This is a genomic window from Pseudomonas frederiksbergensis (assembly GCF_900105495.1).
Taxonomy (GTDB): Bacteria; Pseudomonadota; Gammaproteobacteria; order Pseudomonadales; family Pseudomonadaceae; genus Aquipseudomonas; species Aquipseudomonas frederiksbergensis.
This window is the reverse complement of sequence record NZ_FNTF01000002.1, coordinates 2358335-2416005: the sequence shown is the minus strand read 5'-3', so window position 1 is coordinate 2416005 and position 57671 is coordinate 2358335. Positions and strand designations below refer to the sequence as shown.

Genomic DNA, 57671 nt, shown 5'->3' with positions numbered 1-57671 from the left:
CCTGGCCGCAGGTCGAGCCATTGGCGCGTTATATCGGTGCCGAAGCCAGCCTGCTGGCCACCGACTCCGGCGGTCAGTCGTTCGATGAATGTTTCACCCTGCTCTGGTGGCAGTTGAAGGAACGCTTCGGCGAACACTTCGATATTCCGCTGGGCAGTTTTTCGGTCACCGTCGAATTGCGTGGCCAGGGTGACGTCAATCACCCGCTGGCCAGCCTCGATTGCCAGGCGCTGATCAATTACCTGACTCACTTCGGCGCCATTGCCGGCGAACCTGCTTCGCTGCCTGAACTGCCCTACCCGGCTACGCCGCTAGCCGGCGTTGAACCGGTAGCGACACCGGTCGGCGGGCTGCTGGTGTTCACCGCGCTACCCGGGGAATACCTCGAAGCCGGGCAACTGATCGCTGAAATCATCGACCCGATCCTTGACCGCGTCACCCCCGTTCATTGCACCGTCGCCGGGTTGATGTACGCCCGCTCGCTACGGCGCATGGCCACTGCCGGCATGGTGATCGCCCACATTGCGGGCACCGAAGCCTATCGCAGTGGCTACCTACTTTCGCCTTGAGGATGCATGCCCCATGTACAAACTGACCATTGAAGGCCTGCATAAAAGCTATGGCGAACATCAAGTACTCAAAGGCGTTTCGCTCAAGGCCAACACCGGCGACGTCATCAGCCTGATCGGCGCCAGCGGCTCGGGCAAAAGTACCTTCCTGCGCTGCATCAACTTTCTCGAACAGCCCAATGACGGCGCCATGAGCCTGGACGGCCAGAACATCCGCATGATCAAGGATCGCCACGGTATGCACGTGGCCGATGCCAATGAACTGCAACGGATCCGCACCCGCCTGGCCATGGTGTTCCAGCACTTCAATCTGTGGAGCCACATGACGGTACTGGAAAACATCACCATGGCCCCGCGCCGGGTGCTGGGGTGCAGCAAGCAGGAAGCCGAAGACCGTGCCCGACGCTATCTCGACAAAGTGGGCCTGGCCTCGCGCGTGGCGGATCAATACCCGGCGTTTCTTTCCGGCGGTCAGCAGCAACGCGTGGCAATTGCCCGGGCACTCGCCATGGAGCCGGAAGTGATGCTGTTCGACGAACCCACCTCGGCCCTCGACCCCGAACTGGTGGGTGAGGTGCTCAGGGTGATCCAGGGCCTGGCCGAGGAAGGCCGAACCATGATCATGGTGACCCACGAAATGAGCTTCGCCCGCAAGGTCTCGAATCAGGTGCTGTTCCTGCACCAGGGATTGGTGGAGGAGGAAGGTACACCGGAAGACGTGCTGGGCAATCCGAAGAGCGAGCGGTTGAAGCAATTCCTGAGCGGCAACCTCAAGTAACCCCCACCACCCGTAGGAGCAAAGCTTGCTCGCGATGAACGATAACTCGGTCGTTAATAGACCGCGTCGCGTTCATCGCGAGCAAGCTTTGCTCCTACACGCGTTTCGGTATCAGGCAACGGGCGCAGGAGGCGGCTCATCCGGCAAGGTAGGCTCACCGGGCTCGGTGGGTTGTTCGTTGGGGGTATCGGGATCAGGCTGACCGGGGATACCCCCTGCCATGTCGATAGGTGGATGTGCCAACAAGGACCAGGCCAAAACGCCAACCTGATTGGGCTCAAGCCTTGCCAGTTCGGCACTTATTCGCGGATCGATCTTCATAAAGCACTCCTGAGCGATGGCCCCGTCCGCGTTGCGCGAACCGGGCAGTACACCCCATAGAGTGTCTACCCGCTCAAGAATTCCCACGATTTGCCAGACGAACGGATCAGGTGCGCGGCAGGGTGACGCCGCGCTGGCCCTGATACTTGCCGCCACGGTCCTTGTAGGACACTTCGCACTCTTCGTCGGATTCGAAGAACAGCATCTGAGCCACACCTTCGTTGGCGTAGATTTTTGCCGGCAGCGTGGTGGTGTTGGAGAATTCCAGGGTCACGTGGCCTTCCCACTCAGGCTCAAGCGGCGTCACGTTGACGATAATGCCGCAACGCGCGTAGGTGCTTTTACCCAGACAGATCGTCAGCACATTGCGCGGAATACGGAAGAATTCCACGGTGCGTGCCAAGGCAAAGGAGTTCGGCGGAATGATGCAGACATCGCTCTTGACGTCGACGAAGCTCTTCTCGTCGAAGTTCTTCGGATCAACGGTCGCCGAATTGATGTTGGTGAACACTTTGAATTCATCGGCGCAGCGTACGTCGTAGCCATAGCTCGACACGCCGTAGGAAATCACTCGGTCGGCGCCTTCGCCGCGCATCTGGCGCTCTACGAAGGGCTCGATCATGCCGTGCTCTTGCGCCATGCGGCGAATCCACTTGTCCGATTTGATGCTCATGGCGGGTGTCCTGAATAGCGAGGTGGAAAAAATCTGTCCGGCATCTTACCGGGCGCACGCTTCGGGTTCAAAGTCCGAGGCACAAACTTTGCCGATACCCCCGTAATTTCCGGCCCTTGCGGGTAAACCGGCGGACCGTCAGTCACGAAAACAGAGAAACCTTTGCAGGAAGCATTGGCACGTTCCGGAAAAAGGGTTAAGGTGGCGCCACTGTGCTGCTTGTGTCACTGAGAATCTCTACACGATATGTTGAATTTCGATCCAACCATCTACAAGAATTTTTCCTGCTCTTTGCACTCAGTCTCGGCCAGGGTTCTTCCTGCGTCGCAGTTATCTTTGTTCAAGGAGTTACACCATGTCTAATCGCCAAACTGGTACCGTTAAGTGGTTCAACGATGAAAAAGGCTTCGGCTTCATCACTCCACAATCCGGTGACGACCTGTTCGTTCACTTCAAAGCTATCCAATCCGACGGCTTCAAAAGCCTGAAAGAAGGCCAACAGGTTTCTTTCATCGCTACCCGCGGTCAGAAAGGCATGCAAGCTGAAGAAGTTCAAGTTATCTAACTTGTACTTGCTTTAGTAAAAAGCCCCGCCCTCAAAGCGGGGCTTTTTTGTGCCTGTCTGTTTTGCAGGCAAAAAAAATCGCAGCCCATGGCTGCGATTTTTTGCGTCTTACCAAGTCACGCCAAACCCGGCGGTGTAGCGGGTCTTGTTCAAATCCGCATCGTCGGTGCCGCTGATGATATCTCGCTCGGCCTTCAGGTTAAGCGAAGCCCAATCGGTCACCTTGTAGCGCAAGCCCAGTTCGGCATCGAGCGCGTAATCCGCCACGTCCGACAACGGCTTGCCCACTTCGCCATTGGTGAAGAATTCCACCTTCTTGCCGATCAGGTAGCGGTTGTAATCCCACTTCATCGCCAGGGAGTAGAAGTTTTCCTTGTTGCCATTACTGAACTCATAGTCCGTGCGGTTGAGCAGCGAGCCTAGCGAGAATGCGCCCAGTTCGTTATCCCAGAACTGGTAACCCGGACCGGTACCGACGGTGCGCTGACGAGAGAGCTCTTCGACCTTGTCACGCTTATAGACTGCGCGCCCCTGCCAGAACCACTTTTCGGTCAGGAAGCGGTCGAGCGAGTATTCGCCGCGCCAGTTGTCGGTAGTGACCACGTCATCCTGAAATTCGCGGTTGTACTCGCCTTCAGCGGTATGTCGCCACCTGCCATGACGCGCACTGGTCTTGAAGTCGATATCGTAATCGTCGGTGTCTTTTTCGGCTCGCTGATAATCCAGCGCGGCATCGACATTGCCCTTCCACACCAAATCCTCAACGACAGGCTTGGGCTTGAGAATCTGCTGAATGCTTGCCAGCTCCACCGTCTTGGGAGTGTCACCATTGGCCAGGGTGACCTTGCCGTCTTCTGCCGCATGCAGTGCCTTGGCTTTTTCACCGTTGTAGGCATCCTGCTTGACCAGCAACTGTTGATCGCTTTCCAGGGTTTTGACCTGCTTCCAGTCGATCGGGACGGCACCGGCGTATTCGGTCTGGATCAACAGCTTGCCGCCATCGAAAACGACGATCTTGCCGCTCAGCTTGTCACCGTTCTTCAACCAGACAGTATCGGCGAGCAAGGGTGTGGAGGCACTGACGACAGCGAGGCACAGCAGGGTTCTGGACAACATAAGCAAATACAGGCTCAAGTTTGCGAAAAAAAGTCGGCATTATCCATACGAATAAGACCCTAGCAAGGACTGACCCAACTATTTCTAATGAGTTCATTTCTCAATAGGTGATCCAGGATTTACTCTACAGACGGTAAAGCGAACTTTTTTCAGGAACTGCCGATGTGACCGACTCACTCACTGCTACCGATAGTCCGGCGCAAATCCGACGCACGGCGTTGTACCTGACTCTGGCGCAAGTCCCCGAGGGCAAAGTTGTCAGTTATGGTCAGCTCGCCGAGTTGGCGGGACTGGGTCGCGCCGCCCGCTTCGTCGGGCGAACGCTGAGCCAACTGCCGGGCGACAGCAAATTACCCTGGCACCGCGTGCTCGGCGCCGGCGGACGTATCAGCTTGCCTGCCGGCAGCCCTTCGGGGGATGAACAACGCGCGCGTTTGCGCATGGAGGGCATCAGTATCCTGAACAATCGTGTTGATATTCAGCGCCATGGCTGGCGCCCGGTAGAGCACAGCGGTTAGAGTGCGCGCTTTGTTTCCGTATTTCTTGAGGCAGACTCCAGCCCATGCCCCGTAAAACCTGGCGCGCCGCGCTCGCCGCCTATGCCAGCCCTTCGACGCTTGTACTGTTGCTGCTTGGTTTCGCCGCCGGCCTGCCCTACATGCTGGTGTTTTCGACACTTTCAGTCTGGCTGCGTGAAGCCGGTGTGGCTCGCGAAACCATTGGCTATGCAAGCCTCATCGGCCTGGCCTACGCCTTTAAATGGGTCTGGTCACCGCTGCTCGACCAATGGCGCCTGCCATTGCTCGGCAAGCTCGGTCGCCGACGTTCCTGGCTGGTACTTTCACAGGCACTGGTCATTCTCGGCCTGATCGGGATGGGTTTCTGCGACCCGCAAAAGCATTTGTCGTGGCTGATCGCTATTGCTGTAGTTGTCGCCTTCGCTTCGGCGACGCAAGACATCGCGGTCGACGCCTATCGCCTGGAAATCGCCGACGACACTCGTCAGGCCGCCCTCGCCGCCAGTTACATGTCCGGTTATCGGATCGCCGCGCTGCTGGCCACCGCTGGCGCCCTGTTCTTCGCTGAAGGCTTCGGCTCTACCGGTTTCAACTATAAGCATTCGGCATGGGCCGGCACCTACATCCTGTTCGGTGCCTTGATGGTTCCGGCACTGCTCACGTCCTTTTTCATGCGCGAACCGCCGGTGCCGCTGCGCACCCAGCTTCAGGCCGGGCGCTACAGCTTTGTGCATCAACTGGCATCGGTGTTTGTGCTGATCGTGCTGTTGGTTTCCGTGCCGGCCATGTTCACTCAGTTGTACAACACCGATTTCGCCAGCGTCCTGTTCGACGGTGTGAGCGTGCTCGACCTGCTGCTCGAAGACCGCGCATTCCTGCGGGCGATCCTCTACACCACGCTCACCGCCATGTGCCTGTCGGCCATTGGCCGCCGTGGCCTGGCGCCGGTGCTGACGCCGATCAACGACTTCATTCTGCGCTACCGCTGGCAAGCGTTCCTGTTGCTTGGACTAATCGCCACCTATCGGATGTCCGATACGGTCATGGGCGTGATGGCGAATGTGTTCTACATCGACCAGGGCTTCACCAAGGACCAGATTGCCAGCGTCAGCAAGATCTTTGGCCTGATCATGACGCTGGTCGGTGCCGGCATGGGCGGCCTGCTGATTGTGCGCTTCGGTATCTTGCCGATTCTGCTCATCGGCGGCATTGCATCAGCCGGCACCAACCTGCTGTTCCTGATGCTCGCCGACATGGGCGCCAACCTGAACATGCTGATCGCCACCATTTCCCTGGATAACTTCAGCTCGGGCCTGGCGACCTCAGCGTTTGTCGCCTACCTGTCGAGCCTGACCAACCTGAAGTTCTCCGCGACCCAGTACGCCCTGCTCAGCTCGATCATGCTCTTGCTGCCACGCCTGATCGGCGGCTACTCGGGGGTCATGGTGGAGAAATTCGGTTATCACGATTTTTTCCTGATCACCGCCCTGCTCGGCGTTCCGACACTATTGCTGATTGCCCTGCACTGGTTCCAGGAGAGCCGCCGTGAAGGCCCGACCCCCACGCCGGAACCGATTCCGACTCAGGTGGCGGAAGAGTCGTAGGCTCTATACGTAGGAAGCATCACCGAGGGCTGAGTGATTCTCGCCCTCCTGCCACACAGCCGACCGCACGCCTGTACGCCAGCGGATCTCGCCCGTACAATGCCCGTCATTTCTCGTCATCAGCAACCGACAACGGCCAACCATGCGCACCAGTCAATTTTTGCTCGCCACACAGAAAGAAACGCCTTCCGATGCGGTCGTGATCAGCCATCAGCTGATGCTGCGCGCCGGCATGATCCGCAAACTCGCCTCGGGCCTGTACACCTGGCTGCCGATGGGCTTGCGAGTAATGCGCAAGGTCGAAGCCATCGTTCGTGAAGAAATGAACGCCGCGGGCTCTCTCGAAGTGTTGATGCCGAGCACCCAACCGGCTGAGCTGTGGCAAGAATCCGGTCGCTGGGAAGAGTACGGCCCTGAATTGTTGCGCTTCAAGGATCGCCATGGTCGCGATTTCTGCGCCGGCCCGACTCACGAAGAAGTCATCACTGACCTGATGCGCAACGAGTTGAGCAGCTACAAACAGCTGCCGATCAACCTGTACCAGATCCAGACCAAATTCCGTGACGAAATCCGCCCACGCTTCGGTTTGATGCGCGGCCGCGAATTCATCATGAAGGACGCCTACTCCTTCCACGCTGACCAGCCATCGCTGCAGATCACCTACGACCGCATGCACCAGGCGTATTGCAACGTGTTCACCCGCCTGGGCCTGAAATTCCGCCCGGTTGAAGCTGACAACGGCTCGATCGGCGGCGCCGGCTCCCACGAATTCCACGTGCTGGCCGAATCCGGCGAAGACGATATCGTCTTCAGCAACGGTTCCGACTACGCGGCGAACATCGAGAAAGCCGAAGCCGTGCCACGCGAGACTTCCCGCGCCGCGCCTGCCGAAGAGCTGCGCCTGGTCGACACGCCGAACTGCAAGACCATCGCGCAACTGGTCGAAGGCTTCAACCTGCCGATTGAAAAGACCATCAAGACCCTGGTGGTTCACGCTGAAGAGAAAGGCAAGCTGATTGCCCTGATCATCCGTGGCGACCACGAACTGAACGAAATCAAGGCCGGCAACCAGCCTGGCGTTGCCAGCCCACTGGTCATGGCCTCCGAAGCCGAACTGCGTGACGCCATTGGCGCCGGCGCCGGTTCCCTCGGTCCGTTGAACCTGCCGCTGCCAATCATCATCGACCGCTCCGTCGAGCTGATGAGCGACTTCGGCATCGGTGCCAACATTGATGACAAGCACTACTTCGGCGTGAACTGGGAGCGTGATCTGCCAGTTCCGACCGTTGCCGACCTGCGCAACGTGGTCGCTGGCGACCCAAGCCCGGATGGCAAGGGCACCCTGGAAATCAAACGCGGCATCGAAGTCGGGCACATCTTCCAGCTGGGCAACAAGTACAGCAAAGCGATGAAGTGCGAAGTGCTGGGCGAAAATGGCAAGCCGGTCACCCTGGAAATGGGTTGCTACGGCATCGGCGTTTCCCGCGTGGTGGCTGCGGCCATCGAGCAGAACAACGACGCCAACGGGATCATCTGGAGTGACACGCTGGCCCCGTTCCAGGTCGCGCTGGTACCGCTGCGCTATGAAACCGAACAGGTTCGCGAAGCCACCGACAAGCTGTATGCACAATTGACTGCCGCCGGCTTCGAAGTACTGCTGGACGATCGCGACAAGAAAACCAGCCCGGGCATCAAGTTCGCGGACATGGAGCTGATCGGCATTCCTCACCGGATCGTGGTCAGTGACCGCGGCCTCGCCGAAGGCAATCTTGAATACAAGAGCCGCACCGAGCCCGAAGCGCAAGCGCTGCCGGTGGCAGACGTGCTGTCCTTCCTTCAGTCCCGCATCCGCCGCTGACACCAGATAGAGAAGTCATGTTCAAGCGAAACACCTTAGGCCTCGGTGGTGCCGCCCTGTGCGGCGCCCTGCTGGTCAGCGGCTGTGCCAATCAAATGTCACAACGCAGCGAGCACGAGGAACGTGTCGAGCGTAAATTGCTCGATCACAGCCTGCAGATTGATGTCGGCGAGCCAAAGGTGCTTGAGTTGCCGCAACGTCGGGTGAAGATCCACGAGCAGAAGACTTTCGAAGTCACCGAATTCGAAGTCACACGCCACTACGACCGCTACACGCCGTACCAACCCTGGCGGGAGGCTTACGAGATCCCGCTGGGTGCGGTGGCCGTGGTGGCCGGTGTCGGCGCGAACGTGGTCAACGTGTTCGCCCTCGGCAGCCTGCCGGACAGCGTGACGAAAGACTGGTTGAGCTACGGTTTCGCCGGGCTCAACCCGTTCATGAACGTACAGTCTCATGGTCGCGCGCAACAGAACCTGGCGGGAATCGACGAGGTCCAGCTCGACAAGCGCACCGAATACTCGAGCCTGCCATGGAGCGAGCGTCCGGTGGAGGTCAAGGCGGGCAAGGAAACGTTCGAGATGAGCACCGACAAAAACGGTGTATTGCGCGTGAACCTGCTGGACAGCCCGTTCGCCGAACACGACATCAATCATCTGAGCCGGTTGCTGATCAGTGTCCAGGATGCACAGGACGACGTGCACACCAATTCGGCCCTGGCGGTCAGTAGCTCCTTGCGCGGCAAGTTGCTCGAAGCTCACGGGCTGATTTACGACGACCTCGAAGATGACGAAGTGAGCCAGTGGGTACACAGGGTCAAACGTTTGTCGGAACTGGGGCTGGAAGAAGAAGCCACCGAACTGGAACAAAGCCTGATCGAACTGACGCGCAACGATCCTGAATTGCAGACCGAATTCCTCAAGTCGTTGACCAAGGATGCCGGGCGACTGGTAGCGGATCCGGGACCGAATTAAGATCTAAAAGCATCGCGAGCAGGCTCGCTCCCACAGGTACTGCATCGTCCCTGTGGGAGCGAACCTGCTCGCGATGAGGCCCTCATATTCATTGCAAAACCTACCGTTCAAACAACTCCATCTGCTCAAAACCGCCCCGCAAATCCTCCAGCCGCACCCCAATCCCCAGCAACCGCACCGGTTTCCCGCCGCGATTGAACGCCTGGGTCAGCAACAACTGATAGCTGCCCAAATCCCGCCCTGCCCCGGCCTGCTCCAGAGTGGTCTGGGTGAAGTCATGGAATTTCACTTTGACGAACGGCTTGCCCGGCCGATAGCTGCTGTCGATTCGCGCCATGCGGCCGGCCAGGGTTTCCAGTAACTCGGGTAATTTATCGAGGCAGCTCACCAGATCCGGCAAATCCACGTCGTAGGTGTTTTCGACACTGATTGACTGCCGACGACTGTCGTTGTGCACCAACCGGTCATCGATCCCACGGGCCAGGCTCCAGAGTCGCTCACCGAAGCTGCCGAATTCGCGCACTAGCGCCAACTTGTCCCATTCACGCAGATGGGAGCAGTCGACGATACCAAGCCGGCCTAATTTGTCTGCGGTCACTTTGCCAACGCCGTGCAGCTTGCTCACCGGCAAACCACTGACAAAATCCTCGACCTGATCCGGCGTAATGACGAACAAGCCGTTGGGCTTCTTCCAGTCGCTGGCGATCTTGGCCAGAAACTTGTTCGGCGCAACACCCGCCGAAACGGTGATGTGCAATTGATTAGAGACGCGACGACGAATGTCCTGGGCGATCCGTGTGGCGCTACCACCGAAATGCGCACTGTCAGACACGTCGAGGTAAGCCTCATCCAGGGAAAGCGGCTCGATCAAGTCGGTGTAATCGCGAAAGATCGTGTGAATTTCCTTAGAGGCTTCTCTATAGGCGTCCATGCGTGGCTTGACGATGGTCAGGTCCGGGCACAGCTTCAAGGCATGCCCGGACGACATGGCCGAGCGCACCCCATAAGCCCGCGCCTCATAATTGCAAGTGGCGATCACGCCACGTCGATCCGCAGAACCGCCCACCGCCAGAGGCTTTCCGGCCAGGCGCGGGTCGTCCCGCATCTCGATGGCGGCGTAGAAGCAGTCACAATCGACGTGGATGATTTTTCGCTGCGTCATATAAAAGCAGTGTTCATGGTGAAGAAACAGAGTATTGGCGAGTCAGATCGGCAGTATCTCACCGGTACCTGTATATAGCACCAGTAGTCTGAATGTTCTTTTCCAGCTGTAGGAAAAGCGTCGATGAATTTATTTTCTCAATCGCCAAGCTTCAACCGATAGAGCTGAAAGCCTTGCCATACCGACCTTACAGCCAATTACCCCGTCCTGTTTTCAAGCTAAGCGATTGAACAGGAAGAGGTTTTCTCTAGACTGAAGGTTGACAGCCTGCCGATCCTCTGTAGAATGCCGCCACACAGACGCGGGATGGAGCAGTCTGGTAGCTCGTCGGGCTCATAACCCGAAGGTCGTCGGTTCAAATCCGGCTCCCGCAACCAAACATCAGAAAAGGCTACTCGAAAGAGTGGCCTTTTTTGTGCGCGTCTCTTTTGAAACCAAGATAGAAAGAGCATAACGGCTGACGCTGCAGGTTTGAGAAATCGTTCTGATTCCGCAACTTAACGCTCCCCCACGACCGTTCGCCGCTCATTTACGCTTATTTGAGCCGATTCAGGATTAAAGATAGACACGCCGGCATTCGCCTGTAGAATGCCGCCACACAGACGCGGGATGGAGCAGTCTGGTAGCTCGTCGGGCTCATAACCCGAAGGTCGTCGGTTCAAATCCGGCTCCCGCAACCAAACATCAAAAAAGGCTACTCGAAAGAGTGGCCTTTTTTGTGCGCGCCTCTTTTGTAAACAAGAATTGAGAAATCGTTCTGATTCCGAAACTTAACTCTCCATCACCACCGTTCGCCGCTCAGTTACGCTTATTTGACCCGATTCAGGATTAACGGTTGACACTCAGGCGTTCGCCTGTAGAATGCCGCCACACAGACGCGGGATGGAGCAGTCTGGTAGCTCGTCGGGCTCATAACCCGAAGGTCGTCGGTTCAAATCCGGCTCCCGCAACCAAACATCAAAAAAGGCTACTCGAAAGAGTGGCCTTTTTTGTATCTGTTGAAAAAGTCCTTTCGCAACAATGATCTGCCACTGTGAAGCGAGCCGTTCGGGATCCCCCAGCGCGGCAGACAGAACCCTCTACGACTGATGACGCACCCTCGTCGATGGTCGGTGAGAGGCGTTAATATTTGTGATTATTTTTTTCTACAGGGATTGGTAACTTGGCTGGATACCCCCATCCTGTCGCGCACAATCCAAGAGGTGATTGATGCGCGCCAACTCGTCTGATTCACAAGACACCGTCACAGCGACACAACCGATCAAGGCCGAGCGTCTGCGCTTGCTTGATCGAATCAGCAAATACCGCCAGCCCATCGGCCTGGCAGTCACTTTGCTGTTGTTCGCTATCGCGCTGATTGCCTGTCGCCACCTGCTGAGCGAACTCGATCTGTACGCTCTGCACGATTCGATTCTCGATGTTCCGAAACCGGCATTATTGGGCGCGCTGGGCGCGACGGTGGTCGGTTTCATCATTCTGCTGGGCTATGAATGGTCGGCCAGCCGCTATGCAGGCGTGACACTGGCGCCGCGAATCCTGGCCCTGGGCGGGTTCACCGCTTTTGCCATCGGCAATGCCATCGGCCTTTCGATGCTCTCCGGGGGTTCGGTTCGCTATCGTTTATATGCACGTCACGGCCTCGGCGCTTCTGAAGTCGCTCGCATGACGCTGTTCGCCAGCCTTTCGCTCGGCTGCGCCCTGCCCCCACTGGCCGCCCTCGCCACCCTCAGCAATCTGCCTGGCGCTTCTGCCGCCCTGGGTCTGTCCGAGACGTTGCTGGGTGCCATCGCCGTAGCCGTTTTGCTGCTCTTCAGCGTACTGGCCATCGGCATCTACCGTCGCCGCCTGCCAGAACAGCCTTACCCGGACAATTTGCTGGTCAAGGTAGGACGCCGCACTGTGCGCCTGCCGGGCCGACGCCTGACATTCCTGCAACTGATCATCACGGCGCTGGACGTGGCCGCTGCGGCCACCGTGCTCTATCTGTTGCTGCCAGAAGCGCCGCCCTTCGGCGCATTCGTGCTGGTGTACCTGCTGGCCTTGGCTGCGGGCGTGCTAAGCCACGTTCCCGGCGGGGTCGGGGTGTTCGAAGCAATCCTGCTGGCCGCCTTCTCCAACACACTCGGCGCCGCGCCACTCGCTGCCGCGCTTCTGCTCTATCGCCTGATCTACGTGGTGCTGCCGTTATTGGTGGCCTGCGTATTGCTGCTGATCAACGAAGGGCAGCGTCTGTTTCAATCGCGTCAATCCTTAAGGGTGGCGTCCGGCCTGGCCGCGCCGATTCTGGCGGTGCTGGTCTTTCTGTCCGGCGTGGTGCTGCTGTTCTCCGGCGTTACCCCGGAAATCGATACACGCCTGGAACACATCGGTTTTCTGATCCCGCATCGACTGGTCGACGCCTCGCACTTCGGTGCCAGCCTGATCGGCGTGCTTTGCTTGCTGCTGGCTCAAGGGCTGCGCCGCCGACTGTCGGCCGCCTGGATGCTGACCACCATCTTGTTGCTGGTCGGCGCCCTGCTCTCGTTGCTCAAAGGCTTCGATTGGGAAGAAGCCTGCTTGCTGACGCTGACGGCGAGTTTGCTAGGCGTTTTCCGCAGCTCGTTCTATCGCCCCAGCCGTCTGACCGAGGTGCCGTTTTCGCCGCTGTACCTGGTGGCGAGCCTATGCGTACTCGGTGCATCGATCTGGCTGTTGCTGTTCGCCTATCAGGACGTCCCGTACAGCCATCAGCTCTGGTGGCAGTTCACCCTCGACGCCGATGCCCCGCGTGGCTTGCGTTCGCTGCTTGGCGCCGCGGTGTTGCTGGTGGTGGTGTCCCTGACCTGGCTGCTGCGCACCGCGCGCCCGGTGATCCATCTGCCAACAGCCGATGAGCTGGACCGCGCGGTAAAGATCCTGATGGCTTCCGCACAACCGGATGGCGGCCTCGCCCTGACCGGTGACAAGGCGCTGCTGTTTCACCCCAACGATGAAGCGTTCCTGATGTACGCCCGCCGTGGTCGCAGCCTGGTGGCCTTGTATGACCCGATCGGCCCGACCCAGCAACGGGCGGAAATGATCTGGCAGTTCCGCGACCTTTGCGACCTCCACCACGCCCGCCCTGTGTTCTATCAAGTGCGCGCCGAGAACCTGCCGTATTACATGGACATCGGCCTGACCGCGATCAAGCTCGGCGAAGAAGCCCGGGTCGATCTGCATCGCTTTGATCTCGAGGCCAAAGGCAAAGAGATGAAAGACCTGCGCTACACCTGGAACCGCGGCACTCGCGATGGCCTGTCGCTGGAGATCTTTGAACCGGGGCAAGCGCCGATGGAAGAACTCAAGGTGATTTCCGATGCCTGGCTGACCGGCAAGAACGTGCGCGAGAAAGGCTTTTCCCTCGGCCGTTTCAGCGATGACTACCTCAAGCATTTCCGCATCGCGGTGATTCGTTTCGAAGGACGTCCGGTGGCATTCGCCAACCTGCTCGAGACTTATGGTCATGACCTGGCCAGCCTTGACCTGATGCGCGCGCATCCGGACGCGCCCAAGCTGACCATGGAGTTCATGATGGTCGGCCTGATTCAACATTATAAAAATCATGGATACGCGCGCTTCAGCCTGGGCATGGTGCCGTTGTCGGGGTTGCAACCCCGTCGTGGTGCCCCACTGACCCAGCGTCTGGGCTCGATGGTTTTCCGCCGTGGTGAGCAGCTCTACAACTTCCAAGGCTTGCGCCGTTTCAAAGACAAATTCCAGCCTGACTGGGAACCCCGTTATATGGCCGTGCCCGCCGGACTCGATCCGCTGGTTGCCTTGGCCGACACTGCCGCCCTGATTGCAGGCGGCTTGACTGGATTGGTGAAACGCTGATGATTCAACGCTCCTTGCGGTACGTCCTGGCCACACTGGTAGTGCTGGCCCTGATTGTCGGTGGCGGTTACTGGTACCTGAAACGCCCGGCACCAGAACCGACCCTCGAACTGCTTACGCCGGCCGATGGCGCCGCGATGACCCGCGTCATCCCCGGCAACACGCCGCGCGCCCAGGTGCTGGTGGCGGTCAATGAAGACCAGAAGCTCAGCGACAAACAGTTGATGACCCTGAGCCGCACCGGCTCGGCGCAGATTGTCCAGGTGATCCTGCCCCAAGACTGCCTGCTGCAAAGTCGCGCCCTGCAATCGGCCCTCAGAGAACTCAAGGGCCCGGCGACCCTGGTCAGCGGCATCGGCCCTGGCGCCGTGCTGGCGTGGCGCTGGTTGTCCGAGCAGAAGGACGACAAGGCTCAAGCCGTCTCGGTGGACCTGGCCCTGGAAAAACCGGGCTGCACCCACCTGCTACCGAAAAGCGCCCCTCACGGGCATTGGCTGGTGGCCTGGAACGACAACCCGGACGACACCAGCGCCGGCTTCGTGCGCGACCAAGCCAACGCCGAAACCAGCATCAGCGACTACGACATCAACCTGCCGCAAGTGCTGAACAACGAACTGCGCAAGATCCTCGTTGGCGGCGATAAAGCCGCTGGCGGCCTGCAGATCCCGGTCGTCGAAGTGCCCGCCGGCCAAGCCAAGGACACTGTGACCCTGTTCCTGTCCGGTGACGGCGGCTGGCGCGACCTTGACCGTGACGTAGCGGGCGAGATGGCGAAGATCGGCTACCCGGTCGTCGGCATCGACACCCTGCGTTACTACTGGCAACACAAGAGTCCGGAGCAAAGCGCCCTGGACCTCACCGAGCTGATGCAGCACTACCGGCAGAAATGGGGCACCAAGCGCTTCATCCTGACCGGTTACTCGTTCGGCGCCGACGTCCTGCCGGCGATCTACAACCGCCTGGAGCCATCGGAGCAGCAACGGGTCGACGCAATTATCCTGCTGGCTTTCGCCCGCACCGGCAGCTTCGAAATCGAAGTCGAAGGCTGGCTCGGCAACGCCGGCAAAGAAGCCGCCACCGGCCCGGAAATGGCCAAGCTGCCGCCGGAAAAAGTGGTGTGCATCTACGGTGAAGAGGAAGTCGACGAGAGCGGCTGTACCGACAAGACTGCCGTTGGCGAGGCGATGAAATTGCCGGGCGGCCATCACTTCGACGAGAACTACCCGGCGCTGGCGAAGCGGTTGGTGGATGTGATCGAGAAGCGTCAAGCGAAGGAGACGGCGGCTCAGGAGTGACTTGAGTCCCGCCTACGAAAAAGCCCCCGCAGCCTTGAGGTTGCGGGGGCTTTTTTACATGTACAAACATGAAGCGCTACCAGCGAGCCTGACTTCATGTCGATGCTCTGTATTCCAAGGCTAAAGCTGAACATCTATCCACGTTACGTCGTCTTCAACCGCGATAAAGTCGCTATCTGGAGCAGCCAGCAAGCTGCTTTGCTGAGACTCCGTTAACTCCGCCCAAAAGCCATCGGTTACGAACACCAGTCGCTCACCGGCGGCCAATTGGTGAAAGACAAAGTCAGGGTCCGGGGCACGATTAACCTTCAGGCACCGGGTTACCCTGTTTCGAGCTGGATCTTGCGCCAGCTCACAGTGCGAACGGTCGCGCCTCCAATTGGCCTTGCAGTGAGGCGGCGTAATCCACTCGATCGTGCCTGCCGGTGTCACTACACCGCACGAACAGTCCCCCTCATACGCAAGCGTGAGCTTCCCATGAGCAGCAAAACCGATCAGGTAACAGGTAGTCCCTGTCTGCTGCGCATACAAAGTGGGGTGAAGCTCGGCCAGCACTGAACCAAGTACTTGCTCAACTGCTTCATGCTCAGTGATACCACCCTCCCGATCCATGTGTTTCGGGTAGGCCGCTAAAACACCTTTTACGAAACATTCAGCCAGTCGGCCACTGCCGGGCTTCGACGTCCCGTCCGTGATGACGAACAGCCCTGTGTCGCCGTCGCACAAAGCTCCAGCACAGTCATGATTGGCATTCCTGGTCCGTCCGATGACTGACCTGGTCGTGTATCTCATGCGTTGCCCAGATCCTTCATGCGCATGTGGATGATTCGCCCTCTACCTGGATTAGCCTGCACCGAGCCCGAGCTTTCAATCACGTAGTCGATACCACTGAGCGCCGTGAGTTTTCGAATTCCAGTCGTAATGAAGTCCTTGAGCCCAGGCTCAGCCTGGCGAACTTCTTCCAAAAGCTCTGTACGACCATCAATCAAGATGATGATATCTTCGACGTCTTTGTGGTACGGGTCGCCCTCACCGCGACCGCTAAAGGCCTCCAGCTTCGTCGCAAGAAAGTAGGTCGGTTTGAATATCTGGATGACCGTACCGCTGGGCAATGTAAATTTATCAGCCCTCGCCAGCCCCTCCACGAACCAACGGTTGGCATATCCGAGAACTTCGGGGTCAGAAGGCATCACGTCAACGACGACGTCGTTGAAGCGGAAGCGACAGTTAACTTCATCCTCACCGGTGATCTTGAAGTTCTTGGCCGCCAGCCGTTCTGTGAGGCGTTGCCAGGCGCTAATACCTGCCAGTTCGATCACCAAGTCAACATCATCGGTGAAGCGAATGTCATCCAGCACAGACGTGTCAGTTACCAACATGGCCGTGGTGCAACCACCGACGAAGGCAACCTCAGCGAGAAACGCCTCCCCCAAGCCGTCTGCCACAAACTCTATGAGCTCATAGTTGTGATCAGCATTTGATGACATGTTATTTCAGTCCCATCCCTGCTTTTAGAATGCCTACCGCCACACCACACTCTCGCGGACCACCAAGACGGATCGCATCAACAAGCGCTAGATAGTGGTAAAGGATTCTGTCCTTCTTCACCGCTTCCGGCACAGTTTTGTAGAGCGGCTCTATCGCCTGACCACGCTCAGTTCCGAGTGCATCAGGCCAAACCGGAATCAGCCCGCCAGCGCTCTTGATGCTTTTGGACAGCGCGGGTGCGGCGAAGCCGGTTGGAATACCGCGAACCATTGCGCCCGGCCTCACGGGGAAAAAGTATTTCAGAGCGTGCTCGGTGATTTTCAGCAGCTCTCGCCGATTAACTTTCGCAAGCCCGGTGTCGTAGTCATTGGTCAGCAATCCAGACTCGCGACATCTTGCCATGGCGTTGGAAATCTCACTTTTGCTTAGCCCAAGAGACGCTGACAACGCACGCAACGAGTAAGCTTCAGCCCAGCTCGTCAGCGGCGCAGAAGGTACGGATTCCGACCATCCCTCCCATCCATCCTCCTCGCCCAAGGGTGAGTCGAACTCCCGGTGGTGGAATACCACGTCTTCACCACCAGTAAGGTAGGTGGCTAGCGACTCCCCCACTCGCCCCCCTGCCGGCATTCGATTTATCTGCTGGGGTTTCAACAATTCCTCAACCCTGTTCGAATTCGACTCAGATTCCATCGCCCCAAAGAGGTTTTCTTCCTGGGCGTGCAGGCTGGCCATCTTGAACAAAAGCAAAACATCTTGACTCTTCATGAAGACAGAAACTCCAAGTGTCCACATTCCATAAAACGTGGACACTTTTCTCATTGAAAATGTCGGACCGTCAAGCCCTTCCGACATTTATCAGGTTTCACTGGGAAACCTGCCCCCCCCCCCGCGTTTAGTTTTGTTTACTTCAAGGTGTCGCAATATCGGATGACACCCGCAGACCTTGTAGGCAAACTCCGAAACTCGCGTTTGGGCACTTTGATGCCTTGTTGCGCTTTTCTTCGACGGGATACTCTCCGGCCGTCGCTGACCATTCAGCGATCGGGTGTGGTAACCCGGCGAAACCAGCGCAACAGCGCCTTCATCCCGAACCCAGGCATTTTTATGTCTGCGATCTCGAGTTATGGCGGCTGTGCGTGGGACGCCCTCGGGCGTGCCGGTTTCCTTGGTTCCCGGTTTACCACCCTGCGTACAGCTGCCTCCCTTTCGTGTGGTAACGAAAATGGCAGCTCCTCGAACCCAGGAGAAAAACCATGACCAAAACAAATCCGTCAGAACCTGACGAACTGAAAACCATCGGCTTCACGCCCCTCATCTACTGCTCCAACAAAGCGCTGTTCCATGTCAGTCACGGCGTTCCCCTCGGTGATGCGCTAGCCATGGCTTCTGATTTTCTGTTCCTTGCCAAGGAGCTGACTAAAGATGCTGCCTACACCCGAGACACCGACCGACATGCCTGGGCCGCGCATTACCTGACGGCAATGAGCAAGGCAGTGATTGATGATGCGGTGAAGGTACTGACGCCACCACCTGCCCGGACAAAAGCCGAATCTAAAAAATAGCGGCCTGAACGCCGCCCGGACCAAGCCCGCTCCCACAAGGGGTCTTCATTGCCTTCAGATGAGACACAAAAAAGCCCCCGCAACCACAATGGCAACGGGGGCTTTTTGTTGTGGGTTACATCTCTACCTGCGTCCCCAGCTCGATCACCCGGTTCAGTGGCAGATTGAAGAAGCGCAAATTGCCGTTGGCGTTCTGCAACATGAAGGCGAACAACGCCTCACGCCAGCGGGCCATGCCTTCGAGTTTGGAGGCGATGACCGTCTCGCGGCTGAGGAAGTAAGTAGTACGCATCGGGCTGAAATCCAGGTCATCGAGATGGCACAGCTTCAACGCTTGCGGCACGTCCGGCTCGTCGACGAAGCCAAAGTGCAGGATTACACGGAAGAAGCCTTCGCCGTGGGATTCAACCTCGAAACGCCGGGATGCCGGCACCCGCGGGATGTCTTCGTAGACCACCGTCAGCAGCACCACTTGCTCGTGCAGCACCTGGTTATGCAGCAGGTTGTGCAACAGCGCATGGGGCACGGCGTCCGGGCGCGCGGTCAGGAACACCGCAGTGCCCTGGACGCGATGCGGCGGTTGCACGGCGATGCTGCTGATGAAGATCGGCAGCGGCAAGCCACCCTCATCGAGACGATCGACCAGCAATTGCTTGCCACGTTTCCAGGTGGTCATCAGCACAAACAATGCGATACCGGCGATCACCGGGAATGCCCCGCCCTGAATGATTTTCGGCACGTTGGCAGCGAAGTACAGACCGTCTACCAGGAGGAAGCCGAGCAACAGCGGAACCGCGAGCACCGGAGGCCATTTCCACAGCAGCAATATCACCGCCGACACCAGGATGGTGGTCATCAGCATGGTGCCCGTTACGGCCACGCCGTAAGCCGAAGCCAACGCGCCAGAGGACTCGAAGCCCAGCACCAACAGGATGACGCCGACCATCAGCGCCCAGTTCACCGCGCCAATGTAGATCTGGCCTTGCTCGGCACTGGAGGTGTGCCGGATGTGCATGCGTGGAATGTAGCCGAGCTGAATCGCCTGGCGCGTCAGGGAGAACGCGCCGGAAATCACCGCCTGAGAAGCAATCACTGTCGCCAGGGTCGACAACCCCACCAACGGAATCAGCGCCCAGCTCGGGGCCAACAGGTAGAACGGGTTGCGCGCGGCTTCCGGGTCACCGAGCAGCAACGCGCCTTGGCCGAAGTAGTTCAGCACCAGTGCTGGCAGCACCAGGATGAACCATGCGCGAGCGATCGGCTTGCGGCCGAAGTGGCCCATGTCGGCGTACAGTGCTTCAGCACCGGTCAACGCCAGCACCACCGCGCCGAGGATCGCTACGCCCATGCCCGGGTGAACGATGAAGAAGCGCACGGCCCATACCGGGTTCATCGCTTGCAACACTTCCGGGTGCTGCAGAATGCCGTAGACACCCAGCGCCCCAAGCACCACAAACCAGGTGACCATGATCGGCCCGAACAAAATGCCAATCCGCGCGGTACCGTGGCTCTGAATCAGGAACAGCGCCACCAGCACGATCAGCGACAATGGCACCACCCAATGGTCGATGCCCTCGAAAGCCAGTCCCAGGCCTTCAATCGCCGAGAGCACGGAAATCGCCGGGGTGATCATGCTGTCGCCGTAGAACAGCGCCGCGCCGATCAGCCCGCAGACCACCAGCAAACTGCGCAACTTCGGATGCCCCGCTGCGGCCCGTCGCGCCAAAGCGGTCAAGGCCATGATCCCGCCTTCGCCCTGGTTGTCGGCGCGCAGCACGAACATCATGTACTTGATCGACACGACCCAGATCAGCGACCAGAAGATCAGCGCCAGGATACCCAACACGCCATCATGGTTGACCGGCACGCCGTAGCCACCGGAAAACACTTCTTTAAGGGTGTACAGCGGGCTCGTGCCGATATCGCCATAAACCACACCGACCGCCGCGACCAGCATGCCGATCGGTTTTGCCGCCGAATGCTCAGCGCCCGCCGCCTGACTACTTGCCTGCCCCATCCAACACTCCTACTACTCAGACCCGGACTTCTTATAAGAAGCACTATGCTTTGCCGTGCAGCATGCGCTGTTTTACATCGCGTTACAGACGTTTCATTGACTGTAAAAAATCGGTAAAGCTTAAAGGCGCGAAGCATAGCGCAGCACTCGTCGTATTTCCCTGCATAAAGCTGGTCAAGTGCGTCTCTCATCGCTAGAATTGCGCACTTTTTGACCAGAGACGCCACTAGCGCCCGTCAGTCGCCTTGCCGTCCTCGGCTGGAGGCGTCACAAATACCGAGGTTAGACATGTCCACCACTCCTGCGCCGGCCAATCCAAAGGTTGGCTTCGTATCCCTGGGTTGCCCGAAAGCACTGGTCGACTCCGAGCGCATCCTTACCCAGCTGCGCATGGAAGGCTATGACGTTGTGTCCACTTACGAGGACGCCGATGTCGTGGTGGTCAACACTTGCGGCTTCATCGATTCGGCCAAGGCTGAATCCCTGGAAGTGATCGGCGAAGCCATCAAGGAAAACGGCAAGGTCATCGTGACCGGCTGCATGGGCGTCGAAGAAGGCAACATTCGCAAGGTGCACCCAAGCGTATTGGCCGTGACCGGTCCGCAGCAGTACGAGCAGGTGGTCAACGCCGTGCACGACGCCGTGCCGCCGCGCCAGGATCACAACCCGCTGATCGACCTGGTGCCGCCGCAAGGCATCAAGCTGACCCCGCGCCACTACGCCTACCTGAAGATTTCCGAAGGCTGCAACCACAGCTGCAGCTTCTGCATCATCCCCTCGATGCGCGGCAAACTGGTCAGCCGCCCGGTCGGTGATGTGCTGGACGAGGCTCAGCGCCTGGTCAAGGCCGGCGTCAAAGAGTTGTTGGTGATTTCGCAAGACACCAGCGCCTACGGCGTCGACGTGAAATACCGCACCGGTTTCTGGAACGGCGCGCCGGTGAAAACCCGCATGACCGAACTCTGCGAAGCCTTGAGCACCCTCGGCGTCTGGGTTCGTCTGCACTACGTTTATCCGTACCCGCACGTCGACGAGCTGATTCCGCTGATGGCCGCTGGGAAAATCCTGCCGTACCTGGACATCCCGTTCCAGCACGCCAGCCCGAAAGTCCTGAAAGCCATGAAACGCCCGGCGTTCGAAGACAAGACCCTGGCGCGCATCAAGAACTGGCGCGAAATCTGCCCGGACCTGATCATCCGTTCGACCTTCATCGTCGGCTTCCCCGGCGAAACCGAAGAAGACTTCCAGTACCTGCTGAACTGGCTGACCGAAGCGCAACTCGACCGCGTCGGCTGCTTCCAGTACTCGCCGGTCGAAGGCGCACCGGCCAACCTGCTGGACGCGGCCATCGTGCCGGACGACGTCAAGCAAGACCGCTGGGACCGCTTCATGGCGCACCAACAAGCGATCAGCTCGGCACGCCTGCAAATGCGCGTCGGCCGTGAAATCGAAGTGCTGGTCGATGAAGTCGACGAGCAAGGCGCGGTCGGCCGCTGCTTCTTCGATGCTCCGGAAATCGACGGCAACGTATTCATCGACAACGGCAGCAACCTGAAACCAGGCGATAAAGTCTGGTGCAAAGTGACCGACGCCGACGAATACGACCTGTGGGCTGAACAGATCTAAACGCAAAAAATACAAAAAGCCCCGCTCTCTTGACGAGATGCGGGGCTTTTTTACGTCTATCGTTTTGTGAGAGAAGAACTCGCGTCATCCACGCAACAGAGGCCAGCGGGCATGCGCCAACACTCGGTCATTCACACACCGAAACAGAGCGACTACGAAGAACTCACCCAAGTGTGGGAAGCCTCGGTGCGCGCCACCCATGACTTTCTGCCCGACAGCTACATCGACCTGCTGAAGAATCTGGTGCTGACCCGCTACCTCGACGCGGTGATGCTGATCTGTACCAAAGACTCACGCCAGCGCATCACCGGGTTCGCCGGCGTGGCGGCGGGCAAGATCGAAATGCTCTTCATCGACCCGGCGCATCGCGGCAAAGGCCTGGGCAAGCAATTGCTGCGCTATGCCCTGGAACACCTGAACGCCGATGAGCTGGACGTCAATGAGCAGAATCCGCAGGCCTTGGGATTCTACTTCAAGCAGGGTTTTGAGGTGATCGGTCGCTCCGAGCACGACGGTATGGGTCAGCCGTATCCGTTGCTGCACATGCGTTTGCGTCAGTCTCAACAACTGACGCGTAATGGTTAATGGCTGACCCAACACAGAACAATGTGGGAGCTGGCTTGCCTGCGATGCAGACGACGCGGTCTGTCTGTCAGGCCGCAGCGATGCTATCGCAGGCAAGCCAGCTCCCACAAAAAGCCGTACAGCGCAAATGGAGCCGGGATTAACCGGCGTCCAGCAGGTACAATGCCCACCCCTTTTTTGTTACGGCCCTGTCATGACTGACCCGATTCGTCTCTCCAAACGCCTCATCGAACTCGTCGGCTGTTCCCGTCGGGAGGCTGAGCTGTTCATCGAGGGCGGCTGGGTCACCGTGGACGGCAAGGTCATCGACGAGCCGCAGTTCAAGGTCGACACCCAAAAAGTCGAGCTCGATCCCGAAGCCAAGGCAACCGCGCCGGAGCCGGTGACCATCCTGTTCAACGTCCCTGCGGGCATGGACGCGGAAACGGCCATGGCGACCATCAGCGCCGAGACCCTGAGCGAAGAACACCGCTACGGCAAACGCCCGCTCAAGGGCCACTTCCTGCGCCTGACCGCCAGTACCGATCTGCAGGCCAACGCCAGCGGTCTGTTGGTGTTCACCCAGGACTGGAAGATCCTGCGCAAACTCACTGCCGATTCCGCCAAGATCGAGCAAGAGTATGTGGTCGAAGTTGAAGGCGACATGGTGGCTCACGGCCTCAACCGCCTGAACCACGGCCTGACCTACAAGGGCAAGGAACTGCCGCCGGTCAAAGCCAGCTGGCAGAACGAAAACCGCCTGCGTTTTGCGATGAAGAACCCACAACCGGGCGTCATCGCCCTGTTCTGCCAGGCCGTAGGCCTGAAGGTTGTCGCCATCCGCCGCATCCGCATTGGCGGCGTGTCCATCGGCAAAGTGCCGTTGGGGCAATGGCGTTACCTGTCCGGCAAAGAGAAGTTCTAAGACTTTTCACGCCGCCACACATTTTGGCGCCGCTGTTTATGCGGCGCCCACTGCTGAATATCAGGATTGCACACCATGATTCATAACGACGTACTGCGCAGCGTGCGCTACATGCTCGACATCAGCGACAAGAAAGTCATCGAAATCATCAAGCTCGGCGGCATGGACGTGGCCCTGGAAGACCTGGTGACGTACCTCGACAAGAAAGAGGAAGACGAGGAAGGCTTCGTACGCTGCCCGGATGAAGTCATGGCGCATTTCCTCGACGGCCTGGTGACCTTCAAGCGCGGCAAGGACGAAAGCCGTCCGCCGCAGCCGATCGAAGTGCCGGTGACCAACAACATCATCCTGAAGAAACTGCGTGTGGCTTTCGAACTGAAAGAAGACGACATGCACGCCATCCTCAAGGCCTCCGAGTTCCCGGTGTCCAAGCCTGAGCTGAGCGCGCTGTTCCGCAAGTTCGGCCACACCAACTACCGCCCGTGCGGCGACCAGTTGCTGCGCAATTTCCTCAAGGGCCTGACCCTGCGCGTGCGTCCGCAGTAACGCGTGAAGCAGATCTGACCTGTAGGAGCTGTCGAGTGCAACGAGGCTGCGATCTTTTGATCTTCGCTTTTAAAAGCAACATCAAAAGATCGCAGCCTCGTTGCACTCGACAGCTCCTACAGGGCTATATGGCCGCTCATTCCTCGCAATAATAGTGGCTCCGCTTCCGGCGGCTGACGACTAGGGTGTAATGACCCTCAGCTCTCAGGATTCGCCATGCACCCGTACTTTTCCCTGCAAGGCCGCACCGCCCTGGTGACCGGCGGCACCCGTGGTATCGGCAAAATGATCGCCAAGGCCTATGTCGAGGCCGGTGCCACCGTGTACGTCTGCGCCCGGGATGCCGAAGCCTGTCAGCAAACGGCTGATGAGCTGAGCGCATTCGGTCGTTGCCACGGCATGGCGGCCAACCTGGCCACCGAAGAAGGCGTACTTCAACTGGCTACGCGACTGGGCGAGCAGATCGGTCAGCTGGATATTCTGGTGAACAACGCCGGCACCACGTGGGGCGCGCCGCTGGAGAGCTACCCGGTCAAGGGCTGGGAAAAGGTCATGCAGCTGAACGTGACCTCGGTGTTCAACTGCATCCAGCAGTTTTTGCCACTGCTGCGCAAGGCCGGTTCGGCAGCGAATCCGGCGCGAATTATCAATATCGGTTCAGTGGCGGGCATTTCGTCCTTCGGCGAGCAGGCTTATGCCTACGGGCCGAGTAAAGCGGCCCTGCATCAACTGTCGCGGATTCTGGCGCGTGAGTTGGTGAGCCAGCACATCAACGTCAACGTCATCGCGCCGGGGCGTTTTCCGAGCAAGATGACTCAGCACATCGGCAATGATGAGCAGGCGCTGGCCGACGACACGGCGTTGATTCCGATGAAACGCTGGGGCCGGGAAGAAGAGATGGCGGCGCTGGCAATCAGTCTGGCGAGTACGGCCGGTGCTTACATGACCGGGAATATCATCCCGTTGGATGGTGGGTTCAGTCTCTGACCTTCTCCTGATGATCGTTCCCACGCTCCGCGTTCCTTCCAAAGCCGAACGCAGAGCGTCCGTTGAGGCATTCCCACGCAGAGCGTGGGAACGATCAATGAGTGTGAGTGAATCGGGTTACCACTTCATCTCGCCCTTGGCGACTTTCGCGCTCAGTTCAAGAGAGCTTTCTTCACCCAGCGTCGGGTAGCGTTTTTTCATCGCGGCGATCAGCGCAGCAGCGTGTTTGGCCTTGGCGGTTTCTTCGTCGAAGGCCTTGATGTAATCGGCGGTGAACTGCACGGCGGCCAGCGAACGGGCGCTCTCACCGAGGTAATGACCCGGCACGATAGTTTTCGGTTTCAGGGTTTCAATGGCGTGCAGCGTGGTCAGCCAATCGGCGTGGGACTGCGGCGTCTGGGTGTCGGCCATCCACACGTGAATGTTTTCTGCGACGACGACACCACCGACCACAGCCTTGATCGACGGAATCCACACGAAGCTGCGATCCGGCTGCTTGCCGTCCAGCCCCACCACCTGCAACTTCTGCCCTTCGAGCATCAGGCTGTCGCCCTTGAGCACCTCCGGCACGATGGTTTTGGCCGGTACATCGGCGCCCATTTTCGGCCCCCAGAACGCCAGTTTGCCGTCGACGGTGTTCTGGATGTGGTCCACGGTCGGCTGCGAGGCGAGCACTTTGGCGTTGGGGAATGCGGCAGTCAGGGTATCGAGGCCGAAGTAGTAATCCGGGTCACCGTGGCTGATGTAGATGGTGGTCAATTGCTTGCCGCTGGCGCGGATCTTTTCGACCACTTGCTCGGCCTGGGATTTGCCAAATTGCGCATCCACCAAAATCGCGTCTTTCTCGCCACTGACCAACACCGAGGTCACCGGGAAGATCGCCTTGTCGCCCGGGTTGTAGACGTCCAGGGTCAGGGTTGAGGCTGCCGCTGCGTGGACGGCGAAACCGAAGGTGGCGGTGGCCAGCAAAATACGTTTAAGCGAGGTGAAGCCGATCATCTGTTGCTCCGTTGTCCGAATGCCGTGTTTGGCGATGGGACAGAGCTTAGTTGCATGACTCAGTACAAAAAATGCGATGCTGGAACATAGTTTGTTTCTGAAAGCGGGCAAATCATGGATCGTCTACAAGCAATGCGGGTGTTCATCACGGTGGTTGACCTGGGCAGCCAGTCGGCCGCCGCCGATCACCTGGACCTGTCTAGGCCGGTGGTTTCGCGCTATCTGGCGGAGCTGGAAGATTGGGTCGGCGCACGCCTGATGCACCGCACCACGCGCAAATTGAGCCTGACCGCCGCTGGCAGTGAAATCCTGCCTCGATGTCGGCAGATGCTCGATTTGTCCACGGACATGCAGGCCGCCGTCAGCGAACCGGACGAGGCACCGCGCGGGATGTTGCGGATCAGTGTCAGCACTTCGTTCGGCCAGGCACAACTGGCGGATGCCATGGCCGCTTACGTCAAACGTTATCCCGGCGTCAGCATCGACCTGCAGATGCTCGACCGCACGGTAAACCTGGTGGATGAGCGTATCGATCTGGCCATCCGTACCAGCAATGACCTGGACCCGAACCTGATCGCGCGACGGCTGACGGTCTGCCGTTCGGTGATCTGCGCCTCCCCTGCCTATTTGCTCGAACACCCGACACCGCTGCGGGTCGAGGATCTGAGCCAGCACAACTGCCTGACCCATTCCTACTTCGGCAAAAGCCTCTGGCACTTCGAGGAGGACGGTGAGCAAGTCTCAGTGCCGGTACAGGGCAACATCAGCGCCAACGAAGCCAGTACGTTGTTGCGCGCCGCGATGGCCGGTGCTGGCGTGGCGATGCTCCCCAGTTATCAGGCCGGCGTGCATATCCACAGCGGCGAACTGATCCGCCTGCTGCCCCATGCCGAACCCCGGCAAATGAACGTTTACGCGGTGTATGCCTCACGCAAGCACATGCCGGCGGCGTTGCGCAGCATGCTGGACTTTCTGGTGCTCAGATTCCCCGAAGAGCCGGAGTGGGATATCGGCCTGTAACCGGATCGAAAAATGTGGGAGCGAGCAGGCTCGCTCCCACAGAGGGTTGATCGTTCCCACGCTCCGCGTGGGAATGCCTCAAGGGACGCTCCGCGTTCCAGCTCTCGAAAGGGACGCGGAGCGTCCCGGGCTGCATTCCCACGCGGAGCGTGGGAACGATCAGGGAGACCGCGTTGCTGGCAACTCACTGGCGCTGACCTATGCTCAAAGTAGTACCGAAGGGTATTCGTTCAGAGGTCAACGCCATGAACATCAAAACAAGAAGATACCTCGCGATTTTCATCACCTGCGCGGCCACGCTCGCGCTGTATGGCACCGCGGCTTGGCGCGTCGAGCAGTTGCGACAACAGCCCCGTGAATACGCAAGCTGCAACTTCGAACGCTGCATTCCCCACAACGCGACCCTCAACGCCCTCCGGTAACGAACACGCTGTGGCGAGGGGATCAGGCCCCGTTGTCCTGATCGGCCTTCAAGCGGTCGCGAAATGCCTTGGGCGAGATCCCCACTCGACGCCGGAACAGGCGCGTGAAGTTGGTCGGATCAGAGAACCCCAATACGTCGGACATTTCATAAATGGTCATGCTGGTGTAGGTCAGCAAACGCTTGGCCTCCAGCAACTGACGTTCGTGCATGATCTGCAACGCCGGTTGTCCCGCCAGCTCACGGCAGGTGCCGTTGAGGTGAGACACGGAAATCCCCAGCCGATGCGCCAGGTCCTCGACCTTGACGTGCTGGCGATAGGTCTCTTCCACCAGTTGGATAAAACCGTTGAGGTATTCCCGGGCACGCTGCGGACGCTGGCTGGCGTTGCGGCGGGAAATCACTTGGCGGCTGACCCACACCATGATCACGCTGACCAGCGAATGCATGAGCATTTCGCGAGCCGGCTGGTGGCCGGTGTATTCGTCTTGCAGCGCTGAAAACAGGCTGTTGAGGTATTCGCCTTGCTCGCCCGCCGGATAGCTTTCGGCCTGGGCCAGTGCGTTCACCGAGTTACCCAATTGCGCCTGAAGATGAGCAACCAGCGGCGCGGCAAGGGTCACGACAAACCCTTCGACGTCCTCGGAAAACCGATAGCCATGCACCGATAACGGCGGCAAGACCAGGATCGCCGGCTCGGTCAGTTGCGTACGTTTGCCTTCGATTTCAAGCTCTGCCTGACCTTTGAATACGAAGAGCAACTGGCACAAGTCGGCGTGGCGATGGGGTTTGATTTCCCATTGGTGTTCGCGGCTGCGTTTGGAAATGGTTTCACAGTGCAGCAAGTCCGGGGTCGGCCAATCCAGGCTTTCACCGTAGAGCTTGAACACTGGAATCGAAGGTAGGTCAGGCTTGTTCATCACTTCAATCCAGGCCTCAGGGTAGACGGGCGATAATCGCACCGATTGGCAGAATGTACAGGTATCGGCTCAGTTTTCCCCTTCAATTGACAGACCCGCGAGAGAAAAATGCAAGCACTCGATCCATAAAAATAATTCACCGGCCTTGGTCGCGTGAAGCTTGCGAGTCATAAAAACAATGAAAATGCTGAAAACCCAAATCGCCATCATCGGCGCCGGTCCGTCCGGTTTATTGCTCGGCCAATTGCTGCACAACGCCGGCATCGACACCCTGATTCTCGAACGCCAGAGCCCGGACTATGTGCTCGGACGAATCCGTGCCGGCGTCCTCGAACAAGGCATGGCAGAGCTGTTGCGCCAAGCCGGCGTGGGTCAGCGCATGGACGCCGAAGGGCTGGTCCATGGAGGCTTCGAACTGGCCCTCGACGGGCGCCAGGTACACATCGATCTGCAAGCCCTGACCGGTGGCAAAACGGTGATGATCTACGGTCAGACCGAGGTTACCCGCGACCTGATGGCCGCTCGTCGGGAGGCCGGTGCGCAGACGATTTACAAGGCAAGCAACGTCGTTCCTCACGGGATGAAAACCGCAGAGCCGTTCGTGACTTTTGAGAAGGACGGCGAGCTGTATCGACTCGATTGTGACTACATCGCCGGCTGCGACGGTTTCCATGGCGTGGCCCGGCAGTCGATTCCTGCCGAGTGCCTGAACGTGTTCGAGCGGGTCTATCCGTTTGGCTGGCTCGGCATCCTCGCTGATACCCCACCCGTGCATGAAGAGCTGGTTTACGCCCGGCATGAGCGCGGTTTTGCCCTGTGCAGCATGCGTTCGGCCACCCGCACGCGCTATTACCTCCAGGTGCCGGCCGACGAGCAGGTCGAGAACTGGTCTGATCAGCGCTTCTGGGATGAACTCAAATCCCGCTTGCCTGAAGCATTGGCTGACAACCTGGTTACGGGGCCTTCCATCGAAAAAAGCATCGCGCCGTTACGCAGTTTTGTCGTCGAACCGATGCAGTACGGGCGGATGTTTCTGGTCGGCGACGCCGCGCACATCGTCCCGCCCACCGGCGCCAAGGGCCTGAACCTGGCGGCCAGCGACGTCAGTACGCTGTTCAATATTCTGCTGAAGGTTTACCGGGAAGGCCGTGTGGATTTGCTGGAGAAATACTCCGAGGTTTGCCTGCGCCGGGTGTGGAAAGCCGAACGGTTTTCCTGGTGGATGACCTCGATGCTGCACCGCTTTGACGATAACGACGCCTTCAGCCAGCGGATTGCCGAGTCGGAACTGGGGTACTTCGTCGACTCCGAGGCCGGTCGAAAAACCATTGCAGAAAATTACGTCGGCCTTCCATACGAGGCTATCGAATAGCCTGCTACCGATTTACACTGGCGAGCATCCCCGCTCGCCTTGCTCCTTGCGGGTCAATCACCGTCCGCAGGTTCCAACCCGTGACCAATCTCAACCAGCCTGAAACGCCCAAACCGGCCATTCGCAGCGTGTTGATCGCCCTGATGCTGGCAATCTTTCTGGGCGCGCTGGACCAGACCATCGTCGCCGTGTCGATGCCGGCCATTTCCGCACAATTCAAGGACGTCAGCCTGCTGGCCTGGGTGATTTCCGGCTACATGGTGGCGATGACGGTGGCCGTGCCGATCTACGGCAAACTGGGCGATCTGTACGGTCGCCGCACGTTGATGCTGTTTGGCATGGGGTTGTTCACGGTCGCTTCGTTTTTCTGCGGCATGGCCCAGAGCATGGAGCAGCTGGTGCTGGCGCGGATCGTTCAAGGCATCGGTGCTGGCGGGATGATTTCGGTCAGCCAGGCGATCATTGGCGACATCGTGCCGCCCCGGGAGCGCGGCCGCTATCAAGGCTATTTCAGCAGCATGTACGCCGTGGCCAGCGTGGCCGGCCCGGTACTCGGCGGTTACATGACCGAGTACCTGTCATGGCGCTGGGTGTTCTTGATCAACCTGCCGCTGGGCCTCGGTGCCTGGCTGGTGGCCAATCGCACGTTGGTGGGTTTGCCAATACCGCAGCGCAAACCGATCATCGACTACTTCGGCACGGTGCTGATGATCATCGGCTTGACCGCCTTGCTGCTGGGCATCACCCAGGTCGGCCAGGGCCATTCGTGGCGCAGCGCCGAAGTGCTGGGCCTGCTCGGTTGTGCAGTGTTGGTATTGGCGCTGTTCGTCTGGCATGAACGCCGGGCGCGGGAGCCGCTGTTGCCCATGCATTTGTTCGCCAACCGCAATGCGATCCTGTGCTGGTGCACGATCTTCTTCACCAGTTTCCAGGCGATCTCGCTGATTGTGTTGATGCCGCTGCGCTTCCAGAGCGTGACCGGCGCCGGGGCCGACAGCGCCGCACTGCACCTGTTGCCGCTGGCGATGGGTTTGCCGATTGGCGCGTATTTCGCCGGCCGCCGAACTTCGGTGACCGGGCGCTACAAGCCCATGATCCTGACCGGCGCCCTGCTCATGCCGATCTCGATTCTCGGTATGGCGTTCAGCCCTCCCCAGGCCTTTGTGCTCAGTAGTCTGTTCATGTTGCTCAGCGGAATCGCTAGCGGCATGCAGTTTCCGACATCCCTGGTCGGTACGCAGAACGCGGTGCAACAGCGGGATATCGGTGTCGCTACCAGCACCACCAACCTGTTCCGCTCACTGGGCGGCGCGGTGGGTGTGGCGTTGATGTCGGCACTGCTGCTGGCGTTGTTGCAGGACTCAAGTTTCGCCCACCTGGCCGGTTCTTCGATGATTGCCGAGGGCAGTTCGGGGAACGTCTTGCTCGATGGCTTGAACGCCGCGCCGGGGGATGCGCAGAACGCCTTGCGTGCTGAGCTGTTGCTGACGTTCCGGCATTTGCTGATGGTCAGTGCGGCAGTGTCGCTGCTGGGGCTGGCGGCGGCGGTTGCCATGCCGAACATGCTATTGCGGGGGCGCGAAGATAAAGTCCGATAACCCCGCCGACTGATCGTTCCCACGCTCTGCGTGGGAATGCAGCCAGGGACGCTCTGCGTCCCAAGAGCGGACGCAGAGCGTCCATTGAGGCATTCCCACGCAGAGCGTGGGAACGATCATGTTCAAGGGCTGTAATACCCGACAGCCACCAGAAAATGCCCGACCTTTTTCAGGTAGGCATGCTTGTCCTCGACCTTGCCAGTCACCGGGTTTTTCCAGCGGTATTCGTATTCGCCGTTGTCCTGCCTGGCCATCAGCGCCAGGATCGGTTCCCCAACCGGTTTGCCTTCCGGGTCCTTGATCTTGCTGAAATCGGTATTGATCAACCGCAGGTTGGTGCCATGGGCGACATAACGCTGGTTATCCAGGTCGACGACGAAGACGTACAGGTCATCCTGCAAGTAACCGCCCTTTAGGGAATTGATGGCCGTGAGCGTGCCCTTCTCGTCCTTGGCCAGATCGGCCGCCGCTTTGTTCAGCAACGCCATTGCCTGTTCCGCTGAGGCCCGTGGCAAGTAGTAACCGACCGCCAGGATCCGCTGACCGACGCGCTGGTAGAACACATGCTTGCGTTCGACCTTGCCGTCGGACCAGTTCTGCCAGCGGTATTCGGCCTGCTGGATGCCATTGCCTTCCGGCACTTTCAAGGCGTCTTTGAAGGCCTTCTCCAATTCCGGCCCGAGCACTTCGGACACATCACGGCCAATCAACGCCGAAGAAGGTCCGCCGCTGGCAAGCATCACGCCTTTGGTGTCGACCACGAACACGTAACGATCCTTGTCGACAAACTCGCCCTGACGGCTGAACGCAGCGAAGGCTTTGTCGCCATTGTCGTGGTAGTACGCCAAGGCTTTTTCCAGCAAGGCTTTGGCAGCCTGGCTGTCGTCCTTTTCCGTGCCGGCGGCTTGAACCTGGCCCAGGCACAGCAAAAGCATCACGCCCAGCAAGGCCAACCTATGCAAGAAACCCATTGCGCATCCCTCGTTCTTGTTGGTGTTTCAAGAGCGTAGACGGCTTGGGGATATGTACGAATATTCAGGAAACAGTGGCGAAGGGCTTTTGTGGCGAGGGAGCTTGCTCCCGCTCGGCTGCGAAGCAGTCGCAAATCGGGCACCGCGGATTATCTGAAGGACCGCAGCGAAGGGATTTGGGGCGGCTTCGCCACCCAGCGGGAGCAAGCTCCCTCGCCACAAAGAGCACACCTCGCCACGGGTGTTCAGCATCCGGACTATTGCCCCCGGGCGCGCAGCTGTTGCTGCAGATTCTGGATCTGCGCCTGAAGGGAGTTGATGGTGCGGGTGACCTGGCTACGGAAAGCGTCGAATTCGGCAGTATTGCTTCCGCCGGCCGGGCGATTGTCCTGTTGGCTTTTGAGGATAATGACTTCCTGCTCCAGGCGCTCGATGGCGGCGCTCGGGTTGCCTTGTTTCTTCAGGGCAACGATGTCCGAGCCAAGGCTTTTAAGTTGCGCGTCGAATTTGTCGGTGTCCGCCGGGTTGGCTTTCAGCACGGCGACATCGCTATTCAAGACTTTGACCTGCGCCTGCAATTGAATAGTGGCGGTCTGTTGTTCAGTGCCTTGCTCGGTTATCTGCGCCAGGCGCTTATCCAGTTCGGTGGTCTGTGCACTCATCTGCGCCAGACGCTTGTCCAGCTCCGAAGCCTGGCCGACAACGCCCTGCTGCTGTTTGCCTTGATCCTGGAGCTTGCTTTCCAGCTGCTTGATTTGCAGCTTCAAGGCTTCGCTGTCGCTGGTGACGTTGGTCTGACTGGCGACAACCTTGCCGGAAATGTCCTGCAAGCGCCCCGCCGCGTCCTCGCTGATACGCGCGAAACTTTCCTGGGTCGCCACCAATTGCTGTTCCATCAGCGAGAGCTGCTGAAAGCTCCACCAGGCCAGGCCTGCAAACGCAAAGAACAAGGCGCCGACCAGCGCCCACAGCGGGCCAGTGCTCGGGCTTTTGACTTTGACCACGGGCGTGGTACGCGAATGCACGGAGGTGCGAGCGGTGGTCGGAAAATCATCGTCGTCGAGGCTGTCGGCACGCAGGCTCGGTATATCGAAGTCGTCGTTGGCATCGTTACGCATGGACATTGAGTCAACCTTTGTGGAACGCGGTGATGGCTTGATGCGGCGCAGTATAACCCCCACGGCCGCATCGATTGACCTTCAACCCGGAACTCGGTTCAGTGTTGCCGCGCCAACCCGGGCGTCAGCGGATGTCCTGGGCCTTCCACCAGCCGCAGAATTCATCGAGGGCGGTCCAGAGACTGACTTTGGGATCGTAGTCCAGATAATGCCGGGCGCGGCTGATGTCCAGGGTGAAATTCTTGTTCATCACCTGCATGCCCAGGCGCGACAGGGTCGGTTCGGGGCGGCCTGGCCACAATTTGCACACGCCCTCGTTGAGCGCTGCAACGGTGTAGGCCAAACCGTAGGAACGGTAGCGCGTGACCTGTGGGACATCCATCTTGCGCATCACGTAATTGACCACGTCCCACAACGGCACCGGCGTGCCGTTGCTGATGTTGTAGGCCTTGCCCAACGCCGAACCGCTGGCCAGCAAACTGCTGAGCAACGCTTCATTGAGGTTTTGCACGCTGGTGAAATCAACCTTGTTCAGGCCGTTGCCGATGATCGCGAGCCGTCCTTTGCGCTGCATTTTCAGCAACCGCGGAAAGATGCTCATATCGCCGGCCCCGGTCACGAATCGCGGGCGCAAGGCCAGGGTTTCGAGGCCGAACTCCTGAGCGCCGAAAACCTTTTGCTCGGCCAGGTATTTGGTTGCGGCATAGGGATGCTTGAAACGCTTGGGCACCTGTTCTTCAGTTAGCCCCAAGTGATCACGGCCATCGAAGTAGATCGACGGCGAGGACAAGTGCACCAATCGCCGAACCCGCTGCTTCAGACAGGCCTCGACCACGTTTTCGGTAACCTGCACGTTGCCTTGATGAAAGTCCTGATAACGCCCCCACAAACCGACCGCACCGGCGCAATGCACCACGGCTTCGACGTCTGAGCACAGATCGCGTGCCAGTTCCGGGTCGCCCAAGTCGCCCTGGATGAACTCGGCGCCACGGCGCACCAGATGCTCCACACTTTCGGCCCGGCGACCGTTGACCCGCACGTCCAGGCCCTGCTCCAGGGCAAAACGCGCAAAGCGCCCGCCGATGAAGCCGCTTGCGCCGGTAACCAGAATCTTCATGAATTGCTCCGAATATTTCGTTTTGCGTTTTGCATATGCGTAAGACGTGAGGTCTTGACGCTGGCCGTCAGTCCAACGGCACCAGCCATTGCTTCGACGAATGCACCAATTGATCGGTGAGCAACCCCAGCAACTGACCGCCATTGCGCCAATGATGCCAGTACAACGGCACATCGATCGGCTTATCAGGCAACAGCTCTACCAATACGCCGCGTTCCAGTTGCTCGCGCACCTGCAGTTCAGGCACCAGGCCCCAACCGAGTCCCGCTTCCGTGAGACGGATGAAGCCTTCGGACGAGGGGCATAGATGGTGTTCGAATCCGCCATCGACGCCGAGGGACGCGAGGTAGCGATGCTGTAGGAAATCGTCCGGGCCAAACACCAACGCGGGGGTTTTCGACAACAGATCGGCGCGCACGCCTTCAGGAAAATGCCGGGCGATAAATGCCGGGCTGGCCAACGCTCGATAACGCATGGCGCCCAATAACACGCTACGCGCACCCGCCACCGGACGCTCGCTGGCGCAGATGCACGCGGCCACTTCACCAGCGCGCATGCGTTTGAGGCCCACCGTCTGGTCTTCGACGACCAGATCCAGCAGCAGGTGTTGCTCGGCGCAGAAATCACTGACGGCTGCGGCCCACCACGTGGCGAGGCTGTCGGCATTCAAGGCGATGCGCAGACGTTCCGGCAGACCTTCTTCATCGAGTGCCGGCACCAGTGTCTGCAAGTCCCGTTCAAGTAAACGCACCTGCTGCACATGGTTGAGCAGCCGTCGGCCGATTTCGGTCGGGGCCGGCGGAGTCACCCGCACCAGCACCGGTTGGCCGACCCGCGCCTCCAAGAGTTTGATGCGCTGGGAGATCGCCGATTGCGACAAGCCGAGCACCTGAGCCGCACGTTCGAACCCGGCCTGCTCGACCACCGCGGCCAAGGCAGAAAGCAATTTATAGTCGAACATCAGTTTTCCTAATGAGCGATCAGCATGATTGGTTTTTCTTATACAGCCTGACACCCGAGAATGGCCAGCAACAACTCTTCAACAAGGATCATCAACATGGCTGGCGAAACTTCATTGGCAACTTTGCTGCGCAGCATGAGCCCGCAACTCAACGCCGGCGAATACGTGTTCTGCACCCTGCGCGACGGCAAGCTGCCGGCAGGCCTGGAGATCGTCGGCAGCTTCCGCGAGCAGGAAGGTCTGACGGTGATTCTCGAACGTTCCCACGCCGAGAAGGCCGGTTTCAGTTTCGATTACGTCGCGGCCTGGATCACCTTGAACGTGCATTCGGCCCTCGAAGCCGTCGGCCTGACCGCCGCATTCGCCACAGCATTAGGCCAGGCCGGCATCAGTTGCAACGTGATCGCCGGCTATTACCACGATCACCTGTTCGTCGGTCAGGCCGATGCCGAACGCGCCATGCAAGTGCTGCGAGACCTGGCAGCCAACGCGGAGTAAAAAATATGTGGCAAAGCTATGTGAACGGCCTGTTAGTGGCCGCGGGGCTGATCATGGCGATCGGTACTCAAAATGCGTTTGTGTTGGCCCAGAGCCTTCGGCGTGAACATCACCTGCCCGTGGCGGCGCTCTGCGTGACCTGCGATGCATTATTGGTCGCTGCCGGCGTATTCGGCCTGGCGACGGTGCTGGCGCAGAACCCGACGTTGCTGGCAGTCGCCCGCTGGGGTGGCGCGGTGTTTCTGATTTGGTATGGCAGCCTGGCGTTGCGTCGCGCCTGCTCGAAACAGAGCCTGCAACAAGGTGAAAACCAGACCGTGCGCTCGCTGCGCGCGGTGATGCTCAGTGCGTTGGCCGTAACGCTGCTCAACCCGCACGTTTATCTGGATACCGTGCTGTTGATTGGCTCTCTCGGCGCCCAACAAACCGAGCCCGGCGCTTATGTCGTCGGCGCGGCCAGTGCGTCGTTGCTGTGGTTTTTCACCTTGGCGCTCGGCGCGGCGTGGCTGGCGCCGTGGCTAGCGCGGCCAAGTACCTGGCGTATCCTTGATCTGTTGGTGGCGGTGATGATGTTCACAGTGGCCTTTCAATTAATCGTCGCCTCCTGATTATTCCAAAAGGCTAAGGGGATGCCCTCACTAAATGACGGTCGCGCCGCCGCCCCGCAAAGCGCAAGACTAGGCGTGAGGAGCGAGGTTTGGTGGTCCAAATGAGCGACGAACAACGACGGATTGCGCTTTGCGGGGCGACGGCCCTTCGGGTTGGAGCTGTGATCGTGCCATGCGGCGTTGCGGGACTTGAAGAGGCAAAAAGCATCCTCTTCGTCCCGCGCCTTGCCTGGCACGATCACAGTTCCAACGCGATCCGTCATTTAGTGAGGGCATCCCTTTGAACCTCTATCCCACACAGTTGTTGCGTGGTTATGCCGCCCCCCCGGTGCTATGATCCGGTCCGATGCGCCGCAAAGAGTACAAACTCCCCGGCGCTTGTCTGGCCGCCCGTGATCGGCCTTGCGCTCACCGCAACTGACCTGATTAGGAGAATCATCATGGCTTTCGAATTGCCGCCGCTGCCTTACGCACACGATGCCCTGCAGCCGCACATTTCCAAGGAAACTCTGGAATACCACCACGACAAGCACCACAACACCTATGTCGTGAACCTGAACAACCTGGTGCCAGGCACCGAGTTCGAAGGCAAGACTCTGGAAGAAATCGTCAAATCTTCCTCGGGTGGCATCTTCAACAACGCCGCTCAAGTCTGGAACCACACTTTCTACTGGAACTGCCTGGCACCAAACGCCGGCGGTCAACCAACCGGCGCACTGGGCGACGCGATCAACGCAGCCTTCGGTTCGTTCGACAAGTTCAAGGAAGAATTCAGCAAGACTTCCATCGGCACCTTCGGTTCCGGCTGGGGCTGGCTGGTGAAAAAGGCTGACGGTTCCCTGGCCCTGGCCAGCACCATCGGCGCCGGCAACCCGCTGACCAACGGCGATACCCCGCTGCTGACCTGCGACGTCTGGGAACACGCTTACTACATCGACTACCGCAACCTTCGTCCAAAATACGTCGAAGCGTTCTGGAACCTGGTCAACTGGAAATTCGTGGCTGAGCAGTTCGAAGGCAAAACCTTCACCGCTTAAGATCGATGCCCAAGAAAAAACCCGGCTTAGGTCGGGTTTTTTTATGGGCGGTGGAAATGTGGTGCCTGGGCGGCCGCCTTCGCGAGCAAGCCCGCTCCCACAAGGACACCGCTGTACCTGTGGGAGCGGGCTTGCTCGCGAAGAACGATGACGCGGTAGAACTGACTGAACGCCTAGTCCTGTGGGTCGACGATATCCAAAGCCCTATTCACGGCAAGGTCCGCCAACATGACGATCTGCGCAATGGCCAACGCCGTACTGCGCTGGGAGCCGCTCAGGTTGGTGGCGAAATCGCTGGCCAGAACACTTGCCGAGGCCAATGACTCACAGGCGTGGGCCAGGAGGGTTTCGGTGTCCATGTCGGGGGCGATCATGAACATGGTTCTGGGATTATTGGATTGGGTGGTGTTGAAGGGGGGATCGGGGATTAATTTATCCACTTACATTTCCTTTTGAGTTTAGAGCCATCGATTCCCGATCTCACTCGAAAAAGAGGTGGCAGCTATGTGCAGGGTGAGATCACCGGCAAAAGGAACCCGGCCGGACCGAAGTCCGCCCGCACACAGCCGCCATAAAGCAATTGCTGACAGCCTGGAGCTGGCGGCAATTATGGAGGGCCTAGCGCTGGTTTCCAATTGCTTAGACGGGGATCTCACACCCGATCGCTGATTTTCAGCGACAGCCAAAAGGTTATTGAACCCGCTTCCTACGGGCAACCTGAAAACCTCGTGGGAAAGGTCTGGTTTTTTTACCGCTGTTTCAACGAACGCATCCGTTGCCTTTGCGGCCGCCATCGCGGGCAAGCCATGCTCCTACAAAAGCAAAAAAGCAAACCTGCATGCACTCGCCGTAAGGGGGAAACCCTAAGTGGCCGTTACCGTAGAAATGAATATGTACACCAGCAGAAACCAGGCCGATTTCCCACAATGAAACCAGACTTCAGCCCCTTGCCCCAACGCCACAGCCGTCTAACATCAACCAAACGGAAAATATGTCCCGAGCCCCCTCAAGTTGAAGACCCCGACAACCGACACAGTACGAATAGCCAAACACTCCTAACCACAGCATTTCAGCCAAGCTACAAACAAAACCCCATGGGATTGATTGTCCCTTTGACTGCCATCACCGGATTGCCAATACTCATGGCAACTTGACGCTACCCGCACGGAACAAGGAATGACTCTTTGAAGCTGGAACTCAAGAACAGCTTGTCGGTGAAGTTGCTCCGGGTCGTGCTCCTTTCGGCATTGATCGTAGGCGTGGTCTTGAGCTGCGCGCAGATCGTTTTCGATGCCTACAAAACGCGCCAGGCCGTGGCCAGCGATGCCCAGCGCATCCTCGACATGTTCCGCGACCCCTCGACACAGGCCGTCTACAGCCTGGACCGGGAAATGGGTATGCAAGTGATCGAAGGCCTGTTTCAGGACGACGCTGTGCGCAAGGCCTCCATCGGCCATCCCAACGAAGCCATGCTCGCGCAAAAGTCTCGCGAGCTGCAGCACTCCGACAGTCGCTGGCTGACCGACCTGATCCTCGGCAAGGAACGCACCTTCACCACCCAACTGGTGGGTCGCGGTCCTTACAGCGAGTATTACGGCGACTTGAACATCACCCTCGACACCGCCACCTATGGCCAGGGCTTCATCGTCAATTCGGTGATCATCTTCATCTCCGGCGTGTTGCGTGCGATGGCCATGGGGCTGGTGCTGTACCTGGTCTATCACTGGCTGCTGACCAAGCCGCTGTCGCGGATCATCGAACACCTCACGGAAATCAATCCGGATCGCCCCAGCGAACACAAGATCCCGCTGCTCAAGGGGCATGAAAAGAACGAATTGGGGATCTGGATCAACACCGCCAACCAGTTGCTCGAGTCCATCGAGCGCAACACCCATTTGCGTCACGAAGCGGAAAACAGCCTGCTTCGCATGGCCCAGTACGACTTCCTCACTGGTCTGCCGAACCGCCAGCAACTACAGCAGCAACTGGACAAAATCCTGGTAGACGCCGGCAAGTTGCAGCGTCGCGTCGCGGTATTGGTGGTTGGCCTGGACGACTTCAAGGGCATCAACGAACAATTCAGCTACCAGACCGGCGACCAACTGCTGCTGGCCCTGGCCGATCGGCTGCGAGCGCACAGCGGACGCCTTGGCGCCCTCGCCCGCCTCGGCGGCGACCAGTTCGCCCTGGTTCAGGCCGACATCGAACAACCCTACGAAGCGGCCGAACTGGCCCAAAGCATTCTCGATGACCTGGAAGCGGCATTTGCCCTCGATCATCAGGAGATTCGCCTGCGCGCCACCATCGGCATCACCCTGTTCCCCGAGGACGGTGACAGCACCGAGAAACTGCTGCAAAAAGCCGAGCAGACCATGACCCTGGCCAAGACTCGCTCGCGCAACCGTTATCAGTTCTATATCGCCAGCGTCGACACCGAGATGCGCCGCCGTCGCGAGTTGGAAAAAGACCTGCGCGACGCCTTGGTCCGTGGCCAGTTCTACCTCGTCTACCAGCCGCAGATCAGCTATCGCGATCACCGGGTGGTGGGTGTCGAGGCGCTGATTCGCTGGCAGCATCCCGAGCACGGGCTGGTTCCGCCGGACTTGTTCATCCCTTTGGCCGAGCAAAACGGCACCATCATCGCCATCGGCGAATGGGTGCTGGATCAGGCGTGCAAGCAACTGCGCGACTGGCATGACCAGGGTTTCGTCGACCTGCGCATGGCGGTGAATCTGTCCACGGTGCAGCTGCACCACGCCGAGTTGCCACGGGTGGTCAACAACCTGCTGCAGATGTATCGCCTGCCACCGCGCAGCCTGGAGCTGGAAGTCACCGAAACCGGCCTGATGGAAGACATCAGCACGGCCGCCCAGCATCTGCTGAGCCTGCGCCGCTCCGGTGCGCTGATCGCGATCGACGATTTCGGCACCGGTTATTCGTCATTGAGCTATCTGAAAAGCCTGCCGCTGGACAAGATCAAGATCGACAAGAGCTTCGTTCAGGACCTGCTCGATGACGACGACGACGCGACCATCGTTCGGGCCATCATCCAGTTGGGCAAGAGCCTGGGCATGCAGGTGATTGCCGAGGGCGTGGAAACCCCCGAGCAAGAGGCCTACATCATTTCCGAGGGCTGTCACGAAGGTCAGGGCTATCTCTACAGCAAGCCGCTGCCGGCGCGGGAATTGAGTGCGTATCTGAAACAGGCCCAGCGCAGTAACGCGGCTATTTTGTAGAAGATCAAAAGAACGCAGCCTCGTTTCACTCTGTAGCAGCTGTCGAGTGAAACAAGGCTGCGTGCTCTTGATCCACGACACAACTCCCCCCTGAATAAGAAATATTTCCAGGTACAACCCTTTACAGATAATGCGAAAGATTTGCATTATGTCGCAGTTTTGCGCGCTTGCTGCGCCTTCAACCCCCTCTCGAAGCAGGATGTTCGCCATGATTCGTATGCCTCTGGCTACCGCCAGTCTGTTGGCCATCGCTATTTCCCTCGCCGGTTGTGGCGAAGGCAAAGACAAAGCTGTCGCTGCGCCGGCCGCCAGCACCACGGCCCCGGCTGTTGCACCCGCCGCTGTCAGCAAAGTCGACGAAGCCGCCGCCAAAGCCGTTGTCGCGCATTACGCCGACATCGTCTTCGCCGTCTACAGCGATGCCGAATCTACCGCGAAGACCCTGCAATCCGCCGTCGACGCCTTCCTCGCCAAGCCGAACGCCGACACCCTGAAAGCGGCCAAGGCTGCCTGGATCGCTGCCCGCGTTCCTTACCTGCAGAGCGAAGTGTTCCGCTTCGGCAACACCATCATCGACGACTGGGAAGGTCAGGTGAACGCCTGGCCACTGGACGAAGGCCTGATCGACTACGTCGACAAATCCTACGAGCACGCACTGGGTAACCCGGGCGCCACGGCCAACATCATCGCCAACACCCAGGTTCAGGTCGGCGAAGACAAGATCGACGTGAAAGACATTACCCCGGCAAAACTCGCGAGCCTGAACGAGCTCGGAGGTTCCGAAGCTAACGTTGCCACCGGCTACCACGCCATCGAATTCCTGCTCTGGGGCCAGGACCTGAACGGCACCGGCCCTGGCGCCGGCAACCGTCCAGCTTCCGACTACCTGGAAGGCAAAGGCGCAACCGGCGGGCATAACGATCGTCGCCGCGCTTACCTGAAGTCCGTGACCCAACTGCTGGTCAGCGACCTGGAAGAAATGGTCGGTAACTGGAAGCCTAAAGTGGCCGACAACTACCGCGCCACCCTGGAAGCCGAGCCAGCTGAATCCGGCCTGCGCAAAATGCTGTTCGGCATGGGCAGCCTGTCCCTGGGCGAACTGGCGGGCGAGCGCATGAAGGTTTCCCTGGAAGCCAACTCGCCGGAAGACGAACACGACTGCTTCAGCGACAACACCCACAATTCGCAGTTCTACGATGCCAAAGGCATTCGTAACGTGTACCTGGGCGAATACACCCGCGTCGACGGCACCAAAATGACTGGCGCCAGCCTGTCGTCCCTGGTAGCCAAGGCTGACCCGGCTGCCGACACCGCGCTGAAAGCCGACCTGGCGGCGACCGAAGCCAAGATGCAGGTCATCGTCGATCACGCCAACAAGGGTGAGCACTACGACCAGTTGATCGCCGCCGGCAACACCGCTGGCAACCAGATCGTCCGTGACGCTATCGCTTCCCTGGTCAAGCAGACCGGTTCGATCGAAGCCGCCGCTGGCAAACTGGGCATCAGTGACCTGAACCCGGACAACGCTGATCACGAGTTCTGATCAACGCTGAATAAAAAGGCGACCCTCGGGTCGCCTTTTTCATTCCTGATTTTTGAGTGCCGATCGTTCCCACGCTCTGCGTGGGTATGCAGCCCGGGACGCTCCGCGTCCCATCCAGAGCCGAACGCGGAGCGTCCGTAGAGGCATTCCCACGCAGAGCGTGGGAACGATCAGTGCGCTACATCAACCAAACGATAATTCCTCTTATTCAATCTCCCCTGCCCTGTTAGACTTTGCGCCCTTGTTTTGCTCGTCTTGCAGGATGTCTGATGCCCTCGCTGCCTCTTCGCTTGTCCGCACTGTTGCTGGCCCTGGGCCTGAGTGCCTGCGATGACGTCCCGCGTTTTACCGAGGCCGAACCCGGTGAAGCCCGGTCCGGTGGCAGCGCAACCGTGCGCAAGACCGATCAGAACGCATTTTCCCTGCCGTCCGCCAACCTGCCGCCGTCACGGCGCGTGGATTTCAGTGTCGGCAACAGCTTTTTCCGAAATCCCTGGGTGATCGCCCCGTCGACCACCACCGCCCGGGATGGCCTTGGCCCGCTGTTCAACACCAACGCTTGCCAGAACTGCCACATCAAGGACGGCCGCGGTCATCCGCCCACGCCTGATGCACAGAACGCCGTGTCGATGCTGGTTCGCCTGTCGATTCCCGATACGCCAGCGTATGCCAAAGTGATCGAGCAACTCGGTGTAGTCCCGGAGCCGGTCTACGGCGGACAATTGCAGGACATGTCCGTGCCGGGTGTCGTGCCGGAAGGCAAAGTGCGCGTCGATTACACGCCCGTTCCGGTTCGCTTCAAGGACGGCACCGAAGTCGAGTTGCGCAAGCCGACGTTGCAGATCACCCAGCTCGGCTACGGCCCGATGCACCCTGACACGCGTTTCTCGGCCAGGGTCGCACCGCCGATGATTGGCCTGGGCCTGCTCGAAGCGATCCCCGACGAGGCGATCCTGGCCAACGCCGAGGCTCAGGCAAAAGACAAAAACGGGATCGCCGGACGCCCGAACCGCGTCTGGGATGACGCGCAACAAAAAACCGTTCTCGGGCGATTCGGCTGGAAGGCCGGCCAACCCAACCTTAATCAACAGAACGTTCATGCGTTCTCCGGCGATATGGGCCTCACAACCCGTCTGCGCCCCGTCGATGACTGCACCGACGCGCAAACCGCTTGCAAGCAGGCGCCCAACGGCAATGGCGCCGATGGCGAGCCGGAAGTCAGCGACAACATCCTGCGTCTGGTGCTGTTCTACAGCCGTAACCTCGCCGTCCCGGCCCGCCGTGATGTCAGCGCCCCCGAGGTGCTGGCCGGCAAAACTCTGTTTTTCCAGGCCGGATGCCAGTCCTGCCACACGCCGAAATACACCACTGCCGCCAATGCCGCAGAACCTGAACTGGCCAATCAAGTGATTCGCCCTTACAGCGACCTGCTGCTGCATGACATGGGCGACGGCCTGGCCGACCACCGAAGCGAATTCCAGGCCAGTGGCCGCGACTGGCGCACCCCGCCGTTGTGGGGCATCGGCCTGACGCAAGCGGTCAGTGGCCACACCCGGTTTCTGCACGATGGCCGCGCCCGCAATCTGCTCGAAGCCGTGCTTTGGCATGGCGGCGAAGCCACAGCGGCGCAGCAACAGGTGTTGTCTTTCAATGCCGAGCAGCGCGCTGCGTTGCTGGCGTTCTTGAATTCCCTTTAATACGTATTCCATAGCGGGAGCCCGACATGTTTCGTCCCAAATTGTTGTTCACCAGCCTCGCCGCGCTCGCCTTGGGCGCCTGTTCGCCGCAGGATCCGCAGGCCGTTACGTCAGCAGCCATCGCCAAGTCGGTGATCCTGCCGACCTACACGCGCTGGGTTGAAGCCGACCGCCAACTCGCCGTCAGCGCCCTGGCCTACTGCGAAGGCAAGGAAAACCTCGACACCGCCCGCGCCGACTTCCTGCATGCACAGAAAGCCTGGGCCCAGTTGCAACCATTGCTGATCGGGCCGCTGGCCGAAGGCAATCGCGCCTGGCAGGTGCAGTTCTGGCCGGACAAGAAAAACCTCGTCGGCCGTCAGGTCGAGCAACTGGTCAGCGCACAGCCGCAGATCGACGCCGCCGCCCTGGCCAAATCGAGCGTTGTGGTTCAAGGCCTTTCCGCCTACGAATACATCCTGTTCGACAGCAAGCCTGATGTGGCCAACGCTGAACAGAAAGCCAAGTACTGCCCACTGCTGATCGCGATTGGCGAGCGGCAGAAACAACTGGCCGAAGAAATCCTGAAGAGCTGGAACAACACCGACGGCATGCTCGCGCAGATGAGCAAATTCCCGAACCAGCGTTACGCCGATTCCCACGAAGCCATCGCCGATCTGCTGCGTGTGCAAGTCACCGCCCTCGACAGCCTGAAGAAAAAACTCGGCACGCCGATGGGCCGTCAGACCAAGGGGGTGCCGCAACCGTTCCAGGCCGATGCATGGCGCAGCCAGTCGTCCCTGAGCGGCCTCGAAGCCAGCCTCGCCGCCGCCAAAACGGTGTGGGAAGGCGTCGACAACAAAGGCCTGCGCGGTCTGTTGCCGAGCGAGCAGAAACCATTGGCCGACAAGATCGACGCCGCTTACGCCGCGTCCCTGAAACTGTTCGCCAGCAACCAGCGCTCGCTGACCGAGATGCTCAACGACGATGCCGGTCGCCAGCAACTCAACGACATCTACGACAGCCTCAACGCCGTCCACCGCCTGCACGAAGGCGAACTGGCCAAGGCGCTGGGCATCCAGCTGGGCTTCAACGCCAACGACGGTGACTGATGAGGGCAAGTGCCATGCTGCGACGCCAGGCTCTGACGTTAGGTAGTTTGCTGCTGGGTGCGGTGACACTGGGCAGCTGGACGCTGTTCAAGCAGAAGGACAAAAGCCCGCTGCTGCTCTCGGCGCGGGACGATACCGACGGTAAGCACTATGCCGTCGGTTACCGGCTGGACGGCACCCGGGTGTTTGCCACCCAGGTCGGCCAGCGCTGCCACGACATCATCAACCACCCGACGTTGCCGATTGCGCTGTTCGTCGCCCGTCGTCCCGGCACCGAAAGTTACCTGATCGACCTGCGCGACGGCACGCTGCTGCAAACCGTGACCTCGCTGCCGGATCGGCATTTCTACGGTCACGCGGTGATTCACCAGAGCGGCGACTGGCTGTACGCCACCGAGAATGACACCTCCGATCCGGGTCGCGGCTTGCTCGGTGTGTATAAGTTCGAAGGCGAGCGGCTGGTGCACAGCGGCGAGATTTCCACTCACGGCGTCGGCCCGCATCAGGTGTCGTGGATGCCCGATGGCGAAACCCTGGTGGTGGCCAACGGCGGCATTCGCACCGAGGCCGAAAGCCGCGTCGAGATGAACCTCAACGCCATGGAACCGAGCCTGGTGCTGATGCAACGGGACGGCACCCTGCTGAGCAAGGAAACCCTGGCCCAGCCGATGAACAGCGTGCGTCATTTGGGGATTGCCAGCGACGGCACCATCGTCGCCGGTCAGCAGTTCATGGGGCCGTCTCACGAGTCGTCGGAGCTGCTGGCGATCAAGCGTCCCGGCCAGCCGTTCGTGGCCTTCCCGGTGCCTGAGCATCAGTTGCAGGCCATGGGGCATTACACCGCCAGTGTTGCGGTGCACAGCGAGCTGCGCCTGGTGGCGTTGACCGCGCCACGGGGCAACCGCTTTTTCATCTGGGACCTGGACAGCGGTGAAGTGCGCCTGGACGCGCCACTTCCCGATTGTGCCGGGGTCGGCGCGGTAGCCGATGGTTTTGTCGTGACCTCCGGTCAAGGACGCTGCCGGTTCTACGACTGCCGCCAGACGAACCTTGTGGCTAAACCCCTCGACCTACCGGCAGGGCTCTGGGACAACCACCTACACCTCATCTAAACACGGTCCTTTGTAGCAGCTGGCGAAGCCTGCGTTCGGCGGCGAAGCCGTCGCAAATCCCTACACCGTGGTTTGCCTGACACACCGCGGTGTCTGATATCACGACTGCTGCGCAGCCGAACGCAGGCTGCGCCAGCTGCTACAGGTCGGGGTGAAGCCTTCCTGTAAGTTCTGCCAGTTGGAATCCCCTGCACACTCGGAGTAATGTGCCCGACTGAGTCACCTGATTTTCTCCAAGGAAGTGGAAATATGCTGCGTCGCCGCATGCTGATCATGTTGGGTGTTGTTTTGCTGATCGTGCTGGTTCTGGCCGGTTACAAAGCCTTCTCCATCTATACGATGATTCAGGGCTTCGCTGCGCCAAAACCAGCGATCAGTGTCGCCGTGGCCACTGCCACCGAACGGCCGTGGCAAGCCCGCCTGCCCACCGTCGGCACGCTCAAGGCGCTGCAAGGCGTGGACCTGAGCCTGGAGACCGACGGCACTGTCATCGATTTGCAGTTCGAGTCAGGTCAGAAGGTCAAGGTCGGCCAACCACTGCTTCGGCTGGATAGCGTGGTAGAAACCGCCCTGCTCGAAACCGCTCAAGCCGACCTGGGCCTGGCGCAGCTCGATTACGGTCGCGGCAGCCAATTGGTGGGCAGCCAAGCCATTTCCAAAGGTGAATTCGACCGGCTCTCTGCTGTGTTGAAAAAGAGCCAGGCCACGGTGAATCAGCTCAAGGCGGCGCTGGCCAAAAAACGCTTGCTCGCACCGTTCAGCGGGACCATCGGTATTCGTCAGGTGGACATCGGTGACTATCTCGCCAGCGGCACCATGATTGCCACCCTGCAAGACCTCAGCAGCCTTTATGTAGACTTCTTCGTCCCCGAGCAGTCGGTACCGAAGATCGCCCTCGGCCAACCAGTGCAGATCGTGGTCGCGGCCTATCCGACACAAACCTTCCCCGGCACTATCAGTGCGATCAACCCGAAAGTCGAAAACAGCACGCGCAACGTCCAGGTCCGCGCGACCCTGGCCAACCCCGACGGTAAACTGCTGCCGGGAATGTTCGCCAGCCTGCAAGTGTTGTTACCCGACCCGCAGCCGCGGATTGTCGTGCCGGAAAGCGCGATCACTTACACGCTGTACGGCAACTCGGTCTATGTCGTCGCGCAGAAAAAAGCCGAAGACGGCAGCCTGGAAAAAGACGACAAGGGCCAACCGATCCTGATCGCCGAACGGCGTTTCATCGAAACCGGCGAGCGCCGCGATGGGCAAGTGATGATCACCAAGGGTGTGCAGAACGGCGAAAAAGTGGTCACCGCCGGCCAGATCAAACTGGACCACGGCGCACACATTGCGATCAGCGACGACAAGACCTTAGCCGAGAAGAACAGCCCGCCGCCCGCGGACTGATCAAGGAACCCCCATGGCTTTTACCGACCCGTTCATCCGCCGCCCGGTGCTCGCCACCGTGGTCAGCCTGTTGATTGTGCTGCTGGGCTTCCAGGCCTGGAGCAAGTTGCCGCTGCGCCAATATCCACAAATGGAAAACGCCCTGATCACGGTGACCACCGCTTACCCCGGGGCCAACGCCGAAACCATCCAGGGCTACATCACCCAACCGATGCAGCAAAGTCTGGCCAGTGCCGAAGGTATCGACTACATGACCTCGGTCAGTCGCCAGAACTTCTCGGTGATCTCGATCTACGCGCGCATCGGCTCCAACAGCGACCGCTTGTTCACCGAACTGCTGGCCAAAGCCAACGAGGTGAAGAACCAGCTGCCCCAGGACGCCGAAGACCCGGTACTGAGCAAGGAAGCCGCCGACGCTTCGGCACTGATGTACATCAGCTTCTTCAGCAAGGAGCTGAGCAACCCGCAGATTACCGACTACCTGTCGCGGGTGATCCAGCCGAAACTGGCGACCCTGCCGGGCATGGCCGAAGCCGAGATTCTCGGCAACCAGGTATTTGCCATGCGCCTGTGGCTGGACCCGGTCAAGCTGGCCGGTTTCGGCCTGAGTGCCAGCGACGTCACCGATGCTGTGCGCAAATACAACTTCCTCTCCGCCGCCGGCGAAGTGAAAGGCGAGTACGTCGTCACCAGCATTAACGCCAATACCGAGCTCAAATCCGCCGAAGCCTTTGCCGCGATTCCGCTCAAGGTCGAAGGCGACAGTCGCGTGCTGCTCAGCGATGTGGCGCGGGTTGAAATGGGTGCGGAAAACTATGACTCGATCAGTTCTTTCGGCGGCACTCCTTCGGTGTACATCGGCATCAAGGCCACACCCGGCGCCAACCCGCTGGACGTGATCAAGGAAGTGCGCAAGATCATGCCGGACCTGGAAGCCCAGTTGCCGCCGAACCTCAAAGGTGAAATCGCCTACGACGCGACGCTGTTCATCCAGGCCTCGATCGACGAAGTGGTGAAAACCCTGTTTGAAGCGGTGCTGATCGTGATCGTGGTGGTGTTCCTGTTCCTCGGCGCCCTGCGTTCGGTGGTGATCCCGGTAGTCACCATCCCGTTGTCGATGATTGGCGTGATGTTCTTCATGCAGATGATGGGCTACTCGATCAATCTGCTGACGTTGCTGGCGATGGTATTGGCCATCGGCCTGGTGGTGGACGACGCCATTGTGGTGGTGGAAAACATCCACCGGCACATCGAAGAAGGCAAGACGCCGCTGGATGCGGCCATCGAAGGCGCCCGGGAAATCGCCATGCCGGTGGTCTCGATGACCATCACCCTGGCGGCGGTCTATGCGCCGATCGGCTTCCTGACGGGGCTCACGGGGGCGCTGTTCAAGGAGTTCGCCCTGACCCTGGCCGGCGCGGTGGTGATCTCCGGCATCGTCGCCCTGACCCTGTCGCCGATGATGTGTGCCTTCCTGCTGCGCCACGACGAAAATCCCAGTGGCCTGGCCCATCGCCTGGACCTGATTTTCGAAAGCCTCAAGCGCCGTTACCAAAGCATGCTCCACGGCACCCTCAACACCCGGCCGGTGGTGCTGGTGTTCGCGGTGATCGTGCTGTGCCTGATTCCGGTGCTGCTCAAGTTCACCAAGTCGGAGCTGGCGCCGGACGAGGACCAAGGCATCATTTTCATGATGGCCAACGCCCCGCAACCGGCCAACCTCGACTACCTGAGCGCCTACACCGACGAGTTCGTCACCATCTTCAAGACGTTTCCCGAGTACTACTCGTCGTTCCAGATCAATGGCTTCAACGGGGTGCAATCGGGGATCGGCGGCTTCCTGCTCAAGCCGTGGAACGAACGCAGCCGCACTCAAATGCAGATCCTGCCCGAGGTACAGGCCAGACTGGAGAGCATTGCCGGATTGCAAATCTTCGGCTTCAACCTGCCCTCTCTGCCCGGTACCGGTGAAGGGCTGCCGTTTCAGTTCGTTATCAACTCCGCCAACGATTACGAGTCGCTGCTGCAAGTGACCGACCGAGTGAAAAAGCGGGCAATGGAATCCGGCAAGTTCGCCTTCGTCGACGTTGACCTGGCGTTCGACAAACCTGAAGTGGTGGTGGATATCGATCGCGCCAAGGCCGCACAGATGGGTGTTTCCATGCAGGACCTGGGCGGGACGCTCGCGACATTGCTGGGTGAGGCGGAGATCAACCGTTTCACCATTGAAGGTCGCAGCTACAAAGTCATCGCGCAGGTCGAACGGCCCTTCCGGGACAACCCCGACTGGCTGAACAATTATTACGTCAAGAACACCCAAGGCGAACTGCTGGCCCTGTCGACCCTGATCACCGTGACCGACCGGGCGCGGCCACGGCAGTTGAACCAGTTCCAGCAACTCAACTCGGCCATCCTGTCCGGGGTGCCGCTGGTCAGCATGGGTGAAGCCATCGACACCGTGCGCCAGATCGCTCGGGAAGAAGCGCCGGTGGGTTACGCCTTCGACTATGCCGGCGCATCACGGCAATACGTCCAGGAAGGCAGTGCGCTGTGGGTCACCTTCGCCCTGGCGCTGGCGATCATTTTCCTGGTACTGGCGGCCCAGTTCGAAAGCTTCCGCGATCCGCTGGTGATTCTGGTGACCGTGCCGCTATCAATCTGTGGCGCGTTGATCCCGCTGTTCTTGGGTTGGTCGAGCATGAACATCTACACCCAGGTCGGCCTGGTGACGTTGATCGGGCTGATCAGCAAGCACGGAATCCTGATCGTCGAATTTGCCAACCAGTTACGCAAGGACAAAGGCCTGACACCGCGCGAAGCCGTGGAAGAAGCGGCGGCCATTCGTCTGCGTCCAGTGTTGATGACCACCGCGGCGATGGTGTTCGGCATGGTGCCATTGATCATCGCCACGGGGGCGGGCGCCGTCAGCCGGTTTGACATCGGCATGGTGATCGCCACGGGGATGTCGATCGGGACGTTGTTTACCTTGTTTGTGTTGCCGTGCGTGTACACGTTTTTGGCAAAACCCGATAAACCCTCACGCTAAGATCGTTCCCACGCTCTGCGTGGGAATGCCTCTACGGACGCTCTGCGTTCGGCTTTGGAAGGGACGCCGAGCGTCCCGGGCTGCATTCCCACGCAGAGCATGGGAACGATCGGCGCTCTGTAGGTGGGAACAAAAAAGGCCTCGCATTTGCGAGGCCTTTTACTTGGGCTTCAATCTGTTCAACTTTGTGGCCTCAATCCTTGAGAAAGTCCGAACATGAACAGCAATAAGTCATGATCGGGTTGAGATGCCACGGGTGCCTTCGCAACGCGTGGCAACGGACAATGCGCGTCGCCATTCATTGAACTGAGAACTTGCGTGCGGGGCTGCTCCCATGCCGCCACCGCCAGTGAAGCAACTGCCAAGGCTCCTATTAAAAATACACCTCGTGCAATTTCGAGTTTCATTGCTATAAACCCTTGATAGCGCTGCCAAACGCCGTCTTGTAAAAATAGACGAGTTTTTGCCAGTCCGTCGTGCCGAACGACGAGTGGCGACGCAGTTGCTTCATGTCATGAGAAGCCGCTTGCCGGGCGGTAAAACGCTGCCGACATTTCTCCAGATCGATCAAGGCCACTTCAATATTGGCAGCCTCGCCTTCGCCGGTGACGCGCACGAATACGTGCTTGATGTAGAGGCAGCTGTGCTGCCAGCGGCCCTTATGCATCCGGGCCAGGTTCTCGGCCAGTTCCTTCAACACTCGATCATGCACGACCTCGCCATGACGCTCGCGACCACCGCCAGCGTACCAGTGCTCGATTTCCTCGAAGCCGTCCAGCGCCTTGGTGACCAGCAAGGCGCGCCATTTATGCACCGGATCGCGCTGTGCACCGCAGAACACGATTTCCGGAACGCGAACGTCGAGCAGGCCCAGGCCGATAAGTGCATCGCGCTCGCGCAGCACCGTCGGCCGACCGAATGGGTGCAGCAAGCTGCGATGGATATGCCCGGTCTGACGTTTAACGTAAAGCAACTGGCCATTGCTGCTCATGACGCGCTGCACGCCGCTTTCTCCGCCGCGGCGGACGTTGGGTTCTTCTACCCATTCACCGCGCTGATTCCAGAAATAGTCGAAGCGGTCCTGAGGAGCGACGTCCGTTTCTGCTGCACATTGCACTGCCATTTTGTTACCTCTTGCGTAATACGTAGACCCGCCACATCGCATAGAGCGGTAAAAAGTCCAGTTGTTCCTGGATGCGAAAACCCGCCTGCTCAAATTCCTTTTCAACCGTAGCAGCCGGTAACACAAATCGATTTTGGTAACCCTCCTGCCCACGTGCTTTCTCGGCGCGTTTGCGTTTCCACGCTTTGAAATTGCCGTCCACCCACAGGGAAAGGACCACGCTATCGCGCGTGACGCGCTCGAATTCACGCAATATGGCCAGTCGATGCTCGGCTTCACCGATGTGATGGAGCAAACGCATGCAGAAAATGCTGTCGACGGCGTTATCAGGCAAGGCGATGTCGAATGCAGAAGTGTGCAAGGGTTGTACCCGTTTCACCACTTCGGCAGGTTGCGCCTGCATGGCAACCTTGAGCATGGATTCGGAGTTGTCGGCGCCAATGATCGCACGATTGGTTTTTTCCGCCAGCAATGGCCAGAAACGCCCCGCACCGCAGGGCAGATCGAGGATCAGCCCCGGCTCACCGACCGCCGCCAGCGCCTTGCGCGCCAGTTGCTCGTCACGCCAGTGTGACAGCCGGCGACCAAGGCCATCCTGGTGTTTACGCAGGTATCGTTGAGCGTGTTGGTCGTCGTACTTTTCGGAAAAATCCAGTTTGATCGGGCCAGCCATCACCAAGGTCTCCAGAGCTGCTGATGGCATTCACGATAGGTAGCGCCGTGTCAGCGACAGGTCATTCCTTTGTGAAAAAAACGTCATGTAAAACCTCAAATCATTTCGAGGTTTTGCAGGGTGCGAACAACAGCGCCCGGGCCAAGGCGGTGTAACAGGCCGATCAATTCATCTGCGACGGACACAGCTCCACTTCAAAACGACAACCATGGGGCTCCATGTTCGTCAGGCTGACGGTCCACCCCTGGTTTTCACAGATGCGCTGTACCAGTGACAACCCAAGCCCCAAGCCCTCACCGCGCTTCTCGTTGCCGCGCACGAACGGCTCGAACATCGCCTCGCGCTTTTCCTCGGGAATGCCTACGCCACTGTCCTCGACCATGAACCCCGTGGCCGTCAGCGTCAGGCGGATGAATCCGCGTTCGGTGTAATGCAGGGCGTTACGCAGCAAGTTGCCCATGACTGCATGCAAAAGGGTTGCGTTGTAGCACGTGTTGGCCGGATGACCCGGTTCAAAGATCAGCGCCAGCCCCTTGGCTTCGATCGGCTCGCGCCACTGGTTTAGCAGTCCATCGGCGACCTGGCTCAGGGTCTGCTGGGGCGACATGCTGGCGTCTTCGCGTTGTGCGCGGGCCAACATGAGGAAGGTTTGCACCAGCTCGCGCATCTCTTCGCAAGCGCGGGCGATGCGCTGGACCTGTGCACGTCCACGCTGATCGATACCGGGGTTTTCCAGCAGCAGCTCGCAGGAACTGGCCAGCACCATCAATGGCGTACGCAGTTCGTGGCTGACGTCACTGGTGAACAACCGTTCGCGGGTCAACGCCTGGCGCAAGCGCCCGAGGGTGGCGTCGAAGGCCACGGCCAACTCGCCCACCTCGTCGGCGGCGTAATCCGGCGCCAGCGGGGGCGCAAGACCTAATAATTGATCACGGTGGCGGACCTGACGGGCCAGGCGCACCACGGGCGCCATCACTTTGCGCGCCAGTACCCAGCCAAGAAACACCGCCAACGCCAGACTCAAGACGAAGCCCACCAGCACCACGGCAAACAGCACCCGTTCACGCTCTTCGAAATCGCTCTGATCCTGCAACAGCACATAATGTCGGCCATCGACGACTTCGACCATCGCGTGGTACGACAGCTGTTCGCGAAACACTTCGTGAAAGCCCGGGCCCAGGTGCCGCAGGTCCTTGGGAAGCTCGAAGTCGCCCGGCCCGCCGCTGAAATAGAACAGCTGGTCCGGCTCGGGACGATGGTTCCAGTCCATGACACTGTCCATCAGCAACAGCCGTTGCAAGTCGCCGCCCAGACCGGCCGAAATCAGTTTTTCTTCCACCAGGTGTACGGTCGCCACAATGCCCATTGCGAAGGCGCCGGCGACCAATGCGCTCATCAGCGCAAAGGCGATGATGATCCGTTGAGCAAGGCTCTGTTTAAACTCCATCTCGGCCCTCGGCCAAGCGATAACCCACACCGTGTACGGTTTGCAGCAACGGTTTGGCGAACGGCTTGTCGATCACCTGGCGCAATTGATGAACGTGGCTGCGCAGGCTGTCGCTGTCCGGGCAATCATCCCCCCACAGCGCCTCTTCGAGAATTTCGCGACGCAGTACATGCGGACTTTTTTGCATCAGCACGGCCAGCAACTTCAGGCCCACCGGGTTGAGTTTCAGCAGTCGCCCTTCGCGGGTCACTTCCAGGGTATCGAGGTCGTAGATCAGATCGCCGACCTGCAGGGTGCGGCGACCGCCACCCTGGGCACGGCGCATGACCGCCTCGATGCGCGCTGCCAATTCAGAGAGCGCAAAGGGTTTGATCAGGTAGTCATCGGCACCGGATTTGAACCCTTGCAGACGGTCGTCCAATTGATCGCGAGCGGTGAGCATGATCACCGGCGTGTCGCGGCGCGCGTCTTCACGCAGACGTTTGCACAGGGTGTAACCGTCGATGCCAGGCAGCATGACGTCGAGCACGATCAAGTCGTAATGCTCGGTGGCCGCCAGGTGCAAGCCTGACAAACCGTCCTGCGCGCAATCCACGGTATAACCCTTGAGCCCCAGGTAATCGGCCAGATTGGCCAGGATATCGCGGTTGTCTTCAACCAATAGAATTCGCATGGGTGTCTCCTGCGTACACAGTAACGGCCGTCTTGGCCCGCGCAGCTTAAGGCCAAGTGTGGCTGAGGGCTAGGACTGCGTGCGGTTGCATATTCAACCTATAAACCCGGGGCGCCTTTAACGACTTTTTCACTATCGATTCACACGTCGACGACAGGAACAGGCTCAAACTCCGCGCGGCTGCGTGTTCAGAACCTTTCATTGACCAAGGAATTGCCATGGTTTCGACTGCCGGTCGCCCCGCCTCCCGCCCGCTGAATTTCTGGGTGTGCCTGGGCGTTCCCGTCATCGCGGCGATCATTCTGATGCTGCTCGAACTGACGTCCTTGGACATGGACCTGGCCAAGCTGTTCTATGACCCGGTCGCGGGGGATTTCATCGGGCGGCACAGTTACTTCCTGGAAGACATCCTGCATGACCGCGCCAAGCAGGTGGTCATCGCCTTTTCGGTGTTGGCCATCCTCGGTTTCATCGCCTCCTTTTTCATCGACCGGCTCAAACCGATCCAACGGGAACTGGGCTGCCTGGTGTTATCTCTGGCGCTGGCGACCTCCTTTGTCACGCCAGTCAAAGCAGTGACGGCCGTCCAGTGCCCGTGGAGCCTGGAGCAGTTTGGCGGTCACGAAACCTATAGCGAACTGCTCAGCCCTCGCCCGCACACCGATAAACCGGGCCGTTGCTGGCCCGGCGGGCATGCAGCGACCGGTTTCACACTGTTTGCGCTGTTTTTTGTCCTGCGTGACCGTCGTCCGCGCCTGGCGCGCAAGGCGTTTGTGTTCGCTTTCGCCTTGGGCACGGTGTTTTCCGTCAGCCGGATGATGCAGGGCGCGCACTTCTTCTCGCACAACATGTGGACGGCGATTTTCTGCTGGCTGATTTGTCTGGGGTCGTATTACTACATTCTTTATCGCCCCGCTTCGAAGGCTGAGCGAGCGACCAAGGCGAAACCGGTAAACGCCTGATACACAGATCCAAATGTGACCGTTGTATCCCGGCAATAAAAAACCCCGCCTGCTTTCGCAGACGGGGTTTTTATGTACGGGGGAAGGCTGGCTTACATCATGCCGCCCATGCCGCCCATACCGCCCATGTCTGGCATGCCGCCGCCAGCTGGAGCGTCGTCCTTGATCTCAGCGATCATGGCTTCGGTGGTGATCATCAGGCTGGCAATCGACGAAGCCGCTTGCAGAGCCGAACGAGTCACTTTTGCCGGGTCCAGGATACCCATTTCGATCATGTCGCCGTATTCGCCGGTAGCAGCGTTGTAACCGTAGTTACCCGAACCCTGCTTGACCTTGTCGACTACTACGCTTGGCTCGTCACCGGAGTTGGCAACGATCTGGCGCAGTGGCGCTTCAACAGCGCGACGCAGCAACTGGATGCCAACGTTCTGGTCATCGTTGTCGCCTTTCAGCTCGGAGATTGCCTGCAGAGCGCGAACCAGTGCCACGCCGCCGCCAGGTACCACGCCTTCTTCAACGGCTGCACGGGTAGCGTGCAGGGCGTCTTCAACGCGGGCTTTCTTCTCTTTCATTTCAACTTCGGAACCAGCGCCAACCTTGATCACTGCAACGCCGCCGGACAGTTTGGCCAGACGCTCTTGCAGTTTTTCACGGTCGTAGTCGGACGAAGTGTCGGCCACTTGCTGACGGATCTGCAGAACGCGAGCCTGGATGTCAGCCTCAACGCCGGCACCGTCAATCACGGTGGTGTTTTCTTTGGACAGGATCACGCGCTTGGCATTACCCAGGTGTTCCAGGGTAGTGCTTTCCAGGCTCAGACCGATCTCTTCGGAGATAACGGTACCGCCAGTCAGAACAGCGATGTCCTGCAGCATGGCCTTGCGACGGTCGCCGAAGCCTGGAGCCTTGACGGCTGCGACTTTAACGATGCCACGCATGTTGTTCACAACCAGAGTCGCCAGGGCTTCGCCTTCAACGTCTTCGGCAACGATCAGCAGTGGACGGCCGGCTTTGGCAACGGCTTCCAGTACTGGCAACATTTCGCGGATGTTCGAGATTTTTTTGTCGACCAGCAGGATCAGCGGACCGTCCAGCTCGGCAGTCATGGTCTCTGGCTTGTTGACGAAGTACGGGGACAGGTAGCCACGGTCGAACTGCATGCCTTCAACAACCGACAGTTCGTTTTCCAGGCCCGAGCCTTCTTCAACGGTGATCACGCCTTCTTTACCGACTTTTTCCATGGCTTCGGCAATGATGTCGCCGATGGAGCTGTCGGAGTTGGCCGAGATGGTGCCGACCTGAGCGATCGCCTTGGTGTCAGCGCAAGGCTTGGACAGGGCTTTCAGCTCTTTGACGATAGCGATGGTCGCTTTGTCGATGCCGCGTTTCAGGTCCATCGGGTTCATGCCGGCAGCGACGGCTTTCAGGCCTTCGTTGACGATCGACTGAGCCAGAACGGTAGCGGTGGTGGTGCCGTCGCCTGCGTCATCGTTGGCACGGGAGGCAACGTCTTTGACCAGCTGCGCGCCCATGTTTTCGAAGCGATCTTTCAGCTCGATTTCTTTGGCAACGGACACGCCGTCCTTGGTGATGGTCGGAGCGCCGAAGCTCTTCTCGATGATCACGTTACGGCCTTTAGGGCCCAGGGTCGCTTTTACTGCGTCAGCCAGGACGTTGACACCGGCGAGCATTTTCTTACGGGCGGAATCGCCAAACTTAACTTCTTTAGCAGCCATGATCGATATTCCTTAAATACTTTGTAGTAGCGGGAAAATGAGCGGGGAATCAGCCTTCGACAACGGCGAGGATTTCGCTCTCGCCAATTACCAGCAGGTCTTCGCCGTCGACTTTCACAGTGTTGCTGCCGGAGTACGGACCGAACACAACCTTGTCACCCACTTTTACGGACAGTGCACGCACTTCACCGTTGTCCAGCACTTTGCCTGGGCCTACAGCGAGGACTTCACCCTGGTTTGGCTTTTCAGCAGCCGAACCTGGCAGGACGATGCCGCCAGCGGTTTTCTTTTCTT

At 59.3% G+C, this 57671-nt stretch carries 52 protein-coding genes and 3 tRNA genes (2 of these 55 running past the window's edge); 33 read left to right on the top strand and 22 right to left on the bottom strand.

The annotated features are described in order from the left end of the window. Together BLW70_RS11355 and BLW70_RS11350 are read left to right on the top strand one after the other, a co-directional pair. Positions 1–569, top strand: partial view of a succinylglutamate desuccinylase/aspartoacylase family protein gene (locus BLW70_RS11355; protein WP_074874092.1) — the 3' portion only. It extends 550 nt beyond the left edge of the window; the window shows 569 of its 1119 coding nt (coding positions 551–1119); the start codon falls outside the window, past its left edge; its stop codon occupies positions 567–569. Between the two features lie 13 nt (positions 570–582). Then, a complete protein-coding gene (locus BLW70_RS11350) occupies positions 583–1347 on the top strand; it encodes an ABC transporter ATP-binding protein (protein ID WP_074874091.1) in 765 nt (254 codons plus the stop codon). Between the two features lie 111 nt (positions 1348–1458). Here BLW70_RS11350 and BLW70_RS11345 read toward each other — a convergent pair whose 3' ends face one another. Further along, positions 1459–1668 (bottom strand): hypothetical protein, encoded by a 210-nt coding sequence (locus BLW70_RS11345; RefSeq protein WP_074874090.1) that lies wholly within the window; start codon positions 1666–1668, stop codon positions 1459–1461. A gap of 106 nt (positions 1669–1774) precedes the next feature. After that, positions 1775–2341, bottom strand: coding sequence for a dCTP deaminase (gene dcd, locus BLW70_RS11340; RefSeq protein WP_074874089.1), 567 nt, complete (start codon positions 2339–2341; stop codon positions 1775–1777). 355 nt (positions 2342–2696) lie between these two features. Between dcd and BLW70_RS11335 the strand changes: the two genes are divergently transcribed. After that, complete coding sequence (locus BLW70_RS11335) at positions 2697–2906, top strand: cold-shock protein (RefSeq protein ID WP_002554837.1); 210 nt, start codon at positions 2697–2699, stop codon at positions 2904–2906. A gap of 108 nt (positions 2907–3014) precedes the next feature. Here BLW70_RS11335 and BLW70_RS11330 read toward each other — a convergent pair whose 3' ends face one another. Continuing rightward, positions 3015–4022, bottom strand: coding sequence for a DUF481 domain-containing protein (locus tag BLW70_RS11330; RefSeq protein ID WP_074874088.1), 1008 nt, complete (start codon positions 4020–4022; stop codon positions 3015–3017). Between the two features lie 164 nt (positions 4023–4186). Here BLW70_RS11330 and BLW70_RS11325 point away from each other — a divergent pair, with 164 nt between their 5' ends. The 4 genes from BLW70_RS11325 to BLW70_RS11310 all read left to right on the top strand — a co-directional run bounded on the left by BLW70_RS11325 (position 4187) and on the right by BLW70_RS11310 (position 8973). Then, a complete protein-coding gene (locus BLW70_RS11325; RefSeq protein ID WP_074874087.1) occupies positions 4187–4540 on the top strand; it encodes an MGMT family protein in 354 nt (117 codons plus the stop codon). Positions 4541–4584: 44 nt separating this feature from the next. After that, entirely contained in the window at positions 4585–6144 is a 1560-nt protein-coding gene (locus BLW70_RS11320; protein WP_074874086.1) for an AmpG family muropeptide MFS transporter, read from the top strand. A gap of 142 nt (positions 6145–6286) precedes the next feature. Beyond that, positions 6287–8002, top strand: coding sequence for a proline--tRNA ligase (locus tag BLW70_RS11315; protein ID WP_074874085.1), 1716 nt, complete (start codon positions 6287–6289; stop codon positions 8000–8002). Positions 8003–8019: 17 nt separating this feature from the next. Next, positions 8020–8973: a hypothetical protein gene (locus BLW70_RS11310; RefSeq protein ID WP_074874084.1), complete on the top strand. Its 954-nt coding sequence runs from the start codon at positions 8020–8022 to the stop codon at positions 8971–8973. A 100-nt stretch (positions 8974–9073) separates the two neighbouring features. Here the strand turns inward: BLW70_RS11310 and dinB are convergent, their stop codons facing one another. Next, positions 9074–10135, bottom strand: coding sequence for a DNA polymerase IV (gene dinB, locus BLW70_RS11305; protein ID WP_008153950.1), 1062 nt, complete (start codon positions 10133–10135; stop codon positions 9074–9076). Positions 10136–10435: 300 nt separating this feature from the next. Here dinB and BLW70_RS11300 point away from each other — a divergent pair. From BLW70_RS11300 to BLW70_RS11280, 5 genes are all read left to right on the top strand, one after another. Then, a tRNA-Met gene (locus BLW70_RS11300) sits at positions 10436–10512 on the top strand. A 226-nt stretch (positions 10513–10738) separates the two neighbouring features. Further along, positions 10739–10815 (top strand) — tRNA-Met (locus BLW70_RS11295). 196 nt (positions 10816–11011) lie between these two features. Then, a tRNA-Met gene (locus tag BLW70_RS11290) sits at positions 11012–11088 on the top strand. 256 nt (positions 11089–11344) lie between these two features. Next, positions 11345–13987 (top strand): bifunctional lysylphosphatidylglycerol flippase/synthetase MprF, encoded by a 2643-nt coding sequence (gene mprF / locus BLW70_RS11285; protein WP_074874083.1) that lies wholly within the window; start codon positions 11345–11347, stop codon positions 13985–13987. Continuing rightward, complete coding sequence (locus BLW70_RS11280; protein ID WP_074874082.1) at positions 13987–15282, top strand: virulence factor family protein; 1296 nt, start codon at positions 13987–13989, stop codon at positions 15280–15282. Before mprF ends, BLW70_RS11280 begins: the two co-directional genes overlap by 1 nt. A 120-nt stretch (positions 15283–15402) precedes the next feature. On the opposite strand, the gene BLW70_RS11275 is transcribed toward BLW70_RS11280, so the two are convergent. Genes BLW70_RS11275 through BLW70_RS11265 form a run of 3 tightly spaced genes read right to left on the bottom strand, consistent with a single transcriptional unit; the run spans position 15403 to position 17538 of the window. Continuing rightward, positions 15403–16074, bottom strand: a complete 672-nt coding sequence (locus tag BLW70_RS11275) for a PP2C family protein-serine/threonine phosphatase (protein ID WP_074874081.1) — start codon at positions 16072–16074, stop codon at positions 15403–15405. Beyond that, positions 16071–16769 (bottom strand): hypothetical protein, encoded by a 699-nt coding sequence (locus tag BLW70_RS11270; protein ID WP_074874080.1) that lies wholly within the window; start codon positions 16767–16769, stop codon positions 16071–16073. The genes BLW70_RS11275 and BLW70_RS11270 overlap by 4 nt, the downstream gene beginning before the upstream one ends. 1 nt (position 16770) lies before the next feature. Beyond that, positions 16771–17538: a MarR family transcriptional regulator gene (locus BLW70_RS11265; RefSeq protein ID WP_074880506.1), complete on the bottom strand. Its 768-nt coding sequence runs from the start codon at positions 17536–17538 to the stop codon at positions 16771–16773. A 488-nt stretch (positions 17539–18026) separates the two neighbouring features. Between BLW70_RS11265 and BLW70_RS11260 the strand changes: the two genes are divergently transcribed. Then, the gene (locus BLW70_RS11260; RefSeq protein WP_074874079.1) at positions 18027–18335 is read left to right on the top strand and encodes a DUF3077 domain-containing protein; all 309 of its coding nucleotides are present in this window, start codon (positions 18027–18029) and stop codon (positions 18333–18335) included. A 115-nt stretch (positions 18336–18450) separates the two neighbouring features. Here BLW70_RS11260 and BLW70_RS11255 read toward each other — a convergent pair whose 3' ends face one another. Further along, the gene (locus BLW70_RS11255) at positions 18451–20352 is read right to left on the bottom strand and encodes a potassium transporter Kup (protein WP_074874078.1); all 1902 of its coding nucleotides are present in this window, start codon (positions 20350–20352) and stop codon (positions 18451–18453) included. Between the two features lie 288 nt (positions 20353–20640). Here BLW70_RS11255 and rimO point away from each other — a divergent pair, with 288 nt between their 5' ends. The 5 genes from rimO to BLW70_RS11230 all read left to right on the top strand — a co-directional run bounded on the left by rimO (position 20641) and on the right by BLW70_RS11230 (position 25000). Beyond that, on the top strand, positions 20641–21978 hold the full coding sequence (rimO, locus tag BLW70_RS11250; protein ID WP_010462684.1) for a 30S ribosomal protein S12 methylthiotransferase RimO: 1338 nt from the start codon (positions 20641–20643) through the stop codon (positions 21976–21978). Positions 21979–22089: 111 nt separating this feature from the next. Further along, positions 22090–22563, top strand: coding sequence for a GNAT family N-acetyltransferase (locus BLW70_RS11245; RefSeq protein WP_007907294.1), 474 nt, complete (start codon positions 22090–22092; stop codon positions 22561–22563). 193 nt (positions 22564–22756) lie between these two features. Continuing rightward, positions 22757–23467: an rRNA pseudouridine synthase gene (locus BLW70_RS11240; RefSeq protein WP_074874077.1), complete on the top strand. Its 711-nt coding sequence runs from the start codon at positions 22757–22759 to the stop codon at positions 23465–23467. A 75-nt stretch (positions 23468–23542) separates the two neighbouring features. Beyond that, positions 23543–24013, top strand: a complete 471-nt coding sequence (locus BLW70_RS11235) for a YehS family protein (protein ID WP_074874076.1) — start codon at positions 23543–23545, stop codon at positions 24011–24013. Positions 24014–24229: 216 nt separating this feature from the next. Further along, a complete protein-coding gene (locus BLW70_RS11230) occupies positions 24230–25000 on the top strand; it encodes an SDR family oxidoreductase (protein WP_074874075.1) in 771 nt (256 codons plus the stop codon). Positions 25001–25117: 117 nt separating this feature from the next. Here BLW70_RS11230 and BLW70_RS11225 read toward each other — a convergent pair whose 3' ends face one another. Further along, positions 25118–25999: an MBL fold metallo-hydrolase gene (locus tag BLW70_RS11225; protein WP_074874074.1), complete on the bottom strand. Its 882-nt coding sequence runs from the start codon at positions 25997–25999 to the stop codon at positions 25118–25120. Between the two features lie 114 nt (positions 26000–26113). Between BLW70_RS11225 and BLW70_RS11220 the strand changes: the two genes are divergently transcribed. Both BLW70_RS11220 and BLW70_RS30780 read left to right on the top strand, forming a co-directional pair. Beyond that, positions 26114–27019 (top strand): LysR family transcriptional regulator, encoded by a 906-nt coding sequence (locus BLW70_RS11220; protein WP_074874073.1) that lies wholly within the window; start codon positions 26114–26116, stop codon positions 27017–27019. Positions 27020–27264: 245 nt separating this feature from the next. Further along, positions 27265–27441: a hypothetical protein gene (locus tag BLW70_RS30780; protein WP_162842850.1), complete on the top strand. Its 177-nt coding sequence runs from the start codon at positions 27265–27267 to the stop codon at positions 27439–27441. Between the two features lie 22 nt (positions 27442–27463). On the opposite strand, the gene BLW70_RS11210 is transcribed toward BLW70_RS30780, so the two are convergent. After that, a complete protein-coding gene (locus tag BLW70_RS11210) occupies positions 27464–28360 on the bottom strand; it encodes a helix-turn-helix domain-containing protein (protein WP_074874071.1) in 897 nt (298 codons plus the stop codon). Between the two features lie 178 nt (positions 28361–28538). Here BLW70_RS11210 and pobA point away from each other — a divergent pair, with 178 nt between their 5' ends. Beyond that, positions 28539–29732 carry a 4-hydroxybenzoate 3-monooxygenase gene (gene pobA / locus BLW70_RS11205; protein ID WP_074874070.1) on the top strand — a complete coding sequence of 398 codons (1194 nt, stop codon included), beginning with the start codon at positions 28539–28541 and terminating at the stop codon, positions 29730–29732. Between the two features lie 80 nt (positions 29733–29812). Continuing rightward, complete coding sequence (locus tag BLW70_RS11200; RefSeq protein ID WP_074874069.1) at positions 29813–31330, top strand: MDR family MFS transporter; 1518 nt, start codon at positions 29813–29815, stop codon at positions 31328–31330. 122 nt (positions 31331–31452) lie between these two features. On the opposite strand, the gene BLW70_RS11195 is transcribed toward BLW70_RS11200, so the two are convergent. The 4 genes from BLW70_RS11195 to BLW70_RS11180 form a co-directional block, all read right to left on the bottom strand. Continuing rightward, positions 31453–32301: a cache domain-containing protein gene (locus BLW70_RS11195; RefSeq protein WP_074874068.1), complete on the bottom strand. Its 849-nt coding sequence runs from the start codon at positions 32299–32301 to the stop codon at positions 31453–31455. A gap of 257 nt (positions 32302–32558) precedes the next feature. Next, positions 32559–33425 carry an ATPase gene (locus BLW70_RS11190; protein WP_074874067.1) on the bottom strand — a complete coding sequence of 289 codons (867 nt, stop codon included), beginning with the start codon at positions 33423–33425 and terminating at the stop codon, positions 32559–32561. A gap of 118 nt (positions 33426–33543) precedes the next feature. Then, entirely contained in the window at positions 33544–34536 is a 993-nt protein-coding gene (locus BLW70_RS11185; RefSeq protein WP_074874066.1) for an NAD-dependent epimerase/dehydratase family protein, read from the bottom strand. Between the two features lie 67 nt (positions 34537–34603). Further along, on the bottom strand, positions 34604–35497 hold the full coding sequence (locus tag BLW70_RS11180; protein ID WP_074874065.1) for a LysR family transcriptional regulator ArgP: 894 nt from the start codon (positions 35495–35497) through the stop codon (positions 34604–34606). Between the two features lie 96 nt (positions 35498–35593). Between BLW70_RS11180 and BLW70_RS11175 the strand changes: the two genes are divergently transcribed. The 3 genes from BLW70_RS11175 to BLW70_RS11165 all read left to right on the top strand — a co-directional run bounded on the left by BLW70_RS11175 (position 35594) and on the right by BLW70_RS11165 (position 37640). Then, entirely contained in the window at positions 35594–35995 is a 402-nt protein-coding gene (locus BLW70_RS11175; protein ID WP_074874064.1) for an ACT domain-containing protein, read from the top strand. 5 nt (positions 35996–36000) lie between these two features. Beyond that, entirely contained in the window at positions 36001–36603 is a 603-nt protein-coding gene (locus BLW70_RS11170) for a LysE/ArgO family amino acid transporter (RefSeq protein ID WP_074874063.1), read from the top strand. Positions 36604–37043: 440 nt separating this feature from the next. After that, entirely contained in the window at positions 37044–37640 is a 597-nt protein-coding gene (locus BLW70_RS11165; RefSeq protein ID WP_074874062.1) for a superoxide dismutase, read from the top strand. Between the two features lie 173 nt (positions 37641–37813). Here BLW70_RS11165 and BLW70_RS11160 read toward each other — a convergent pair whose 3' ends face one another. After that, positions 37814–38080 (bottom strand): DUF6124 family protein, encoded by a 267-nt coding sequence (locus tag BLW70_RS11160; RefSeq protein ID WP_074874061.1) that lies wholly within the window; start codon positions 38078–38080, stop codon positions 37814–37816. Positions 38081–38824: 744 nt separating this feature from the next. Here BLW70_RS11160 and BLW70_RS11155 point away from each other — a divergent pair. The 7 genes from BLW70_RS11155 to BLW70_RS11125 all read left to right on the top strand — a co-directional run bounded on the left by BLW70_RS11155 (position 38825) and on the right by BLW70_RS11125 (position 50763). Continuing rightward, positions 38825–40876: a putative bifunctional diguanylate cyclase/phosphodiesterase gene (locus BLW70_RS11155; RefSeq protein WP_074874060.1), complete on the top strand. Its 2052-nt coding sequence runs from the start codon at positions 38825–38827 to the stop codon at positions 40874–40876. A 208-nt stretch (positions 40877–41084) separates the two neighbouring features. Then, positions 41085–42419, top strand: a complete 1335-nt coding sequence (locus BLW70_RS11150) for an imelysin family protein (RefSeq protein WP_074874059.1) — start codon at positions 41085–41087, stop codon at positions 42417–42419. Between the two features lie 269 nt (positions 42420–42688). After that, positions 42689–44116 carry a di-heme oxidoreductase family protein gene (locus BLW70_RS11145; RefSeq protein ID WP_074874058.1) on the top strand — a complete coding sequence of 476 codons (1428 nt, stop codon included), beginning with the start codon at positions 42689–42691 and terminating at the stop codon, positions 44114–44116. 26 nt (positions 44117–44142) lie between these two features. Next, positions 44143–45207, top strand: coding sequence for an imelysin family protein (locus BLW70_RS11140; RefSeq protein WP_074874057.1), 1065 nt, complete (start codon positions 44143–44145; stop codon positions 45205–45207). 14 nt (positions 45208–45221) lie between these two features. Further along, a complete protein-coding gene (locus BLW70_RS11135) occupies positions 45222–46319 on the top strand; it encodes a DUF1513 domain-containing protein (protein WP_074874056.1) in 1098 nt (365 codons plus the stop codon). A 249-nt stretch (positions 46320–46568) separates the two neighbouring features. Then, entirely contained in the window at positions 46569–47717 is a 1149-nt protein-coding gene (locus BLW70_RS11130) for an efflux RND transporter periplasmic adaptor subunit (RefSeq protein WP_074874055.1), read from the top strand. Positions 47718–47730: 13 nt separating this feature from the next. Beyond that, positions 47731–50763, top strand: a complete 3033-nt coding sequence (locus tag BLW70_RS11125; protein WP_074874054.1) for a multidrug efflux RND transporter permease subunit — start codon at positions 47731–47733, stop codon at positions 50761–50763. A gap of 179 nt (positions 50764–50942) precedes the next feature. On the opposite strand, the gene BLW70_RS11120 is transcribed toward BLW70_RS11125, so the two are convergent. The 5 genes from BLW70_RS11120 to colR form a co-directional block, all read right to left on the bottom strand. Continuing rightward, positions 50943–51170, bottom strand: coding sequence for a hypothetical protein (locus BLW70_RS11120; RefSeq protein WP_074874053.1), 228 nt, complete (start codon positions 51168–51170; stop codon positions 50943–50945). Between the two features lie 2 nt (positions 51171–51172). Beyond that, positions 51173–51886 carry a lipopolysaccharide kinase InaA family protein gene (locus BLW70_RS11115; protein ID WP_074874052.1) on the bottom strand — a complete coding sequence of 238 codons (714 nt, stop codon included), beginning with the start codon at positions 51884–51886 and terminating at the stop codon, positions 51173–51175. Between the two features lie 4 nt (positions 51887–51890). Beyond that, positions 51891–52559, bottom strand: a complete 669-nt coding sequence (locus BLW70_RS11110; RefSeq protein WP_074874051.1) for a class I SAM-dependent methyltransferase — start codon at positions 52557–52559, stop codon at positions 51891–51893. Positions 52560–52722: 163 nt separating this feature from the next. Then, entirely contained in the window at positions 52723–54006 is a 1284-nt protein-coding gene (locus BLW70_RS11105) for a sensor histidine kinase (RefSeq protein ID WP_074874050.1), read from the bottom strand. Then, positions 53996–54679, bottom strand: coding sequence for a two-component system response regulator ColR (colR, locus tag BLW70_RS11100; RefSeq protein ID WP_074874049.1), 684 nt, complete (start codon positions 54677–54679; stop codon positions 53996–53998). The genes BLW70_RS11105 and colR overlap by 11 nt, the downstream gene beginning before the upstream one ends. A gap of 218 nt (positions 54680–54897) precedes the next feature. Between colR and BLW70_RS11095 the strand changes: the two genes are divergently transcribed. After that, positions 54898–55641: a phosphatase PAP2 family protein gene (locus BLW70_RS11095; RefSeq protein WP_074874048.1), complete on the top strand. Its 744-nt coding sequence runs from the start codon at positions 54898–54900 to the stop codon at positions 55639–55641. A gap of 92 nt (positions 55642–55733) precedes the next feature. On the opposite strand, the gene groL is transcribed toward BLW70_RS11095, so the two are convergent. Next, positions 55734–57377, bottom strand: a complete 1644-nt coding sequence (gene groL / locus BLW70_RS11090; protein WP_074874047.1) for a chaperonin GroEL — start codon at positions 57375–57377, stop codon at positions 55734–55736. A gap of 49 nt (positions 57378–57426) precedes the next feature. After that, positions 57427–57671: the 3' portion of a co-chaperone GroES gene (locus BLW70_RS11085; protein ID WP_007948593.1), read on the bottom strand. The gene runs 49 nt beyond the window's last position; the window shows 245 of its 294 coding nt (coding positions 50–294); its start codon lies beyond the right edge, outside the window; its stop codon occupies positions 57427–57429.

Excerpts from the sequence above, each read along its gene's own strand:
- BLW70_RS11350 (WP_074874091.1), top strand. The coding sequence starts at position 583 with ATGTACAAACTGACCATTGAAGGCCTGCATAAAAGCTATGGCGAACAT.
- BLW70_RS11345 (WP_074874090.1), bottom strand. The coding sequence starts at position 1,668 with ATGAAGATCGATCCGCGAATAAGTGCCGAACTGGCAAGGCTTGAGCCC.
- dcd (WP_074874089.1), bottom strand. The coding sequence starts at position 2,341 with ATGAGCATCAAATCGGACAAGTGGATTCGCCGCATGGCGCAAGAGCAC.
- BLW70_RS11335 (WP_002554837.1), top strand. The coding sequence starts at position 2,697 with ATGTCTAATCGCCAAACTGGTACCGTTAAGTGGTTCAACGATGAAAAA.
- BLW70_RS11330 (WP_074874088.1), bottom strand. The coding sequence starts at position 4,022 with ATGTTGTCCAGAACCCTGCTGTGCCTCGCTGTCGTCAGTGCCTCCACA.
- BLW70_RS11320 (WP_074874086.1), top strand. The coding sequence starts at position 4,585 with ATGCCCCGTAAAACCTGGCGCGCCGCGCTCGCCGCCTATGCCAGCCCT.
- BLW70_RS11315 (WP_074874085.1), top strand. The coding sequence starts at position 6,287 with ATGCGCACCAGTCAATTTTTGCTCGCCACACAGAAAGAAACGCCTTCC.
- BLW70_RS11310 (WP_074874084.1), top strand. The coding sequence starts at position 8,020 with ATGTTCAAGCGAAACACCTTAGGCCTCGGTGGTGCCGCCCTGTGCGGC.
- dinB (WP_008153950.1), bottom strand. The coding sequence starts at position 10,135 with ATGACGCAGCGAAAAATCATCCACGTCGATTGTGACTGCTTCTACGCC.
- mprF (WP_074874083.1), top strand. The coding sequence starts at position 11,345 with ATGCGCGCCAACTCGTCTGATTCACAAGACACCGTCACAGCGACACAA.
- BLW70_RS11280 (WP_074874082.1), top strand. The coding sequence starts at position 13,987 with ATGATTCAACGCTCCTTGCGGTACGTCCTGGCCACACTGGTAGTGCTG.
- BLW70_RS11275 (WP_074874081.1), bottom strand. The coding sequence starts at position 16,074 with ATGAGATACACGACCAGGTCAGTCATCGGACGGACCAGGAATGCCAAT.
- BLW70_RS11270 (WP_074874080.1), bottom strand. The coding sequence starts at position 16,769 with ATGTCATCAAATGCTGATCACAACTATGAGCTCATAGAGTTTGTGGCA.
- BLW70_RS11265 (WP_074880506.1), bottom strand. The coding sequence starts at position 17,538 with ATGAAGAGTCAAGATGTTTTGCTTTTGTTCAAGATGGCCAGCCTGCAC.
- BLW70_RS11260 (WP_074874079.1), top strand. The coding sequence starts at position 18,027 with ATGACCAAAACAAATCCGTCAGAACCTGACGAACTGAAAACCATCGGC.
- BLW70_RS11255 (WP_074874078.1), bottom strand. The coding sequence starts at position 20,352 with ATGGGGCAGGCAAGTAGTCAGGCGGCGGGCGCTGAGCATTCGGCGGCA.
- rimO (WP_010462684.1), top strand. The coding sequence starts at position 20,641 with ATGTCCACCACTCCTGCGCCGGCCAATCCAAAGGTTGGCTTCGTATCC.
- BLW70_RS11245 (WP_007907294.1), top strand. The coding sequence starts at position 22,090 with ATGCGCCAACACTCGGTCATTCACACACCGAAACAGAGCGACTACGAA.
- BLW70_RS11240 (WP_074874077.1), top strand. The coding sequence starts at position 22,757 with ATGACTGACCCGATTCGTCTCTCCAAACGCCTCATCGAACTCGTCGGC.
- BLW70_RS11235 (WP_074874076.1), top strand. The coding sequence starts at position 23,543 with ATGATTCATAACGACGTACTGCGCAGCGTGCGCTACATGCTCGACATC.
- BLW70_RS11230 (WP_074874075.1), top strand. The coding sequence starts at position 24,230 with ATGCACCCGTACTTTTCCCTGCAAGGCCGCACCGCCCTGGTGACCGGC.
- BLW70_RS11225 (WP_074874074.1), bottom strand. The coding sequence starts at position 25,999 with ATGATCGGCTTCACCTCGCTTAAACGTATTTTGCTGGCCACCGCCACC.
- BLW70_RS11220 (WP_074874073.1), top strand. The coding sequence starts at position 26,114 with ATGGATCGTCTACAAGCAATGCGGGTGTTCATCACGGTGGTTGACCTG.
- BLW70_RS30780 (WP_162842850.1), top strand. The coding sequence starts at position 27,265 with ATGAACATCAAAACAAGAAGATACCTCGCGATTTTCATCACCTGCGCG.
- BLW70_RS11210 (WP_074874071.1), bottom strand. The coding sequence starts at position 28,360 with ATGAACAAGCCTGACCTACCTTCGATTCCAGTGTTCAAGCTCTACGGT.
- pobA (WP_074874070.1), top strand. The coding sequence starts at position 28,539 with ATGAAAATGCTGAAAACCCAAATCGCCATCATCGGCGCCGGTCCGTCC.
- BLW70_RS11195 (WP_074874068.1), bottom strand. The coding sequence starts at position 32,301 with ATGGGTTTCTTGCATAGGTTGGCCTTGCTGGGCGTGATGCTTTTGCTG.
- BLW70_RS11190 (WP_074874067.1), bottom strand. The coding sequence starts at position 33,425 with ATGTCCATGCGTAACGATGCCAACGACGACTTCGATATACCGAGCCTG.
- BLW70_RS11185 (WP_074874066.1), bottom strand. The coding sequence starts at position 34,536 with ATGAAGATTCTGGTTACCGGCGCAAGCGGCTTCATCGGCGGGCGCTTT.
- BLW70_RS11180 (WP_074874065.1), bottom strand. The coding sequence starts at position 35,497 with ATGTTCGACTATAAATTGCTTTCTGCCTTGGCCGCGGTGGTCGAGCAG.
- BLW70_RS11175 (WP_074874064.1), top strand. The coding sequence starts at position 35,594 with ATGGCTGGCGAAACTTCATTGGCAACTTTGCTGCGCAGCATGAGCCCG.
- BLW70_RS11170 (WP_074874063.1), top strand. The coding sequence starts at position 36,001 with ATGTGGCAAAGCTATGTGAACGGCCTGTTAGTGGCCGCGGGGCTGATC.
- BLW70_RS11165 (WP_074874062.1), top strand. The coding sequence starts at position 37,044 with ATGGCTTTCGAATTGCCGCCGCTGCCTTACGCACACGATGCCCTGCAG.
- BLW70_RS11150 (WP_074874059.1), top strand. The coding sequence starts at position 41,085 with ATGATTCGTATGCCTCTGGCTACCGCCAGTCTGTTGGCCATCGCTATT.
- BLW70_RS11145 (WP_074874058.1), top strand. The coding sequence starts at position 42,689 with ATGCCCTCGCTGCCTCTTCGCTTGTCCGCACTGTTGCTGGCCCTGGGC.
- BLW70_RS11140 (WP_074874057.1), top strand. The coding sequence starts at position 44,143 with ATGTTTCGTCCCAAATTGTTGTTCACCAGCCTCGCCGCGCTCGCCTTG.
- BLW70_RS11135 (WP_074874056.1), top strand. The coding sequence starts at position 45,222 with ATGCTGCGACGCCAGGCTCTGACGTTAGGTAGTTTGCTGCTGGGTGCG.
- BLW70_RS11130 (WP_074874055.1), top strand. The coding sequence starts at position 46,569 with ATGCTGCGTCGCCGCATGCTGATCATGTTGGGTGTTGTTTTGCTGATC.
- BLW70_RS11125 (WP_074874054.1), top strand. The coding sequence starts at position 47,731 with ATGGCTTTTACCGACCCGTTCATCCGCCGCCCGGTGCTCGCCACCGTG.
- BLW70_RS11120 (WP_074874053.1), bottom strand. The coding sequence starts at position 51,170 with ATGAAACTCGAAATTGCACGAGGTGTATTTTTAATAGGAGCCTTGGCA.
- BLW70_RS11115 (WP_074874052.1), bottom strand. The coding sequence starts at position 51,886 with ATGGCAGTGCAATGTGCAGCAGAAACGGACGTCGCTCCTCAGGACCGC.
- BLW70_RS11110 (WP_074874051.1), bottom strand. The coding sequence starts at position 52,559 with ATGGCTGGCCCGATCAAACTGGATTTTTCCGAAAAGTACGACGACCAA.
- BLW70_RS11105 (WP_074874050.1), bottom strand. The coding sequence starts at position 54,006 with ATGGAGTTTAAACAGAGCCTTGCTCAACGGATCATCATCGCCTTTGCG.
- colR (WP_074874049.1), bottom strand. The coding sequence starts at position 54,679 with ATGCGAATTCTATTGGTTGAAGACAACCGCGATATCCTGGCCAATCTG.
- BLW70_RS11095 (WP_074874048.1), top strand. The coding sequence starts at position 54,898 with ATGGTTTCGACTGCCGGTCGCCCCGCCTCCCGCCCGCTGAATTTCTGG.
- groL (WP_074874047.1), bottom strand. The coding sequence starts at position 57,377 with ATGGCTGCTAAAGAAGTTAAGTTTGGCGATTCCGCCCGTAAGAAAATG.